The organism is Pseudonocardia sp., assembly GCF_029263155.1.
Lineage (GTDB): Bacteria > Actinomycetota > Actinomycetes > Mycobacteriales > Pseudonocardiaceae > Pseudonocardia.
In genome coordinates this window covers 1-57,192 of record NZ_JAJCYB010000027.1, presented here as the reverse complement: position 1 = coordinate 57,192, position 57,192 = coordinate 1, and the positions used below count along the sequence as shown (strand labels likewise).

Sequence of the window (57,192 nt, the reverse complement as noted above, 5' to 3'; positions counted from 1 at the left end):
TTCTGGAACAGGGTGACGTCGGCCAGCGAGACCGGCAGCGGGGTGGTGTCGGCAATGTTGCCCAGCGCGGTGACGACGACGGTGCCCGCCTTGCGGATCGACGCCATGGCCTGCCCGACGTACTCCGGCTTGATGACGCCGACGGTGATGATCGCGGAGTCGGCGCCCTGGCCGTTGGTGAACTGCTTGGCCAGCTCGGTGGCCTCCTCCATGGTCTCGACGCCGTGCGTGGCGCCGAGCTGGGTGGCGTTCTCGCGCTTCAGGGCGACCGGGTCGACGGCGATGATGTTGGCCGCACCGGCGTGCGCCGCACCCTGCACCGCGTTGATCCCGACGCCGCCGATGCCCATGACGATGACGGTGTGCCCGGGCTGGACCTCCGCGGAGTTGACCGCGGAGCCCCAACCGGTGCCGACGTTGCAGCCGAGCAGGCAGACCTTGTCCAGCGGCAGGTCCTCGTCGACCTTCACCACGGAGTCGGCCGAGACGGTGGTGGTCTCGACGAAGGTGGAGATGCCGCACATCTGGCCGACCGGGTCACCGCCGTCGGACAGCTTGAGCCGGAAGCTGGAGGTGTCCTCCCAGCGCGAGCCGGCGAGCAGCCCGGCGCCGAGGTCGCAGAGGTTCTGCTGGCCCGAGGCGCACCAGCGGCAGTGACCGCAGGAGGGCAGGAAGGAGAAGACGACGTGGTCGCCCTCCTTGATGCCCTTGTGGTTGGGCGGGGCGGCGGTGACGATGCCGGCACCCTCGTGGCCGCCGGCGAAGGGGTAGACGCCGACGGGGATGTCACCGGTGGCGACGTGGTCGTCGGAGTGACACAGGCCCGACGCGACGAGCTTGACCTGGACCTCGCCGGGACGGGGGTCGTCCACCTCGAGGTCGACGACCTCGTACTTGCCGGGTGCCTGACGGACGATCGCTCCGCGGGTCTGCATGTGTTCTCCCTTGAACAGTCGGGGGGTAGCCGCATTACGCCCGGCTCGGGGCCAGGCGCGCCACACGGTTCATAGCAGGGTGCGCATGTCTTGGGAAGGTCTACGGAACCGTTGACGCCCGGATGCGCCCCAGTAGAGTCCGGTGACCCCGAACACGGAGCGCCACCATGACGGAACCGTTCAACGCCGCCACGTTTCTGACCGAGGACCGCATCGCCGCGGGGGACGCGGACCGGGTCGCGATCCACCATCCGCGCGGCGCCCACACCTACCGGCAGCTGACCGAGGAGGTGCGCCGGGTCGCCGCGGGGCTGGTCGCGATCGGGGTGCGCCCCGAGGAGCGGGTGCTGCTGTCCATGGTCGACGACGTGGAGCTGGCCACCGGCATCCTCGCCGCCATGTACGTCGGTGCGGTCGCCGTGCCGTCGTCGACGATGCTGACCGGGCCCGAGCTGCGCAAGCTCGTCGTCGACTCGCGGGCGCGGGTCCTGCTGGGCAGCAGCGAGTTCAGCGCGTCGGTCACGGAGGCCGCCGCCGACGCCCCCGACCTGCGTCACCTCGTCCTCACCGGGGACACCGCGCCGGACGTCCCGGGCGTCACGGGCCTGACCTGGGACGCGCTGTGCGCCGCGGAGCCGCTGGAGGCGCCGTACCCGACGTGGGACGAGTCGCCTGCGCTGTGGCTCTACACCTCGGGCACCACCGGGACGCCCAAGGGCGCGATGCACCGCCACGTCGACATCCGGTTCGTCTGCCAGACCTACGCCGCCCAGGTGCTGCGGATGACCCGCGACGACGTGTGCCTGTCCGCGGCCAAGCTGTTCTTCGCCTACGGCATCGGCAACTCGCTGTTCTTCCCGCTCTCGGTGGGTGCCGCCGCGGTGCTCGAACCCGCCCGCCCCAACCCGACGCTGTTCGCCGAGCGGATCGCTGCGTACGGCGTCACCCTCTTCTTCGGCGGCCCGAGTTTCTGGGGGCCGCTGATGGCCGCCGACCTCCCTCCCGGGACGTTCTCGACCGTGCGCAACGGCGTGTCCGCGGGCGAGGCCCTGCCCGCCCGGATGTTCCACGGCGTCAAGGAGCAGTACGGCTTCGAGATCCTCGACGGCATCGGCTCCACCGAGGCCCTGCACATCTTCATCTCCAACGTCATCGGCGGCGTGGTGCCGGGCAGCTCCGGGTTCCCGGTCCCCGGCTACGCCGTCGAGCTGCGCCGCGGCGACGGCAGCGTGATCGACGGCGTGGACGAGCCCGGGATGCTGTACGTCGCGGGCGAGTCCATCTGCACCGGCTACTGGTGCCGCACCGAGGTCAACCGCATGGTGTTCCAGGGCGAGTGGATGCGTACCGGCGACACCTACGTGCGCGGCGCCGACGGCAGCTACACCTGCCTGGGGCGCGCCGACGACGTGCTCAAGGTCGGCGGCATCTGGGTCTCCCCCACCGAGGTCGAGACCCGGCTGCTGGAGCACCCCGGCCTCGCCGAGGCCGTCGTCGTGGGGGTGCCCGACGCCGACGGGCTCGACAAGCCGGTGGCCTACGTCGTGCCCCGGCCCGGGCACACCCTCGACCCCGACGAGATCGTCGCGTTCTGCCGTGCCGGTCTCGCGTCGTTCAAGCGGCCCCGGCAGGTCATCGAGGTGGCCGAGCTGCCCAAGACCGCGACCGGGAAGATCCAGCGCTTCCGGCTGCGCGCCCAGGCCGCCGCCACGGTCACACCCGTCCCGACCACGGCCGCCGACGTGGCGGAGGCGCAGGCGTAGCCGCCGTCATCCATTCACCGTATGATCGCCTCATGTCCGAGGCCACACAGGTCGCCTTCCAGATCGACAATCAGCGACTTGCCGAGATCGACGCGCTCGTCGCCGATCACGAATTCCGTTCCCGGGCCGAGGCGCTGCGTGCCGCCGTCGGCGAATTTCTGGCGCAGCGCCGGGAAGCGCGTGTCGACGCCCAGCTCGAAGCCGGCTACCGAGCACACCCGCAGGGCGCCGACGAGGCGGCGTGGGCCGAGATCAGCGTGGAGAGCCTGCGGGAAGCCGACCTTGACTGGTAGGAATCCGCGTCGCGGGGAGATCTGGCTGGCCGAGATGGACAAGGTGCGACCGGCGGTGGTGATGCATCGCGACTTCGCCGGACGCCGACTGAACTCGGTTCTCGTCGTGCCGCTCATCTCGACGCTGCGCGAGGTGCCGACCGCCGTCCGTCTCGGGCCGGCCGACGGGCTGGATCGCGACTGCATCGCCCCGCTCGACAACCTCACCAACCTCCCCCGGGAGCGGTTCGTCCGCCGCATCGGAGCCCTCGACGCGAGCCGGATGCAGGAGCTCTGCCGGGCCCTGGCCGTGGCGGTGTCGTGCGGCTGATCCCGGCCTCGGCCGCATCGAGGGCGGGGAACCGCGGCCGCGGGCTCGGCGGCTCCAGTTCGCCGCAGGCGTCGATCACCCGCGATGGCCGCCGGACGAGGTCCCGGTAGTCGTCGAGCACGCTCCCGACCGCGCCCTCGGGGCCGGTGGGCACGGCCCTGCCGGAACGGCAACGTTCTACATACTTTGCTTGTCACGCCGTTCCGTTGTAGACTTTGAGCCGATCCGTGGAGGAGCCGATGACGACCACCACCGCCGTGCCCGACAACGCCGCGCCCGACGACACCACCACCCCCGCCGTCTCGTTCGACGCCGACCCGGCCGCCTACCGGCACTGGGTGCTCGACGTGCAGGGTGAGGTCGCCTACGTCCGCCTCGACATCGCCGAGGACGGCGGGATCGTCCCGGGCTACGAGCTGAAGATGAACAGCTACGACCTGGGCGTCGACATCGAGCTCTACGACATCACCCAGCGGCTGCGCTTCACCCACCCCGGCGTCCGGTCGGTCGTGCTCACCAGCGCGAAGGACAAGAACTTCTGCGCCGGCGCCAACATCCGGATGCTGGCGCAGTCCAGCCACCCGTGGAAGGTGAACTTCTGCAAGTTCACCAACGAGACCCGCAACGGCATCGAGGACGCCACGGCGAACTCGGGCCAGACCTGGATCGCCGCGGTCAACGGCACGGCGGCGGGCGGCGGCTACGAGATGGCGCTGGCGTGCGAGCGGATCCTGCTCGTCGACGACAACTCCTCGGCCGTGTCGCTGCCCGAGGTGCCGCTGCTGGGCGTGCTGCCCGGCACCGGCGGCCTCACCCGAGTGATCGACAAGCGGAAGGTGCGCAAGGACCGCGCCGACGTGTTCGCCACGCGGCCGGAGGGCTCCCGGGGCAAGCAGGCCGTCGAGTGGAAGCTCGTCGACGAGGTGATCCCGAAGCGCGCCTGGGACTCCACGGTCGCCGAGCGCGCCGCCACCGCCGCGGCCGCCTCGAACCGCCCCACCGACGCCACCGGCGTCGACCTCCCGCCGCTGGAGCGCGAGGAGGACGCCGACGGCATCCGCTACCGCCACGTCACCGCCGTGTTCGACCGCTCCGCGGGCCACGTCGAGATCACCGTGCACGGGCCGGAGGGCGACGTGCCCGACACGGTCGCGCGCGTCCACGAGCTGGGCGCGGAGTTCTGGCCGCTGGCCATGACCCGCGAGCTCGACGACCTCGTCCTGCGGCTGCGCGCCAACGAGCTCGAGCTGGGCACCTGGATCGTACGGACCAAGGGAGACATCGAGGACGCGCTGGCGTTCGAGCGCGTCATCGAGCAGTACAGCGGGTCCGACTGGCTGGTCAACGAGATCCGGCACTACTTCAAGCGCACCCTCAAGCGCCTCGACGTCACCTCGCGCAGCCTGATCGCCCTGATCGAGCCGGGCTCCTGCTTCGCGGGTGCGCTGCTGGAGCTGGCGCTCGCCTGCGACCGCCAATACATGCTCGAGGGTCTGATGGAGGACAACGACGAGGAGGGGTCGGCCGCGCAGATCGTGCTCTCGTCCTCCAACTTCGGCACGTTCCCGATGTCCAACGGGCTGTCCCGGTTGGGCTCGCGCTTCTACGGCGACGACGACCACGTCGCCAAGCTGCGCCAGGAGACCGGGCGCCGGATCGAGGCCGCCGAGGCGATGGAGATGGGCCTGGTCACCGACGCGCCCGACGACATCGACTGGGAGGACGAGATCCGGATCATGCTGGAGGAGCGGGCCTCGCTGTCGCCCGACGCGCTGACCGGCATGGAGGCCAACCACCGGTTCGTCGGGCCCGAGACGATGGAGTCACGGATCTTCTCCCGGCTCACCGCCTGGCAGAACTGGATCTTCGTTCGTCCCAACGCGTCCGGCCCGGACGGCGCGTTGCGCAAGTACGGCACGGGACGCAAGGCCGAGTTCGACAGGAAGCGGGTTTAGGTCATGAGCATCGACTACACCGAGAAGATCCCGAACAACGTCGACCTCGCGGGCGACCGGAAGCTGCAGCGCGCCCTGGAGAGCTGGCAGCCCAACTTCCTCAACTGGTGGAAGACGATGGGCCCCGCGGTCCCCACCGAGGACGTGTACCTGCGCACCGCCGTCGACGTCGGCCGCGAGGGCTGGGCGCACTTCGGCCACGTCGCGATGGAGGAGTACCGCTGGGGCGTCTTCCTCGCCGAGCAGAACTCCGACCGCAGGATCGCGTTCGGGGAGCAGAAGGGCGAGCCGGTCTGGCAGCAGGTGCCCGGCGAGTTCCGCTCCGAGCTGCAGCGCCTGATCGTCATCCAGGGCGACACCGAGCCCGCGTCGGTCGAGCAGCAGCGCCGCCTCGGCGAGACCGCGCCGAGTCTCTACGACCTGCGCAACCTGTTCCAGGTCAACGTGGAGGAGGGTCGGCACCTCTGGGCGATGGTCTACCTGCTGCACGCCTACTTCGGGCGCAACGGGCGCGACGAGGCCGAGGCGTTGCTGCAGCGCAACTCCGGCGACCTCGACTCGCCCCGCATCCTCGGCGCGTTCAACGAGGAGACCCCGGACTGGCTGAGCTTCTTCATGTTCACCTACTTCACCGACCGGGACGGCAAGTACCAGCTCGGCACGCTGAAGGAGTCCGCGTTCGACCCCCTGAGCCGCACCTGCGAGTTCATGCTCAAGGAGGAGAGCCACCACATGTTCGTCGGCACCACCGGTGTCGACCGCGTGGTGCAGCGGGCCACGGAGCTCATGCGCGAGCACGAGACCGACGACATCGCCCCGCACGGCGGCATCTCCCTCGACGTCATCCAGCGCTACATCAACTTCCACTACTCGGTGTCGCTGGACCTGTTCGGGTCCGAGCAGTCGACGAACGCGGCCAACTACTTCACCGCCGGGCTCAAGGGCCGCTGGCAGGAGGAGCGCCGCCGCGACGACCACCTGCTCACCGAGGACGCCGCACAGATCGAGGTCGTGAAGGACGGGGTGCTGTCCACCGAGGAGGTGCCGGCCCTGCTGGCGCTGAACCACGACCTGCGCCGCGAGTACATCGCCGACTGCGAGAACGGGCTCAAGCGCTGGAACCGGGTACTCGAACAGGCCGGTGTCGACCGCAGGCTGTCGCTGCCCAGCGTGGGGTTCAACCGGGAGGTCGGGCACTTCGCCGACCACCACATCACCCCGAAGGGCGACGTCGTCGGCGCCGACGTGTGGGAGGCCAAGCGTGACGCCTGGCTGCCCACCGAGGCGGACAAGACCCACGTCCGCAGCCTCATGAAACCGGTCTACGAGCCGGGCCGGATCGCGAGCTGGATCGCGCCGCCGTCGAAGGGCATCAACGACAAGCCCTTCGACTACGAGTACGTCCACTTCGCCTGATCGCTCCTGCGGAACGCCGATGTGGCGGGTCGTGTGGCGGCCCGCCACACTTCCGGCACCCCCTCACGATGGAGATCGCCCCCATGCCGTACGTGATCGCCGAGCCGTGCATCGACGTGATGGACCGCTCCTGCGTCGACGAGTGCCCCGTCGACTGCATCTACGAGGGCGCGCGCAAGCTCTACATCTCCCCCGTCGAGTGCATCGACTGCGGGGCGTGCGAGCCGGTGTGCCCGGTGGAGGCCATCACGCAGGACCGAGCCGTGGACCCGGAGTTCGAGGCCCACGTCGAGGACAACGCCCGTTTCTTCACCGACGTCCTCCCCGGCCGGGCCGAACCGGTCGGCGATCCGGGCGGGGCGATGTCGGTCGGGGCGATCGGGGCCGACACCGAGCTCGTGGCCACGCACGAGCCGCAGGGCTGAGCGCCCGAACGGGCCGGCATCGGCCCAGGGCGCGACGCGGCCGCCGATCGGCCGCATCGCGCGCCGATCACCGTGGCCCGAACGCCGGTGCCGCACCGGGCCGTGCGGGGAGAATCCCCTAGTCCCGCCCCGCGGCCGCGCCGCATCCCCGGTCCACCGCGCCACGGCCCGGACGTTGCCCGGATCACGCGTGGGCGGAACCGACCTAGCGTTGGGTCGGAGGCCGGGACCGGCCCGACGTCCCGACCCGCACGGGAGGCATGTCATGGATCTCGACAACCTCTTCGTCTCCGACCTCTCCTGGACACCTCGTCGGCCAGACCGGCGCAGACCGCTCGACGACCCAGCCGTGGGTGAGGAGGGCGACGCCGACGACCCCCTGAACCGCTGGTGAGCCTCCGCAACGGAGCCTCCCAGCGAGGAGAGCGGCGGCGGTGACCACGGGGATCATCGGTCCGGAGGGGGACCCCCAGGTCACCGCCGTCGCCGACCGGCTGGAGGACCGGCTCCCGGCTCGGCCGGTCGAGGTGCAGAGGCCACCTGCCTGACCACTCGGACAGTCAGCTCAGCTGCCACAGGGCGCTGACCGGCATCGCCCGCATCCGACCACCGAACGGCAGCGTCTCGGTGCCGGTGTACAGGACGAGACCGGCGATCAGGTCGTCGCCGATCCGGTCTGCGAGGTGGCGCAGCCCGCGAAAGTCCTCGGCCCGAACCGTCGACGACGCCTTCACCTCGATGCCGACGACGCCACCCCGCCGGTCCTCCAGCACCGCGTCGACCTCGACGCCGTCCTTGGTCCGGTAGTGCGACAGTTCGACCCGCCGGCTCGACCAGCTCAGCTGCCGGGCCAGCTCGGCCAGCACGAAACCCTCCAGCAACGGACCGATCGGTCCGCCGGGTCGCAGCAGACTGCGAACGTCGACATCGAGCAGATCGGCCGCGACGCCGGAGTCCACGAACGCGAGCTTGGGCGTCCCGATCGCCCGCGCGGACACGTGTCGTGACCAGGCCGGGATGCGCTTGACCAGGAACACCTCCTCCAGCAACGCCAGGTATCGATGCACGCTTCGAGCTGACAGTCGCAGGTCGTTCGCCAGGGTGTTGGCGACGAGGAGCTGCGCCGACCGACCGGCCAACAGCCCGAGCAGGGCGCGCATCTCCCGCGGTCGCTCGATCTCCGAGAGCAGGCTGACATCGCGGGTGATCAGGTCGCCGACGTAGGAGTCGAGGAACCGGGAGCGGCGCTCCGGCGCCGTGCGCGCCACGGCCTCGGGAAAGCCGCCACGGACGATCCGCTCCGCGTATCCGGTCCGGCTGAGCTCGCTCGTGTGACGCAGTTCGGGACCCTCGCGGAACACCGCGTCCACGAACCCGTCGGCGGTGCCGTCGACCTCTCCCTGCGAGAACGGCCAGAGTTCGACGGTCTCGGTCCGGCCGGGGAGGGTGTCGGGGAGTGCGCGGAGACCGAGCACCCGGGCCGAGCCGGTGAGCAGGTAGCGACCCGGTCGCGGGTCCGAGTCGACCTGCTGCTTGATCGCCAGCAACAGCTCGGGAACCCGCTGGATCTCGTCGATCACCATCAGGCCGTCGGACTCGACGAAGCCGGTCGGGTCCGCGACGGCCGCGTTCCGCTGCACGTCCGAGTCGAGGTTGCGCCACTCCGCCGATCGCTCCCGCGCGAGCAGGCCGACCAACGTGCTCTTTCCACTCTGGCGCGGCCCGTTGATCACTACGACTCGGGTGTCGGTCAACGCGGCCTGCACGACGGCGGCCACCCGGCATCGGCGTCGCGAAGCTCGGGCTCACGGCTTCGATCATGCCACGGCGTACGGTGCTGCCGGCACGTTGGCCGCGGTGTTGACGGCACGTTGGTCGCACCTGAGCTGGCGGGCCGGCCGCTGGTGCGCTGGCACGCTGGTCGCAGTAGGTCACCCGGGCGAGCCCTCTCGACGCGGGGCGGCGCGCGCGTCTCGGAATCGATGCGGATGTCAAGTTGAGACCCAGATTGCGCCAGATCGACCTACGGTTGAACAACACCTTGCCCCGAGGAGTTCGTCCCCGAGGAGTCGACGATGGCCGCCCTTCCCCGTCCGGCCCGGATCGCCGGCCACGCCGGACCCCATGAGCACGGCACCCGCGCCCAGCTGGTCTTCGATTTCGCCGACGGCGATCGCAGCCAGGTCGACCTGCTCGGCGGGAAGGGGGCCAACCTCGCCGAGATGACCCGCCTGGGCCTGCCGGTTCCCCCGGGGTTCACCGTGACCACCGAGGCGTGCCGGCACTACCTCGACCGGGGCGAGGAGCCGCAGTCGCTGCGCGTGCAGGTGACGATGGCCCTGCGCCGCCTGGAGGACCAGCTCGGCCGCCGCCTCGGCGACGTCCAGGACCCGCTGCTGGTGTCCGTCCGCTCGGGGGCGAAGTACTCGATGCCGGGGATGATGGAGACCGTCCTCAACGTCGGGCTCAACGACTACTCGGTCAAGGGGCTCGCCGACGCGGCGGGGGACGAGCGGTTCGCGTGGGACTCCTACCGCAGGCTGATCCAGATGTTCGGCCGCACCGTGCTCGGCATCGACGGCGAGCGGTTCGAGCGCGAGCTCGACGACGTGAAGCGCCGCGCCGGGGTGCTGGCCGACGTGGAACTGTCGGTCGAGCACCTGCGCGAGCTGGTCGACGCGTTCAAGCAGATCGCCGCCGAGCACACCGGCCGCGAGTTCCCCCAGGACCCGCGCGAGCAGCTCGACATGGCGATGCGCGCGGTGTTCGAGTCGTGGAACACCGATCGTGCGCGGATCTACCGCCGCCGCGAGCGCATCCCGCAGGACCTCGGCACCGCGGTCAACATCTGCGCGATGGTGTTCGGCAACCTCGGCGAGTCCTCGGGCACCGGCGTCTGCTTCACCCGCGACCCGGCCAGCGGCAAGCTCGGCGTCTACGGCGACTACCTGGTCAACGCGCAGGGCGAGGACGTGGTCGCGGGAATCCGCAACACGCTGTCGCTGGAGGACTTCGCCCGCCTCGACCCGGCCTCCCACGCCGAGCTCACGAAGATCATGCGCCGGCTGGAGACGCACTACCGCGACCTGTGCGACATCGAGTTCACCGTCGAGCGCGGCAAGCTGTGGATGCTGCAGACCCGCGTGGGCAAGCGCACGGCCGCTGCGGCGTTCCGGATCGCCACGCAGCTCGTCGACGAGCACCTGATCACCGACGACGAGGCGCTGGCGCGGGTCAGCGGCCACCAGCTCGCCCAGCTGATGTTCCCGCAGTTCGACGTCGACGCCGAGCGCGCGCTGCTCACCCGCGGCATGGCGGCCTCGCCGGGCGCGGCGGTCGGCAGGGTCGTGTTCGACTCCGCCACCGCCGTCGACTGGGCGGAGCGCGGGGAGTCGGTGCTGCTGTGCCGCCGCGAGACAAACCCCGACGACCTGTCCGGCATGATCGCCGCCACGGGAGTGCTGACCAGCCGCGGCGGCAAGACCTCGCACGCCGCGGTCGTGGCCCGCGGCATGGGCCGCACCTGCGTCTGCGGCGCGGAGGAGCTCGACATCGACGCCGAGCACAAGCAGATCCGGGTGGGTGACACGGTCCTCGGCGAGGGCGACGTGCTGTCCATCGACGGCTCGACCGGCGAGGTGTTCGCGGGGCAGCTGCCCGTGGTCGACTCGCTGGTGGTGACCTACCTGGAGAAGGGCCTGGAGGCCGCGCTGGGCACCGCCGACACCGAGGCGCAGGAACTCGTGCGCGCCGTGCACCGGCTGCTCGCGCACGCCGACCGCACCCGGCGGCTGCGGGTGCGCGCCAACGCCGACACCGCCGACGACGCCGCCCGCGCCCGCCAGATGGGCGCGGAGGGCATCGGGCTGTGCCGCACCGAGCACATGTTCCTCGGCGAGCGCCGGGTGCTCATCGAGCGGCTGATCCTGGCCGACTCCGCCGAGACCAGGGACGCCGCACTGGAGGCGCTGCTCCCGTTGCAGCGCGCCGACTTCGTGGAGCTGCTGCGCGAGATGGACGGGCTGCCGACCACCATCCGGCTGCTCGACCCGCCGCTGCACGAGTTCCTGCCCGACCGCACCGAGCTCGCCGTCCGCGTGGCCGTCGCCAAGGCCACCGGCGAGCCGGACCCCACCGACGTCACCCTGCTCGCCGCCGTGGAGCGGCTGCACGAGTCCAACCCGATGCTGGGCCTGCGCGGGGTGCGGCTGGGGCTGGTCGTCCCCGGCCTGTACGCGATGCAGGTGCGGGCGATCGCCGAGGCTGCCGTCGCCCGCGCGGCCGAGGGCGGCACCCCCCGCGTCGAGATCATGGTGCCGCTGATCGGCTCGGTGATGGAGCTGCACCTGTTCCGCGACGAGATCGACGGGCTCATCGCCGGCATCCTCGACGAGGGCGGACAGTCCCTGGACATGCCGATCGGGACGATGATCGAGCTGCCCCGGGCGGCGCTGACCGCGCACCGCATCGCCGAGGTCGCCGAGTTCTTCTCCTTCGGCACCAACGACCTCACCCAGACGACCTGGGGCTTCTCGCGCGACGACGTGGAGGCCACGATCTTCGCCGCCTACCTGGAGAAGGGCGTGTTCACGGTGTCGCCGTTCGAGTCGCTGGACCGCGACGGCGTGGGCGCGCTGGTGCGCACCGCGGCCGAGGCCGGCCGCGCGGCCCGCCCGGGCATCAAGCTGGGCATCTGCGGCGAGCACGGCGGCGACCCGGACTCGGTGCACTTCTTCCACGACGCCGGCCTGGACTACGTGTCCTGCTCGCCCTACCGGGTGCCGGTGGCCCGGCTGGAGGCCGGCCGCGCGGCGCTGGCGTCGGAGACCGGGGACGGGGTGCTCTGACGATCCGGAGGGCTACGCGCCGTCCGGGGCCACCGGGACCGGCTGCGGCACCGGCTCGCACTGCACGTCGGACCCGTCCCCCGGCACCCGCTCCGGCAGGGCGCCGGTGGCGAGGTAGTCGGCGATCAGGTCGTCGGTGCACGCGATCCCCGACAGCGACGCCGAGTGCGTGTACCCGCCGACACCCTCGACCAGCACCGCGGTCGGGAAGTCGCGGCGGGCCTGCAGCGCGCCCGCGAAGGGCGTGGCACCGTCGAAGGTCTCGCTCAGCAGCAGCGCGCTCTCGACCCCGGAGCCGTCGACCTCGACCGGCGTGCCCACCTCGCCCTGCCAGAACGAGCAGGGGCCGTTGAACCAGGCGTTGGCCCAGGTCTCGAACGGTGCGATCGCGTCGACGCGGGTGTTGTCGCTGCGGACCGTGTCGTAGTCCTGCGGCCACTGCAGATCGGTGCAGATGGTGGCCAGGTAGATCGCGTAGCCGTTGTCGTCGGGGGCCTCGGGGTCGAACCCGTAGACGTCGATCAGCCCGGCCGGGTCGCCCTGGTTCACCCACGCCGAGAACGCCTCCGCGATGCCGGTGTACAGGCCGACGTTGTAGCCGGCCCCGAGGAACAGCTCGTTCCACTCGGCCGGACCGATCAGCCCGCCCGCCGGGGCCTCGCGCAGCTCGTCCTGCGTGGCGTAGTAGAGCGCCTCGACGTCCTCGCCGGAGGTGCCCAGGCCGTAGACGTCGTCGTACTTCGCGATCCAGTCGAAGAAGACCTCGATGTTGGTCTGGAACGCGACGTCCTGACCGAGGTTGGACTCGTACCAGATGTCGCGGCTGTTCACGACGCCGTCGAGCACGATCCGGCGCACCCGGTCCGGGAACAGGGTGCTGTAGACCTGCCCGAGGTAGGTGCCGTAGGAGAAGCCGTAGTAGTTGATCTGCTCCTGGCCCAGTGCCCTGCGGATGGTGTCCATGTCTCGGACGTTGTCGATGCTCGTGAGGTTGTCCAGCAGCGGGCCGCCGTTCTCGGCGCAGGCGTTCGCGTAGGCCTCGGAGCGGTCCAGCCAGGCCTGCTCGGTGCCGGCCTCGGGTTGGAAGTCCGGTCGGTTGTAGCCGGCGTAGTCGGGGATGCAGCTCAGGGCGGGCTCGCTCGCGCCGACACCGCGGGGATCGAAGCCGATCCAGTCGTAGGACGCGCCGACGCCGTTCGGGATCGCCCCGCCGAGCAGCGACAGGCCCAGGCCCGATCCGCCGGGACCGCCCGGGTTGACGAGCATGACGCCCTGGTACTCGGCGTCGGGCACCGTGTGCCGCACCCGCGACACGGCCACCCGGATCGTGGCACCGGCCGGGTCGTCGTAGTCGAGCGGGACCTCGACGAACCCGCACTCCGCACCGGCCGTGGCGAGCCGCTCGGCCGCGCACGGGCCCCACTGCACCGGCGCGGGCGTGAACTCCGGCGCCGGGGAGGCCTGCGCGACGGGCGCGGCGAGTACCCCCGCCGCCACCATCCCGACCGCCGCCGCGGCCGTGGCGAATCTCCGCACTGCGTCCCCCGATCCCGCGCGGGCACGCCACGGGATCACCCCCGTCGACCACGTCCCCCCGATCGAGTCGGAGCCTGCCACCGGCGGGCGATCAGAGCCAACCCCAACTCGGCCGTTGCCGGAAAGTCACCGGTTCGTCCCGGTCAGGCCCCGAACGTGTCGAGCGCGGCGTCCACCCGGTCGGCGATCTCCCCGGCCGCCAGCCCGTAGCTGGGGATGTAGCAGAGCAGGCGATCGTAGAGGCCGTGGAAGGCCGGGAGCTGGTCGCGGGCCTCGTCCGGGGTGCCCGCCACGGCCATCCGCTCCAGCATCGCCGGGCTCACCGCGTCGATCATCCCGGCGTGGTCGCGGGCCTTCCACGCGTCGCGGATCCGGGCGACCTCGGCGGCGAAGCCCTCCAGCTCCACCAGCGGCGAGTAGGTCCGGACGACGGTGTAGAACGCGATCTGCGCGGCGGCGTCGCGCCGGGCCCGCTCGCCGTCCTGCGCCACGCTGGTGATCACGTACCCGGCGATCGGGACCTGCGGGTCACGACCGGTGCGGGCGGCGCCTGCCGCCAGCGCGGGCCGCACGACCTCGGTGACGTAGCGGCGGGTGAAGATCGGGTGCCCGACGAGCCCGTCCGCGACGGCTCCCGCCGCCTGCACCATCCGCGCGTTGAACCCGGCCAGGTAGACCGGGATCGGCGCGCGCGGGGCCACCTCGGCGGTGGGCTGCAGCGCCATGCGGTGGAAGCGGCCCTCGTGCTGCACGCCGGCGGCGTCCATCCCCCAGATCCGGCGCAGCAACGGCACCGTCTCCTCCATCCGCGGGGCGGGCGAGGCACCGTCGATGCCGTGCCAGTCGCGCTGCATGGTGCGGGTGCCGGTGCCCAGCCCCAGGATCAGGCGGTCGCCGGAGAGCTCGGCGAGGTCGCGGGCCTCGGCCGCGAGCACCAGCGGGCTGCGGCCCACGGCGTAGGCGATGCCGCTGCCCAGCGTGATCGTCGAGGTGGCCACCGCCATCGCCGCCAGCGACACGGTGGCGGAGCGGTCGTAGAACTCGGTGGTCCAGACCGACTCGAATCCCCGTTCCTGCGCCCGCTGCGCCGCCCGCACCGCCGTGGCCAGCGTGCCGCCGTGCACCGCCACACCCATCCGCTCCGTCATCGCTCCACACTAGCGACGACACCCGTCACCGCGGTGTCGCATCCGGTCGCGACGCCCGTGGGCCTTGACCCCGGCTCGCCGCCTCGACAGCATCCGCGGCATGGAACTCCTGCCCGGCGTCCACTCGCGCGACGTCGACACCGACCGGATCCGGATGCACTACCTGGAGTCCGGGCCGTCCGGGGCACCGGTGATCGTCATGGTGCACGGGAACCTGTCGACCGGCCGCTTCTACGAGCACCTGATGCCGGAGCTGCCCGCCTACCGGGTGATCGCCCCCGACATGCGCGGTTTCGGGGACTCCGAGAACGCTCCGCTCGACGCCACCCGCGGCCTCGACGACTGGGCCGACGACCTGCACGCGCTGGTGCGGGCCCTGGGGATCACCGACCCGGTGCACCTCGTCGGATGGTCGACGGCGGGCGCGGCGATCGCGCGCTACGCGATGGCCCGGCCCGTGGCGTCGCTGACGTTCGTCGACCCGGTCTCCCCGCACGGCTACGGCGGCACCCACGCCGACGGCACGCCCTGCTACCCGGACTTCGCCGGTTCCGGGGGCGGCGGCGCGAACCCCGAACTCGTGCGGCGCCTGGCCGCGGGCGACGCGAGCGACGAGAGCCCGTTCTCCATCCGCAACGTGATGAACGCGTTCTACTTCGCCCCGAGCCACCGCGAGCCGCCCGAGCGCGAGGACATGCTGGTCGCGGAGATCCTCAAGACCGTCACCGGTGACGCCAACTACCCCGGCGACTCCACCCCGTCGGACAACTGGCCGGGGACGGCCCCGGGCGTCACCGGGATCCTCAACGCCCTGTCGCCGAAGTACTGCGACTGGACCGGGCTGGTCGACGTCGACCCCAAGCCCCCGGTGCTGTGGACGCACGGCGCGGGCGACCTCGTCGTCGCCGACGGCTCCGCGCTGGAGATGGGTACCCTCGGCGCGGCGGGCGCGATCCCGGGCTGGCCGGGAGCCGAGGTCTACCCGCCCCAGCCGATGGTCGGCCAGATCGCCGCGCTGCTCGAGCGCTACGAGCAGGCCGGCGGGCGCGTCCGCACGTCGATCTTCGAAGGGTCCGGGCACGGCCCCCACTTCGACGCCCGCGAGCGGTGGCTGGCCGAGTTCACCGGCTTCCTCGCGAGCTCATGATCGGCGTCGGGGCCACACCGGGTGCGTGTGTGCCGGGTACCGCTCGCGCGCACCGGCTGGTCCCGCGGGATTCGAGCCGACCATGATCATCTTTTGGGAACCGCGAGGCGCGATGTTCGCGCCTCCTGGTTCCGAAGTGCCGATCAAGGCGGGCCACGCACCGCTGCCCGTTCCGAAACGCCGATCACTACGCGCGCCCGGCCGCCCGGGTCCGTTCCACGGTTCGGCGCCCACACCTGGTGTCGTGCTCGCACCGCGGGCGGTGAACCTGCGGCCATCCGGGTGAACCGGCGACGGAACGCGGGTCCACCACGCGACGGAGGGACGTGAACAGCGAGCACATCCGGCCCGAGCCGGGTCCCGCGCTGCTCGATCTCTACGACGCCGCGCTGCCGCAGGTGTACGGCTACCTGCTCGCCCGCTGCGGGCGCCGGGTGCTCGCCGAGGACCTGACGTCGGAGACGTTCCTGGCCGCGGCGGCCGCGTGCCGTCGACATCCGCCGCCCGCGATGAGCACCGGCTGGCTGATCGGGATCGCGCGGCACAAGCTCGTCGACCACTGGCGCGCGGCCGAGCGCGAGGAGCGGGGGCTGCGGTCGGTCGGCGAGCCCGACCCGGCCGACGACCCGTGGGACGCCCACCTCGACGCCCTGCTCGCGCGCGACGTCCTCGACGCCCAGACCGGCACCCACCGTGCCGTCCTCACCCTGCGCTACCTCGACGGGCTCCCGGTGCCCGAGGTCGCCCGCTGCATGGGCCGCACCGTCCACGCGACCGAGGCCCTGCTCACCCGAGCCCGATCCGCGTTCCGCCGCACCTACACCGCCCGCTCGACGGAGGGAGGCCGACGATGACCGACCCCCTCGACGCCCTGAGCGCCCCGAGCACGCCCGTCGATCCCGACCCGGGCTTCGCCGCCGCCCTGCGCGCCCGCCTGGAGCGCGCCCTGCTCGACCCGAGGGAGAACACCGTGACCACCACGCTCGCACCACCTCGCACGACCGCGCGCATCCGCGCGCTGACCCCCTACCTCGCGGTGACCGACGCCGTCGCCGCCGTCGACTTCTACGTCACCGCGTTCGGCGCCACCCGGCGCGGCGAGCCGATCGTCATGCCCGACGGGCGCACCGGGCACGTCGAGGTGGCGCTCGGCGACAGCGTCCTCATGCTGGCCGACGAGTTCCCCGAGATGGGGCTGGCCGCGCCGGCCACCCGCGGCGGGGTGAGCCAGTCACTGCGGCTGGAGGTGGCCGACCCGGACGCCGTCGTCGCCCGGGCGGTCGCCGCGGGCGCCACCCTGGAGCGGCCCGTCACCGACTCGCCCCACGGCCGGGGCGGCGTCGTGCTCGACCCGTCCGGGCACCGCTGGATGGTCTCCCGCGACACGGCGGCGGCGCGGCCGGGCGACGTCGTCTACGCCTCGCTGTGGACCCCGGACGCCGACCGGGCCCGCGCGTTCTACGGCGCCGTGCTCGGTGACCTGGGCCGGCTCGGCATCGCGGCCGACCCGCAGCGCAGCGGCCTGTTCTGCGGCTACGCCGTCGCCGACGTCGACGCCGCCGTCACGGTCGTGCGCGCCGCGGGCGGTACCGCGACCGAGCCCGTCGACGACCACGGCGGGCGGGTCGCCGACTGCGTCGACGACCAGGGCCTCGCGTTCGCGGTGTTCCAGGGCCCGGGGCCGGCGGTGACCGTGCCGGAGTACGCCGAGCTGCGGCTGCCCGACGCCACCCGCGCCCGCGCCTTCTACGGCACCGTGCTCGGCTGGGGGTTCGCGCCGAACGAGTTCCGCACCGGCTTCTGGAACGGCACCGTCGACGGCGAGCGCACCCGCCCCCGCACCGGGCTGGACGGTGGTCACGCCGTACCCACGGTGGTGCCGACGTTCGCGGTGCCGGACCTCGCGGCGGCGACCACGGCGGCGCGGGCGGCGGGCGGCACGACGGACGAGCCGGTGACGGCCCGGTTCGGCCGGATGGCGAGCTGCACGGACGACCAGGGCACCCCCTTCCTCCTCCTGGAACGCTGACGCAACCCCGCTGTCGCACACGGTCCACGCTCTCGCACACGGTGCAGCATCTGCGCGAGCACGGGGCGTGTGCGACGGCTGCGGCGAGCTGCACAGCCGGGAGCGTGGGTTAATCTGCCTGCGTGGCCCCTGATCTCGCGTTCGACGCGCTCGCCGATCCGGTGCGGCGCGAGATCCTCGCGATCCTCGCCGCGCGCGACGAGTGCAGCGCGGGCGAGCTCTCGGCCGCGATCTCCCGCGTGGGCCGCACGGCGGTGTCGAGCCACCTGCGCGTGCTGCACACCGCGGGCCTGATCGCCGAGCGACGGTCGGGGCGGTTCCGGCTGTACTCGGTGGATCCCACGGGCCCGGCGCAGGAGGTCATCCGCCTGCTGCAGGGGCTGTTCCAGTCCTCGCTCGACGCGGCGAAGGTCGCCGCGGAGGCCACGTCCGGTACGGACCGCAGAGTCATGTGATGGGCGCCATGTGATGGGCGGCCTCGTCCTGCACGCGCAGACGAGCATCGAGGCACCGCCCGGCGCGGTCTTCGCCCTGTTCGGTTCGGAGACCGGGGCGGGATGGCTGTTCGACGCGGTCTGCGACCGGGTCGCGGTCGGGGCCGTCGTCACGATGCAGGCGCCGCTCGGCGGGGAGCAGGTCGCGGTGCTCGGCCGGATCAGCGCGGTGCGCCCTCCGCGCCGGTCCCGGCCGGGCCGGATCGAGATACGGCTGGACCAGCCCTGGCGGGGCCGGTTGCGCGTGCTGTTCGACGACGACGGCGCCGGCACCCGCGTCCGGGTCGTCGCCGACCTCGACGACACCGGGCTGACCTGGCTGATGCGCCGCCGCGGCGTCCCGGTGCCCGAGCGCCCGCACTCCGGCGAGCACCTCGTCGGGCTGCTCACCAGCAAGTCGGGGTCGGGCAGCGTGTTCGCCGCAGCCACCGAGAACCTGATGACGATGGCCGTCGACGAGGTCAACGCCGACGGCGGCATTCGCGGGCGGCCGCTGCGCCTGGTCTTCGGCGACGACGGCACCGACCCCGCGACCGGCGCCACCGAGGCGTGGCGGCTGGTGCGGGCCGGCTGCCGCACGGTCCTCGCCACCACCACCTCGGCCACGTTCGCGCGCATCTCGGCCGAGCTGAGCACCGCCGGGGTCCTGCTGGTGCAGACCCTGATGAACGAGGGCGGGCTGGGCGGCGAGCTGTGCGTGCAGCTCGGGGAGCGGCCCGGTGACCAGCTGCGCGCCGCCGTCACGCCGCTGATGCGGGCGGCGGGCGGGCACCGCTGGTTCCTCGCCGGCAATGACTACGTGTGGCCGCAGGTCGTGCACGCGATCGCGCGACCCGTGCTGGCCGAGCGCCGGGCGTCGATCGTGGGCGAGGGGTTCGCCGCGCTGGGCACCCGCGACTTCACCCCGCTGATCGAGCGGATCGGGGCCTCGGGCGCCGATGTCGTGCTGTCCTCGTTCGTCGGGGCCGACCTGGTCGCGTTCGAGCGCCAGTGCCACGCGATGGGGGTGCGCGAGCGCTGCCGCACCCTGGCCCTCGCCCTCGACGAGCCCACCCGCGAACGGATCGGCGACCCGGCGTCGGCCGGGATGTGGGGAGTGTCCGGCTACTTCGAGCAGCTCGACGGCACCGCCAACGCCTCGTTCCTGCGCCGCTACCGCGACCTCTACGGCCGGTTCGCGCCGCCGGTGTCGAGCATCGCGGAGTCGGCCTACGAGGCGGTGCACCTCTACGCGGACGCGGCCCGGCGGGCCGGCGAGGACGAGCCGCGGACCATCGCCAGGGAGCTGCGGTCGTGCCGCTCGCAGTTCCCGCGCGGGCTGGTCACCGTGACGGGCTCGGAGACCGTCGGCCAGGACCTGTTCGTCGCCGAGGCGCTGGCGGGCGGTTTCGCCGTGAGTCCGTCCGGTTAAGCCCACGGCCGACGCGCCACTATCTATTGACATGTGTTGATAGGCGTCACTAGCGTCGCGCTCTCACCGGTTGCCGGAGGTAGAGAGCCCATGCCCGTACGCCCCCCTGATCCCGACGACCTGAAAGCGGTCGCCTCGCACTACGGCCTCGGTCTCGACGACGCCGACATCGCCTCATTCTCGCCCATGGTGCACGGGCTGCTCGCGTCCTGGGACGCCGTGGAGGAGCTCTACGCCGCCTCCGTCCCATCGATGCCCGAGCGGTCCTGGTCCCGCCCCGAGCCCGCGGACAACCCGTACAACGCCTGGTACGTGACGTGCGAGGTGACCGGCAGCGGGGAGGGCCCGCTGGCCGGGAAGACCGTGGCCGTCAAGGACAACACTGCCGTCGCGGGCGTGCCGATGATGAACGGCTCGAAGACGATCGAGGGCTACACCCCGCTGCGCGACGCCACCGTCGTCACCCGCATGCTCGCCGCGGGCGCCACCGTCGCCGGGAAGTCGGTCTGCGAGGACCTCTGCTTCTCCGGCGGCTCGCACACCTCCCGCACCGGGCCGGTCCGCAACCCCTGGGACGAGACGCGGTCCGCGGGCGGCTCGTCGAGCGGCAGCGCGGCGCTGGTCATGGCCGGTATCGTCGACGTCTCCACCGGCGGCGACCAGGGCGGCTCGGTGCGCATCCCGAGCGCCTACACCGGCACCGTCGGGCACAAGCCGACCTGGGGACTGGTGCCCTACACCGGCGCGTTCCCGATCGAGCAGACGATCGACCACGTCGGCCCGATCACCCGCACCGTCGCCGACGCGGCGCTGGTGCTCACCGTGATCGCCGGCCCGGACGGGCTCGACCCGCGCCAGCCGCGGGACCTGGTCCCCGACGACTACGTGGCCGCGATCGCCCGCGGCGCCGAGGGGCTGCGCATCGGCGTGGTGTCCGAGGGATTCGGGCACGCCAACTCCGAACAGGGCGTCGACGACGCGGTGCGCGCGGCCGTCGACACGCTCGTCGGGGCCGGGCTGAGCGCCGAGAACGTCTCGATCCCCTGGCACTCCCACGGTGCGCGGATCTGGGACGTCATCGCCGTCGAGGGCCCGGCCTCGCAGATGGTCGACCTCAACGGCTACGGCCTGAACTGGAAGGGCCTCTACGACCCGGAGGTCATGGAGCACTACGGCAACCAGTGGCGCGGCGACGGCAGCCAGTTCTCCGAGACCGTCAAGCTCGTGCTGCTGGCCGGGAAGTACGCGCTCACCACCCACCAGGGCAAGCACTACGGGATGGCGCAGAACCTCGCCTACGAGCTGCGCCGGGCCTACGACGAGGCGCTCGCGCGCTACGACGTGCTCGTGATGCCGACCCTGCCGATGCAGGCCACCGCCATCCCGCCGGACGGCGCCCCCCGCGAGGAGGTCATCCCCCGCGCGTTGGAGATGGTCGCCAACACCTGCGTCACCGACGTCACCGGCCACCCGGCCTGCTCGGTGCCCGCGGGCCAGGTCAACGGCCTTCCCACCGGAATGATGATCATCGGCAGGCAGTTCGACGACGCCACGGTGCTGCGCGTCGCGAACACGTTCGAGCAGGCGGTCGGGGGCTTCCCGACGCCGACCACCGCAAGCGCAGGGAGCCAGGCATGAACGGCGTGCACGACCTCGGAGGGACCGACGGTCTCGGTCCCGTCCCGGTACCGGAGTCCGAGCCGGTGTACCGGGCGGAGTGGGAGAAGGCGGCGTTCGCCATGTTCTCCATGACCTTCCGGGCCGGCTTCTTCGGCATCGACGCGTTCCGCCACGGCATCGAGAAGATGCATCCGGCCGTCTACCTGCTCTCGCCCTACTACGAGCACTGGATACACGCGATCGAGCACTACGGCGTCGCCAAGGGCACCCTCGACGAGGCCGAGATCGACAAGCGCATGCAGTACTACCTCGAGAACCCCGACGCGCCGATGCCCGAGCGCGACGATCCCGACCTGATGGCCTTCGTCGACGGTGTCGTCAAGGCCGGTGCCCCCGCGGCGCGGCCGTCGGACAAGGTCGCGCAGTTCGCCGTCGGCGACACCGTCACCGTCGTCGACGACAGCCCCTACGGCCACACCCGCAAGGCCCGTTACATCCGCGGCAAGACCGGCGTGATCGACCTGGCGCACGGCACGTTCATCTACCCCGACAGCGCGGGCAACGGCGGGCCGGACGCGCCCGAGCACGTCTACACGGTCAAGTTCACCAACACCGAGCTCTGGGGCGCGGAGGCCGCCGAGCCCAACGGCGTCGTGTACTTCGACGTCTGGGAGCCCTACATCGTCCCCGCCACCACCGCAGAGAAGGCAGCCTGATGAGCAGCGCGAAGATCTACACGCCCGAGGAGATCGCCGCCCGCGTCAAGGCGCTGGAATCGATCATGATCGAGAAGGGCATCATGACGACGGCGGCGGTCGACCGCCTCGTGGAGATCTACGAGAACGAGGTCGGCCCGCAGCTGGGTGCGTCGGTCGTCGCCAAGGCGTGGACCGACGCCGAGTTCAAGAAGCGGCTGGTCGCGAACGCCAGCGAGGCGTGCGCCGAGCTGGGCATCGGTGGACTGCAGGGCGAGGACATGGTCGCGGTCGAGAACACCGACACCGTGCACAACGTCATCACCTGCACGCTGTGCTCGTGCTACCCGTGGCCGGTGCTCGGGCTGCCCCCGAACTGGTACAAGGGCCCGGAGTTCCGCTCGCGGATCGTCCGCGAGCCCCGCAAGGTGCTGCGCGAGGACTTCGGCTTCGACGTGCCCGACTCGGTCGAGGTCCGCGTGTGGGACTCCTCGTCGGAGATGCGCTACTGGGTGCTCCCGCAGCGCCCGGCCGGCACCGAGGGCATGGACGAGAAGGCACTCGCCGCACTGGTCACCCGGGACTCGATGATCGGCGTCGGCCCGGTCAAGGCGGCCTGATGGCGTTCCGCCAGACGGCCACCGAGCTGGGCGACGCACGACGTCGGGTGGAGTCGCTGGTGTGCGACCTCCCGGGCGGCTCCGACGCCGACCGGTCCTTCGACCACCCGTGGGAGCTCCGCGCGTTCGCGATGGCCGTGGCGGCCTACCACAACGGCCAGTACGAGTGGAGCGAGTTCCAGCTCTCCCTGATCGACTCGATCAAAAGGTGGGAGGCCGACGGCGGCGTCGAGCCCTGGTCGTACTACGAGCACTGGCTGGAGGCGCTGGAGACCGTGCTCGCGGGCAACGGCGCGCTGTCCGACGCCGCGCTCGACGACCGGACGAAGGCCGTCCTCGCGACCCCGCGCAACGCCAACCACCACGAGGCCCACCGCGAGCCGGTGGCGGTGGACCCCGCCCGCTGACGTCGCCGACCGCACCGGCGTCGTGATGACCGCACCGGCGTCACGGCGCCGGTGCGCGGGCACGACGCCGGTGCGCTCGTGGGCGCAGCACATCTCCTGGCCGCCCGGTAATGTCCTGCGCGACCATGTCGCCCCCGACGCCGAGGGAGATTCCATGTCCGGCCACTACACCGACGAGGTCCACGGGAAGCACGAGTTCTTCGAGCTGGGCAACTTCTCGCTCACCACCGGGTACACGATCCCCGGCGCGCGCCTGGGCTACAAGACGCTCGGGACGTTGAACTCGGCCAGGGACAACGCCGTGCTGGCGCCGCACATGTTCTCCGGCACGTCGGCGTTCATGGAGAACTACGTGGGCCCGGGCCGGCCGCTGGACCCCGCAACGCACTTCGTGATCCTGCCCGGCCAGTTCGGCGGCGGCTTCTCCTCCAGCCCGTCGAACACGCCCGCACCGTTCGACCGCGGCCAGTTCCCGCCCGTCGCGATCGCCGACGACGTGATCGCGCAGCACCGGCTCGTCACCGAGCACTTCGGCATCGAGCAGTTGCAGGCCGTGCTCGGCTGGTCGATGGGCGCACAGCAGACCTACGAGTGGGCCGTGCGGTTCCCGGACATGGTGCCCCGCGCCGCCGCGTTCGCCGGCACCGCCCGCATGCCGCTGCACAACCAGATCTTCATCGACACCTGGTCCGAGCTGCTGACCTCGGACCCGGCGTTCCGCGACGGCTTCTACGACGACGCCTCGGAGGTCCGCCTGGGCCTGGCGCGGATGTCGGTGGGGTTCTCGCTGATGGGGCTCTCGGCCGCGTTCTATCGCGACGAGCTGTGGCGCGGCCTCGGCTTCGCCTCCGCCGACGACTTCCGGCAGGGCTTCATCCGCGGATACTTCGCGCCGATGGATCCGAACAACCTCCTGACGCAGGGCCGCAAGTGGCGCGCGGGCGACATCTCCGCCCACACCGGCGGCGACCTCGCCGCCGCGCTGGCGAAGATCAGCGCCCAGTTCTTCGTGGTGCCCTTCTCCGAGGACCTGTTCTTCCCACCGGAGGACTGCCGGGCCGACGCCGAGCTCCTTCCGAACGGGCACTACCGGCCGATCGAGACCCCGATGGGCCACTTCGGCATGTTCGGGCTGCGACCCGAGGACCCGGCCGCCATCGACGCGGTGATCGCCGAGATGCTGGCGTCCTGACCACGCCGGGAGCCGGTCGTCGCGCCCGGCACGGTTCGGGGCCGGTCAGGGGGTGAGGACCGCGAAGGCGTCCCGGAGCTGGGCGAACTGGACCGTGCCGTAGACGACCAGCGCCAGGAAGACCGCGCTCGCCAGCGACGTCAGCACGTAGGCGAGGCCGCGCAGAGCCGTCATGACCCGGCCGTCGCGGCGCCCGACGTAGGAGCGTCGGGAGCGCGGCGTCGGACCCCAGCCGGGGCGGTCGCCGGCCGCGGAGTGGGCCGGCCCGGTGTGCGAAGCGGTCTTCATGGCGCTGCCGTCCCCCGACGTCGACGATGGAGCACCCGTTGTAGCCGAGGCGGGGCCGTCCGGACACCGTCGTGGGGTCGCTCCACCCGATCGTGGCGGCGAACCGTCACGACGCGAGGGCGACCACGCTCTCGACGGCGACGAACCCACCCACGGCCAGCAGCATCCCGGCGAAGGTCCGGGTGAGCGCGACCCCGGACATCCGGCCGGCCAACCGCCGTCCGGCGAAGCTCGCCAGCACCGCGGTGAGGGTGAACGGCACGAGCACGGCCCAGTCCAGGTCGGCCGCCGACCCGGTCCGCACCGTGAACGCCGCCACCGAGTTGACGACGATGACCAGCAGCGACGTGCCGACCGCCGCCCTCATCGGCATCCGCAGCCCGATCGCCAGCGCGGGCACGAGCAGGAACCCGCCGCCGACGCCGAGGTAACCGGTCAGCACGCCGATCACCAGCCCGCAGCCGACCACCGCACGGGTCGACGGGCGGGCCCGCACCGCGACGGCGCCCCGCGCGGGAGGGTCGACGTCCGGCGCGGGGCCGAGGTCCGCGATCATCGCCGCGGCGGCGAGCACGGTCAGCGCCGCGAACGACAGCAACAGGACCGGCTCGGCGACACGCTGGTTGAGCAGGGAGCCCAGGGCTGCCGCGGGCACGCCCGCGGCGGCGAGCCCGAGACCGGTCCGCCAGTGCACCGACCCGCACCGCAGGCGCGCCAGCACCCCGGCAAGGGCTGTCACACCGACGATGACGATGCTGCCCGTGGTCGCGTCCTGCGCGCTCTGACCCAGCACGTAGACCAGGAGCGGGACGGCCAGCACGCCGCCACCGCCGCCGAGCCCACCGATCACGAGGCCGATCAGCAGGCCCGATGCCGCAGCTGCGCCACGCGTCACCCGCCCTTCCCCCATGTCAGGAACATCGCCTCCGAAATGTACGGTCATTGATGGGCCTCGACAATGAGTGCGTGATCACGCCCCGTGGCGGGTGCGGGCGCCCGGTGGCCCCGGCCGGGTCGCGGTCCGTGCCCGGCCGCCACGTCCCGGGCGGTCCCGGTCCCCGACGTCCCCGTCCGTGGGCGACCTCGACCCCGGGCGATCGGGCGGCGGCGGCCGCGAGGTCTGCCGAGTGCGCGGCCGTGCGATGCGCGCCGGGCCGACGATGCCCGCGCCGCGGATGACGGGCCCGGATGACGGGCCTGCGCCGCCAGGCTCCGGCGGCTCCCCCAACCTATAGCGCGCCAGGGGTCTTGCGGCAAGCCCCCCGTCGCGGCGCATGCTCCCCGGCCGAAGCCATGACCTGCGGGAACACCGTGGTGAGACGGGGGATTCGTGAGTGATGTGATCGTTGTCGGCGGCGGGCCGACCGGGGTGATGCTGGCCGCCGAGCTGCGGCTGCACGGCGTAGAGGTGCTTGTGCTGGAACGGGAGCCCGTGCCGACCAGGGTCGTCCGCTCCCTCGGCCTGCACGCGCGCAGCATCGAGGTGCTCGACCAGCGCGGCCTGCTGGAGCGGTTCCTCGCCCACGGCACGCGGTACCCGGTCGGCGGGTTCTTCGCCGCCATCCCCGCACCGTCGCCGGAGCGACTCGACACCGCACACCCGTACGTCCTGGGCATCCCGCAGACCGTCACCGACCGGCTGCTGACCGAGCACGCCGTCGAGGTCGGCGTGGAGATCCGGCGCGGCTGCGAGCTGGTCGGCCTGGTCCAGGACGCCGACGGGGTGACCGTCGACCTGGCGGACGGCACGCGGCTGCGCTGCGGGTACCTCGTCGGCTGCGACGGTGGCCGCAGCACGGTGCGCGGACTGCTGGGTGTCGGCTTCCCCGGCGAGCCCAGCACGGCCGACACGCTGCTCGGTGAGATGGAGGTGGCGGCCCCGCCCGAGACGGTGGCCGCCGTCGTCGCCGAGGTGCGCCGGACCCAGCTCCGCTTCGGCGTCGGACCGCCCGTCGCCGACGGGGTGTTCCGGGTCGTCGTGCCCGCCGCGGACGTGGCCGGGGACCGGACCGTCCCCCCGACCTTCGAGGAGTTCACCGCACAGCTGCGAGCCGTGGCGGGCACGGACCTGGGCGTGCACTCGCCGCGCTGGCTGTCCCGGTTCGGCGACGCCACCCGCCTGGCCGAGCGCTACCGGTCGGGTCGGGTACTGCTGGCGGGCGACGCGGCGCACGTGCACCCGCCGGTCGGTGGGCAGGGGCTCAACCTGGGGCTCCAGGACGCGTTCAACCTGGGCTGGAAGCTGGCCGCCGAGGTCGACGGCTGGGCGCCGGAGGGGCTGCTGGACAGCTACCACACCGAGCGGCGCCCGGTGGCCGCGGACGTGCTGTCCAACACCCGCGCGCAAATGCAGCTGATGGCCCCGGAGCCCGGGCCCCAGGCCGTGCGCGCGCTGCTGGCGGAGCTGCTGACCTACGAGGACGTGAACCGCCACCTCATCGAGAAGGTCACCGCCATCGGGGTCCGCTACGACCTCGGCGAGGGGCACGCCCTGCTCGGGCGGCGGCTGCGGGACATCGCCCTGGAGGGCGGGCGCCTCTACCGCCTGATGCACGACGGTCGTGGGCTGCTGCTCGACCAGACCGGCCGGCTGTCGGTGGCGGGCTGGACGGACCGGGTCGACCACGTCGTCGACACCAGCGAGGAGCTGGACGTGCCCGCGGTGCTGCTGCGACCCGACGGCCACGTGGTGTGGGTCGGGGAGGACCAGCGAGACCTGCTCGACCGGCTGCCGGCGTGGTTCGGGGCCGCGGCCTGACGCGGGGCTCAGCCGCGCAGCGCGCCGCGGCGGGCGAGCGCGCCGATCACCACCGCGCTGACCAGCGGGACCGCGGCCAGCACCAGCCACGCCAGCACGGGCGGGGCGACGGAGACGTCGAGCAACGCCCCGACGGCGGTGCTGCCGACGAGCACGGCGAGCCCTCCGGCCGAGGCGAGCACGCCGAAGTACGCCCCGAGCCTGCGCTCGGCGGCGAGCACGGGCACCAGCGCCTGGGCCACGGGCCCGGCCAGCATCTGGCCCGCGGTGAGCAGGACGACGAACCCGATCGACGGCCAGACCCCGGCCGGGGATGCGGGCAGCGCGACGGCGACGAGCAGGAAGGCCGCCGACATCAGTCCGAATCCGAGCATGAGGGGCTGCTCGACACTGCGTCGGCGCGCCCACCGGGTCGTGCGCACCTGCCCGAGGATCACCATCACCGCCGCGAGGGCGAAGAGCCAGCCCAGCGCGGCCTGCCCGCCGGTGCCGCGCTCCAGCTCCACCGGGAGCGCCAGGTAGAGCTGGTTGTAGCAGAGCAGGTAGCCCGAGTAGCCGGCCGCGAAGACGAGGAAGCGCCGGTTGCGCAGCACCTCGGCCCAGCCGTCGAGCACCGGCTCACCGGCGTGCGCCGCGGCGCGGTGCGGGAGCCATCGGAGGTGGGCCAGGCCGATCAGCACGAAGGCCGCTGCGGCGACGGCGCAGGCCACCCCGAAGTCGATGAGGAGCAGCGCGGCACCGATGAGGGGTCCGACCACCGTGCCGACCTGGCCGCTGACGGCGAACATCGCGAAGACGTCGGCGCGGGTCGGCCCGGCGGGCGGCAGCTCGCCCGCCTCCCGGGCCAGCGCGGACTCGACGGCCGGGGAGAACAGCGCCGCGGCGAACCCGGTCAGCAGGGCACCGGCCAGCACGCCGGGCAGCGACGTCGCCGCGCCGAGCAGCAGGAAGCCGGCCACCCGCAGCGCGCATCCGGCCAGGATCACCGGCTTCGCACCCCACCTGTCGGCCAGGGTCCCCCCGACCACGAACAGCCCCTGCTGGCTGAAGGTGCGCAGGCCCAGCACGAGCCCCACGAGACCACCGGCGAGGGCGAGGTCGGTCGCGAGGTGCACCGCGAGATAGGGAACGACCATGTAGAAGCCGACGTTGAAGGCCAGCTGCGTGCCCACGAGCAGGCGCATCACCCCGGGCAGCGCCCCGAACGCGGTCCGCGCGGGTCGACGCGGCGAGGGCTTCTGCACGTCGTCCCGTTCCATAATCACCATTCATTCGCATTTAAGAATATGTGCGACAGCCCTTAGATAGCTGGTGCAGGAGATGTATCACAAGCGTTGACACGCCGCTTGCGGCGACCACACAATCCGCCGACCGCCCAACCGGCAGCACCCCGTGAGAGGCAGGCGCCCACGTGCACCCCGCATCGATCCGAGCCCGGGCCTGCGCGCTCGCCGTCCTGACCGGCGTGCTGACCGCGTGCGGCACCGCGGCCACCCCGTCCACCGGAGCCGCCACCACGGACGGCTCGGTGACGTTCGGCCTGCAGTTCCCGCCGCGCTCGGGTCTGGCGATCGACACCGACGACGCCTTCCTCCTCACCCAGCTCGCGGCCACGGAGACGCTCGTGTCCCTCGACGCCGACCGTCAGCCGCAGCCCGGGCTGGCGACCGGGTGGGAACAGACCGAACCCACGACGTGGCGGTTCACCGTGCGCCCGGGTGTGACGTTCCACGACGGGTCGCCCCTCACCGCCGAGGCCGTGGTCGGGGCGCTCGACCACGTCACCGGCGTCGCCGCTCCCCCGCGCGCCATCGCGACCGCGGGCATCACCGCCGAGGCGGACGGGGACGCGGTACTGGTGCGCACCGGCACCCCCGACCCGATCCTGCCATTGCGATTGAGCGCGCCGGGCACGGCGATCCTGGCGCCGTCGGCGTACGCGGGCGACGGGCCGCCCTCAGTGGTCGGCACCGGCACCGGCATGCTGCGGATCACCGCCGCGGACACCACGCAGGGCATCACCCTGGAGCGCTTCGACCAGTACTGGGGCGAGCGGGCCCAGGTGGCCTCGGTGTCCGCGCGCTACCTCCCGGACCCGACGGCCCGCGCACTGGCGTTCCGCGCCGGTGACGTCGACGTCGTGCTCGGCCTGCCGGAGCCCGCCGTGCTGGAACTGGAGGCCACGCCGGACGTCCAGGTGCAGACCGTCCCGACACCCCGCACCGCGAGCGTGTATCTCAACCAGGCCGCGCCACCGTTCGCCGACGTCACCGTCCGGCGGGCCGTCGCACTCGCCGTCGACCGCACCGCACTCGCCGAGCAGGCCCTCGCCGGCTCCGCGCTGCCCGCGTCGGAGATCTTCGGCCCCGCCGTGCCGTGGGGTGGCACCGGTCCCGCTCCCGCCGCCGATCCGGCCGGAGCCGCCACCCTGCTCGCGCAGGCCGGGTACGGACCGGACAACCCGTTGGACGTGCGGCTGTGGACCTACCCGAACCGCCCGGAGCTGCCGACGCTGGCGACCGCGGTGCAGGCCATGCTGGCCGAGGCGGGCGTCACGGCCGAGATCCAGATCGGCGACTACGCGGCGCAGGAGCCCGAGGTGCTCGCCGGGCGATACGACATGATGCTGCTCTCCCGCAACCTGCTCACCGACCTGCCCGACGCGGCCGGTGTGCTGAGCAGCGACTACAGCTGCGCCGGAACCTACAACCTCAACCGGTACTGCTCGCCCGGCTTCGACGCGCTGGTCGCCGGACTGGCCGACGTCACCGACGTCGCCGCCCGCCAGGACGTGTTCGCGCAGGCGGCGCAGCTGCTCGAGGCCGAGGCCGTCGGCGTGCCGCTGGTCCACACCGTGGACAGCTCGGCCACCAGGGGGGTCACGGGGTTCGTCCCCGACCCGACCGGGCGGGTGCTGGTCACCTCGGAGCTGGCGCGAACGGGCTGAGGTGTCGGGGACGCTGGGCAGGCGGCTGCTCCCGCTGCCGCTGGTCCTGCTGGCCGCCTCGGTGCTGGTGTTCCTGCTCCCCCGCGCATCCGGCCTGGACACCACCCGCACGGTGCTGCGCTCCCGCATCGCGGACTCGGTGCCCGACCCGGCGGTCACGGAGCGGGTGACCCGGGAGCTGGGCCTCGACGGCCCGCTGTGGCAGCAGTACCTGCTCTGGTTCGGCTCGGTGGTGCGCGGCGACCTCGGGCTGTCGTTCTCCACCCGCACCGCCGTCGCCCCGCAGCTCGTCGCGGCGCTCGGGGTCTCGGCGCTGCTCACGATCGGCGCGCTGCTGCTGGCCGGTCTGGTCGGGATACCCGCAGGCGTCGCCGCGGCCCGCCGACCCGGCCGCCCCGTCGACCGGGTCGTCACGACCCTGTCGGTGCTCGGCGCCGCGGTGCCGGAGTTCATCCTCGCCCCGCTGCTGGTGCTGGTGTTCGCGGTGGCGCTGCCCCTGCTGCCGGCCGCGGGCTGGGGCGACCCGGCGGCCGCGGTGCTGCCGGTCGTCACGCTCGCGCTGTTCCCCACCGCACTCGCCGCCCAGCTCACCCGGGCCGAGACCGCCGACGTGCTGGGCTCGCTGCACATCACCGCGGCGCGAGCCCGTGGACTGTCCGAGCGGCGGCTGCTGTGGATCCACGCGGCGCGCCGGTCGCTGACGTCGGTGACGGCACTGTCGGGCACCTTCCTCGCGGGGCTGCTCGGGGGTTCGGTCGTCGTGGAGGTCGTCTTCGCCGTACCCGGGCTGGGCCGGCTGCTCTACGACGCCGTCCTGGCCCAGGACCTCCCCATGGTGCAGGGCAGCCTGCTCGTGCTCGTCACGATCGCGGTCCTCGCGACGATCGGCACCGAGCTCGTGCAGCTCGCGATGGACCCGCTCTCCCGCCGCGCGGTCCGGTGAGGAGGTGGGCGCCCGCGGTGGCGCTGGGGGCGCTGGTGATCGTGCTGGTCGTAGTGGGCCTGCTGCCGTTCGACGCGGTGGGCAACGACCTGGCGAACCGGTTCGCCCCGCCCTCCCCGACCCACCCGCTGGGCACCGACCACCTGGGCCGCGACGTGGCGGCCCGGCTCGCCGCAGGCACCCGCCTGTCGGTCGGCTTCACGGTCGTGGCGGTCGCGGTGTGCGCGGTGATCGGCACCGGTCTGGGCATGGTGGCCGGGTTCCGCGGCGGGATCGCCGCGCAGGCGCTCACGCGCGTCGTCGACGTGCTCGTCGCGGTGCCCTCGATCGTGTTCGCGCTGGTGCTCACCGCCGTGCTCTCCCCCGGCACCCTGACCCTGCTGGTCGCCGTCGTCGTCACGGGCTGGACGCCGTTCGCCCGGCTCGCGCTGGGGCTGACCGTGCGGGAGGCGGGCACCGACTACGTCCGCAGCGCCACCGCGCTGGGCGCCGGACCCGGCCGCATCGTGTTCCGGCACATCCTGCCCAACGCGATCCGCCCGCTCACCGCGCACGCCTTCCTGCGGTTCGCCTCGACCCTGCTCACGATCGCGGGCCTGTCGTTCCTCGGGCTCGGCCCGCAGCCGCCGACCCCGGAGTGGGGGGCGATGCTCGACGAGGCCCGCCCCTACCTGTTCCTCCGGCCGGGGCTGGTACTGGCTCCGGCCGCCGCGATCGTGGGCGTCGCGCTCGTCGTCACCCTGGTCGGACGGGCCCTGGAACGGCGGTGGGGCGAGCCCGACGTCTTCCGCCGGGCCCTCAACACCCACTAGCCTGCATATGCAGATAATGGGCAACAACACATCGGAGGCGTCGTGGCGAGCACCGACGAGCAGGGCCGCCGACGCGGCACCGTAGCGCCCGAGCTGAAGGAGCTGCTCGCGCCGCTCGGCGTGATCCCGGCCAGGGTCGACGACGCCGACGCGCGCGCGGTGCTCGCCCGGGACGGGTCCGTGATCCTGTCCCGCCGCGGAGACGACCCGGAGGCGCTGGTCACCGCGGCCGCGCAGCTGCTCGGCGGCCGACTGCGCGAGCTGTTCGGCATCCGCATCCAGCACGGCGTCGACGCCGACACCCTCACCCTGCACAGCGACGGGGCCACCGTCAGCGTCGACGTCCACGGCCGCACCGTGCGGCTGCGCGACCCCGACGAGGACTACCTGTTCATGCTCTGCACCCGGCCCGCGGCACGCGGCGGCGACTCGGTGCTCATCGACGGCTACGGCCTCGTCGAGGCGATGCGCACGGCCCGCCCCGAGCTGCACGAGTTCCTCACCACCTGCGACGTCGACTTCTTCGGCGGCTGGACCACCCGCCCGCACTCCGTGCCGCTCACGCCGCTGGTGCGCGGCCTGGTGGAGCACACCCGGCGCGGGCGGCGCGCCGTCCGTGCGAGCGACTACGCCATGCCCGTCCCCCGCGCACCGCGCTGGGACGCCCACCTCGCCCACCTCGACGACTACGCCGACGTGCTCGCCACCGCACAGGACTGCGCCGCACGTTTCCGGCTCGACGCGGGCGAGCTGCTCGTGCTGGACAACTACCGCTTCCTGCACGGCCGCGACGCCTTCGCCGGGGAGCGCACGATGCACGTCATGACCGTGCGGACCACCGACGCGTTCTGAGCCGCGACCACACTTGTAGTTAGGCTATCCAGTGTTAGAGTCAGCCTCCCTTTAGTATGGTCAGGCTTGCGAGGTTGATGTGCACCGTCGACAGTTGTCGATCACCGTTGTGCTGGGTCTGGCCCTGCTGACCGGCGGCTGCGCCGGCGACGCGGACCCTCCGGCAGCCGACGGATCCGCCGAGGTCGCCGGCGAGTCGAGCACTCCGCTGGGCCCCGACCATCCGCTGGTCCGCACCGCCGTCGAGGAGTACACGGCCTACGCGTCCCAGCAGGTCGACGACGCGGTCCGGCTCACCACGGTGCTGACGGACGCGGTCCGGGCGGGCGACCTGGCCGCGGCTCAGGCGGCGTACGCGCCGTCGCGCGTTCCGTGGGAGCGCATCGAGCCGCTCGCCGGGCTCGTCGAGGAGATCGACGGCGCCGTGGACGCACGGGTCGACGACTTCGAGAGCGTCGACGACCCCGAGTTCACCGGCTGGCACCGGCTGGAGTACCTGCTGTTCGCGCAGAACACGACCGAGGGAGCAGCCCCGTTCGCCGATCGGCTCGACGCCGACCTGGAGACGCTGCAGGCCGAGTTCGTGACGTTGGAGGTGCCGCCGGTCGCCGTGCCGGTCGGGGCGGCCGAACTGATCGAGGAGGTCTCGGCCGGCAAGATCACCGGCGAGGAGGACCGCTACTCCAAGACCGACCTGTGGGACTTCAACGCCAACCTCGAGGGTTCCCAGGCCGCCATCGAACGCCTCGCACCCGCCCTGCGCGAGGCCGACGCCGCGCTCCTGACCCGGATCGAGGAGGGGTTCGCCGACCTGCAGACGAGCCTCGCCCCGTTCCGCGACGGCGACGGGTGGCAGCTCTACTGCCTCGCCGACGACGACTACCCGTCGCCGCGCTGCCCCGGCACCACCGTGCCGCCGGAGACCGTCGACACCCTCGCCGCACAGCTCGCCGCGCTGTCCGAGGAGGTCGCCCTGACCGCCGGCGCACTGGGCCTGTCGTGACACCGGACCGTCGATGACCGAGGTCTCTCGCCGCCGGCTCGTGATCGGCGCGGTGACCTCGGGAGTCGCCCTCGGCGCGGTGACGGTCACCGGTTGCACCGGCCCCGCGGCCGCCCCCACTGCCCGGTTCGTCCCGTTCCACGGCGCCACGCAGACCGGCATCAGCGCTCTGCCGCTGCCCACCAGGGGCCTGCTCGCATCCTTCTCGGTGCAGGTCCGCGACCGGGCCGCGCTCGGCGGGTTGCTCGCGGGGCTGACCGACGAGATCCGCGGCCTGATGGCCGGGACCCCACCGCGGACGCGCGATGCCGCCTACCCGCCGGTCGATTCGGGCCTACTGGGCGCCGACCCTCCGCCGGACGACCTCTCGGTGGTCGTCAGCGTGGGCGCCTCGCTGTTCGACGACCGGTTCGGACTGGCCACCCGCCGACCCACCGAGCTGATCACCATGCCGTTCCTGGCCAACGACCGCCTCGACCCGCAGCGCTCGCACGGCGACCTGCTGCTCGCCCTGGAGAGCGGGCACGCCGACACCCTGCAGTTCGCGCTGCGCCAGCTGATGCGCCGCACCCGCGGCGAGCTGGTGCTGCAGTGGCTGGTCGAGGGCTACGGCCGGGGTGCCGCGGACGCCGCCGCCGGGACCACACCGCGCAACCTGCTCGGTTTCCGCGACGGCACGGCCAACCTCGACGCACGGGACCCGGCCGTCCTCGACCGTCACGTCTGGCTCCCGGCCGGAGCCGACGAGCCCGAGTGGGCGGTCGGCGGGTCGTACCAGGCCGTCCGGATCATCCGGATGTTCGTCGAGTTCTGGGACCGCACCCAGCTCGTCGAGCAGGAGGCCCTGATCGGCCGGCACAAGATCAGCGGCGCACCGCTGGGCATGCGCGACGAGTTCGACGACCCGCGCTACGACACCGATCCCGACGGCACGCGAATCCCGCTGGACTCGCACATCCGGCGGGCCAACCCCCGCACCCCGGAGACGGCCGGGAACCTGATGCTCCGTCGCGGCTTCTCCTACACCCGCGGCTTCGACGGCGCAGGCCAGCTCGACCAGGGCCTCGCGTTCGTCAGCTACCAGCGGAGCCTGCGCCAGGGCTTCCTCGCCGTGCAGGGGCGGCTGAACGGGGAACGGCTGGAGGAGTACGTCGTCGCGGAGGGAGGTGGGTTCTTCTTCGCACTGCCGGGCGTCCCGAGCGAGGACCGGTTCCTCGGCGACGAGCTGGTGGGATGACCACCACCTCGGCGGCACCGGGCGCGCAGATGGGGCCCGTCGTCCAGGTACCAGCGATCGGGTTACCGGGTGTCACCGCTGGTGAGGAAGGGTGGAGCTGAGGGGATTCGAACCCCTGACCCCTTGACTGCCAGTCAAGTGCGCTACCAGCTGCGCCACAGCCCCTTGCCCGGACGAAGTTACACGACCGGCGCCCACCGTCGGCAACGGGGTCCCTGCCCGGGATCCGGCGTTCCCGGGCAGGGTCGGATCGTCATCCCGCGGGCATCTGCGTCTCTCGATCGCCGCGGACCGGCCCGGTGCTCAGGCCGCGTCGATAGCCTTCTGCAGCCAGCCGGTGTCGGCGATGTCGGCCTGCGCGCCGTCGAGCAGCACCGTCGGGGTGCCGAACTGGCCCTCCGCGTTCTGGACGGCCGGGGTGGCCGCAGCGGTCTCGGTCTCCGCCGCCACCGCGGCGGCGTTGGCCGCGCCGGTGACGCAGCCGGCGAAGTCGCCGGCGGCCCCCAGCTCCGCACCGAACGCCACCAGTTGCTCGTCGGTCAGGCCCCCGCTGCCCTCGGCGGGTTGGTTGTCGAACAGCGCCTGGTGGTAGCCGGGGAAGATGCCGGCGGGCGCCGCGCAGACCGCGGCGTTGGCGGCGCGTGTGGAGTAGCCCTCCGGGTCGGTGCGGGAGTCCAGGATCGACACGGCGTGGTAGCGCACGGTGACCTGCCCGTTGTTCAGCGCGGTCGTCAGCTGCTCGCCGTAGCGCTCCTCGAAGCGCTCGCAGACAGGGCACAGGTAGTCCTGGTAGATGTCGATCACGATCGGCCCGTTGCCCGCGGTGACGACGGCACCGGACGCGGTGGCGCTGTAGGTGGGCACGACCGGCTCGCCGGAGTCGCGGGTGACCAGCACCGTGATGCCGACGACGAGCGCGACGACGGCGAGCGCGGCCACCGCGATGAACGTGGTGCGCCTGCCGTCGCTCGCCTTCTGCGGCGGGGTGATACCCGCGGCCCGCAGCCGCGCGTTGGCCGCCTCCTGCTTGCGCCTCTTCTCGTTGCGCGACGCGCCACCCATGACCTGTCTCCTCACCGAATCCGCGAGTTCATCCCAGCGCGAACGACGTCCGCGGCCGCACCATCAACCATGCCGCAAGCAGCAGGAAGCCCGTGTCACGCACGAGCTCCTCGACGTACGCGGTCCGTCCCGGCTCGACCTGCCCGCCGCCGCCGAAGCAGCCGCAGTCGATCGAGAGCCCGCGCGCCCACGCCTGCGTGACCCCGGCCATGAACACCACGAGCAGCGCAGCGGACGCGACCGCGGCCACGCGCGTGCCCAGGCCCAGCAGGAGCAGCAGGGCCAGGACGATCTCCATCCAGGGCAGTACGGCTGCCACCAGCTCCACCCCGAGCGGGGGCAGCACGTCGTAGGCGCGGACGGCGACGTAGGTCTGGTCCGGGTCGAGCGCCTTGGGCACCCCGGAGAGCAGCCACACCGCGGCCAGACCGAGCCGCGCCAGCGTGCCGACGACGTCGAGCACCCGGTCCCGAACCACCCGGTCAGCCTAGCGCCGCACGGCGCGGACCCGATCACGAGGCGACGCACCCTCCGGTGACCCGCACACTCGTCCGACCCGCGCACCTCTCGTCCTCCCGCGCACGGCCGAACGTGCGCGGGAGGTCGGTCGGTACGCGGGACGCTCAGAAGGTCTCTCGGGCGGACTCCTGCTCCAGCACGGCGTCCAGGTCGGACAGCCGGTTCATCGACGCCACCGCGCGCGCCGTGCGGTGGTTGCCGGCGAGCAGGTCCCGGTGGCGGTGCACCCAGCTCCAGTAGCCGGCCGTGAACGGGCACGCGTCGTCGCCGAGGCGCTTGCGCGGGTCGAACTCGCAGGATCCGCAGTGGTCGGACATGCGCCGGATGTAGGCCCCACCCGAGCTGTACGGCTTGGTCGCGAGCATCCCGCCGTCGGCGTGCTGGCTCATCCCGATGACGTTGGGCGGCATCACCCACTCGAACCCGTCGACGTAGGCCTCGCGGAACCAGTCCGACAGGGCGGCCGGGTCGTAGCCGCGCTGCAGTGCGTGGTTGCCGAGCACCATCAGGCGCTGGATGTGGTGGGTCCAGCCGCGGTCGCGCACGCCGGCCAGCGCGTCGGACAGGCAGCGGGCGGTGACGGCGTCCGCGTCGAGCGATGTCCACCAGTCCGGCAGCGGGGCGTGGGCGCGCAGCTCGTTGCGCTCGCGGTAGGCGGGCCCGAACCGCCAGTACAGCTGCCAGATGTACTCGCGCCACCCCAGCACCTGCCGCACGAACCCCTCGACGCTCGCGATCGGCGCGTCCCCCGACCGGTAGGCGTCCTCGGCCGCGCGGACCGCGTCGAGCGGATGCAGCACCCCGAGGTTGAGCGGTACCGACAGCAAGGAGTGCGCCATCGCCCAGTCCCCGCCGAGCATCGCGTCCTCGGTGGGGCCGAAGTGCGGAAGGCGGTGCTCGACGAAGTGCGCTAGGGCGTCGTGCGCCTCGGCGGCGGTGACGGCGAACAGCCGCGGCCCGTCGGCCCCCACCGCCGGCAGGTCCAGCGCGTCGAGATCGGCGCGCACCTGCTCGTCGATCCCGTCCTCGGTCGGTTGCCACGGGCCGGGGACGTCGAGGCGTCGGGCCCCGCGCGGCGGCGGCTCGCGGTTGTCGGCGTCGAAGTTCCAGCGTCCGCCCGCGGGCTCGTCGCCGTCCATGAGGACCTCGAAGCGGCGGCGCTGTGCGCGGTAGAAGTCCTCCATCCGGAACGTGGCGCGGTCCCCGGCCCACTCGTCGAACGCGGTGCGGGACAGGGCGAACGTCGGCGTCGGCAGGATCTCCTCGACCAGACCTTCGGCGTGCAGCCGCTCGACGAACGCCGCCGCCGCGTGCGACGTGGGCTCGTGGACGACGACCGGGCGCCCGATCCGCTCCAGCGCCTCCCGGTAGGTATCGGTGCGCAGGTAGGTGGCGCGATCGCCCAGCTCGTCGGCGAGGTGGCGCATGCCGGAGAGTACGAGGTGCAGCTTCTGGCGGTGGAAGGGACGGCGCCGCAGCACCCGGCCGGCCTCGACCAGCACGACCTCGCGATCGTGGTGCGCGTCGTGGACGTGCGGGCCGAGCTGGTCGGCGAACAGCCACAGCGGGGCACTCATCGCCCCAGTCTGGGCGTGAGGGCAGGCTGCCGCGAGCCGAGCGCAGGCTGTCCAAGGTCCAACATGGACGGTCGCGCCGTACTACCGTGGGACCATGACGCAGGCTCCGGGCCCCGCCGAGTACGCCGCGCACGACGGCACCCACCATCACGCGGACATCTCGGGCGGCTGGCTCCGCGCCGCCGTGTTCGGTGCGATGGACGGCCTCGTCACCAACATCGCACTGGTGGCGGGCGTCGGCGGCGGCGGCGGGGACCGGTCACTGATCATCCTGACCGGCATGGCGGGCCTCGTCGCGGGTGCCTTCTCGATGGCGCTGGGCGAGTTCGCCTCGGTCGACACGCAGAACGACGCGGTCACCCACGAGGTGGAGGTCGAGCGCGAGGAGATCCGCCGCCATCCCGATGTCGAGCAGGCCGAGCTGGCCGACTCCTACGAGGCGATGGGCCTGAGCCGGGTGACCGCGGAGGCGGTGGCCCGCGACCTGCACGACAAACCCGAGCTCGCCGTACGCGTACACATCACCCAGGAGCTGGGCGTCGACCCCGACGACCAGCCCTCACCCTGGACGGCCGCGGGCTCCTCGTTCCTGTGCTTCGCCCTGGGCGGCGTCATCCCGCTGATCCCGTTCCTGCTCGGCTCGTCCTCGCTGCCGCTCGGCCTGCTGGTCGGGGCGGTGGGCCTGTTCCTCGTCGGAGCCCTGACCTCACGGTTCACCACCCGACGCTGGTGGTCGGCAGGGATTCGTCAGGTGCTGTTCGGGGCGTTGGCCGCCGGCGCGACGTTCGGGGTCGGCAGCCTGATCGGCGTCAACGTGGCCGGGTAGGCGGGCCCCGTCACGCGGACACGGCAGCGGTGGGGACCTTTCCCGGCAGCGTCTCCGGGGCCCGCAGCCAGAACAGCCAGCCCACCGCCAGCACCGCGCCGGTGGCCGCGAACGCCGGTCCGTAGCCGACGGCCTCGGCCAGCGCGCCGGCGGCGACCGGCCCGATGATCGCCCCGAGGTCGGAGGCCATCTGGAACCCGGCGAGCACGGTTCCCCCGCGCCCCCGCGCCCCGATGATGTCGGCGACGGCCGCGTTGAGCGGAGGATTGATCATGCCGCTGCCCAGGCCCGCGACGAGGCTGACCACGAGGAACAGCATCGGGTCCTCGACGTAGCCGAGTACCCCGGTGCCGACGGCGGCCACCGCGAGGCCGAGCAGCATCGGCGGGCGGCGGCCGTAGCGGTCGGCGAAGCGCCCGGCCACCAGCAGCGTGACGGCGTTGCCACCGGCGAACACGGCGAGCGCGATGCCCGACCACGACTCGGGCAACCCGAGCGACTCCACCACCAGCAGCGGCACCAGCGCGACCCGCGCCCCGAACACCGCCCAGCCGTTGCCGAAGCTCGCGACGAGTGCGGCCCGGTAGGTGGGGTGGCCCAGCGCGTCCCGGAACCGGACCGCGGCGGGCAGCTCGACCCCGGGGGTGTCCCCCGGCTCGATGCGTCCGCGCAGCATGAGTGCGCTCAGGCCCACGACGACGACCAGCACGACGGCGTAGACCAGGAACGGTGCCCGCAGGCTGATCGCCACGAGCCCGCCGCCCGCCAGCGGCCCGACGATGTTGCCCATCAGGAACCCGGTGGCCCACGCCCCGGACGCCCGCCCGCGCATCTGCGGCGGGGCCAGGCGGATCAGCAGTGACAGCGCCGAGATCGTGAACATCGTGGAGCCGACGCCGCCGAGCCCGCGCAGCGCGATGAGGTGCCAGTACTCCCCGGCGAAGGCCATCCCCGCCGTGGTCAGCGCCACGATGGCGAGGCCGGCGAGGTAGACGCGCAGCTCGCCGAGCTTGCTGACGAGCCAGCCGCTGCCGGGGGCGAACAGCAGCCGGGCGAGCGCGAAGACGCTGACGACCGCCGACGCCGCCGTGATGCCGACGTCGAAGGTGCGGACGAAGACCGGCAGGGTCGGCGCCACGACCCCGAAACCGATGGCGATCATGAACGAGGCGCCGACGAGCACCCAGATCTCGCGCGGCAGCCGGTCGGCGCGTACGGCCGCGGGCGGGGTGTCGGCCTCGACCACCCGCGCCCCCTCCCGTGCCATTGCTACCGATCTCCGACCCTACTCCTGGGCCGGCAGTGCCAGTCAGATGGCATCATGAACCCATGAAGCTCACGATCGACGCCGCGGGCCGCGTGGTGATCCCCAAGCAGGTCCGGGACCGGCTCGGGCTGACGGCGGGCTCGGAACTGGAGCTCGACGAGCTCGGCGATCACGTCGAGCTGCGGCCCGCCGGGCGGGACGTGTGGATCGACCGTTCCGATGGCAGGCCTGTGGCCAGGGCCGCGGCCGACGCCCCACGGCTGACGGCGGACGACGTCCGCACCCTCGTCGACCGCCAGCGTCGATGACCCGCCGTCGGGGATTCCGCGCGCCGTGATCACCGCAGACACCAGCGTGGTGATACCCGCCCTGCTCGACTGGCACGACCACCATGCGGTCGCCCGGCCGGCGATGCTCGGGGTCGACACGCTGCCCGCCCATGTCCTGGGCGAATCGTTCTCCGTGCTCACCCGGCTGCCGCACGGGCTGTCGCTGCCGCCGTCGGACGCGACGGAACTGCTCCTCGAGGCGTTCCCCGCGCGTGCACTCACCCTGTCCGCGGACGGTCACCGCGAGCTGCTCCGCACCCTCGCCGTGGCCGGCGTGCGCGGCGGGGCGATCTACGACGGGGTGGTGGCGGCCACCGCCGCGGAGGCCGACGCCGACCTGCTCACCCTCGACGGCCGGGCGGCCGCCACCTACCGGGCCGTCGGCGCCCGCTTCCGTACACCGACCTGATGCGGCCCGCACCGCGCCCCCGCCCGGTGTCTGACACTGTTGTCCGACACGTCCGCGAAGCCGAGGAGATCCGTCGTGACCGAGCTTGCGAGGTCACCATCCGACACAGCACCGGCGGACACGGCCGTGACGAGCGACAGCGAGGAGTTGCGGTGACCGCGGAGCCGGCCGTCGAGGGCGGGCTGGAGGCGAGCAGCCTCGTGGAGCTCGCCGTGCGGAGGCTGCGCAGCGAGATCCTGAGCGGAGCGCTGGTGCCCGGCGAGCGGCTGGTCGAGGAGCAGCTGACGCGCCGGTTCGGCACCAGCCGGGCGCCACTGCGCGAGGCGCTGCGACTGCTCGGCCAGCAGGGCCTCGTCGAGCACCTCCCCCGGCGCGGGGTGCGGGTCGCGGAGCTCTCGGCCCGCGACATCGACGAGCTGTTCAGCCTGCGCGACGCCCTCGAACGTTTCGCCGCACAGTGCGCCCTGAGTGGTGGCACGCGCCCGGACGCAGGCGAGCTGCGCTCCGCGACCGAGCAGATGGAGCGGGCCGCCGTCGACGGCGACGCCGTGCAGCAGGCGGCGGCGCACCGCGCGTTCCACCTGGCACTGGTCGGGCTGGCCGGGCACCACCAGCTCATGCGCGCCTACGAGCCGGTACTCACCCGGCTGCAGCTCTACATGGCCACCAACCTGCGTCGTGAGGCTCAGGAGGCGTCCCCGCGCGAGGGGGCGCAGCGCCATCGGCGCCTCTTCGAGGCCGTGGAGCGCGGGGGCCTCGACGACGTGTTGAACGAGCTCGGCCACCACGGGGCGCGCACCTACCTCGACCCCTGATCCCGACCGCCGGGGCGGGCGTCACAAGGCCGTAACGGGCCGGACGTTCGAGCGACACCAAACGGTCGACAATCGACAGAATGCGCAGCGAGTTGAGGACGTCCCCGTTCGGGGTGCGGTCGCTGCACGCCGCCTACCGTGCGGGCGCTCTGACCCCGCACCAGGTCGTCGACGAGGTGCTGGCCCGCACCGCGCGCACCGACGACGCCGTCTGGATCTCCGTGTTCCCGGCCGCCGACCTGCACGCCCGGGCCGACGAGCTGGCCGCGTGCGGATCCGACGGGCTGCCCCTCTACGGCGTGCCGTTCGCCGTCAAGAACAACATCGACGTCGCTGGCCTCCCGACCACCGCGGCCTGCCCCGCGTTCGCCTACAGCCCGGCGATCGACGCCACGAGTGTCCGGCTGCTGCGCGAGGCGGGCGCGATCGTCGTCGGCACGACCAACCTCGACCAGTTCGCCACCGGTCTCACCGGCTCGCGCTCGCCGTACGGGGCGGGCGAGAGCGCGTTCGGTCGCGACCTGATCTCGGGCGGCTCCAGTTCCGGGAGCGCCGTCGCGGTCGCGTCCGGGCAGGTGGCGTTCGCGCTGGGCACCGACACCGCGGGCTCGGGCCGGGTGCCGGCGGCGATGAACGGGATCGTCGGGCTCAAGCCCACGCGGGGCCTGGTGAGCACGGCAGGTGTGGTCCCGGCCTGCCGGTCCCTGGACTGCGTCAGCGTCTTCGCGACGTCCCTCGACGACGCCGCCGACGTCCTGGCCGTCCTCGCCGTTCCCGACCCCGCCGATCCCTGGTCCCGGCCCGCGACTGCGCAGCAGTGCTCGCACGCCGCTGAGCACTCACGGGTGGCGCTGGCCGGCGAGCTCGACTTCGAGGACGACGGGACCTACGCCGCGGCGTTCGCACGCGTCGCCGCCGACGTGCGGGCGCGGACCGGGACCGTCGACGTGTCCATCGGGCCACTGCTGGAGGCCGGCGACCTGCTCTACACCGGCCCGTGGGTGGCCGAGCGACTGGCGGGGCTGGAGGCCTTCCTCGCCTCCCATCCCGACGACGTGCTGCCGGTGACCCGCGCGGTCATCGAGAGGGGCGCCGACTTCTCCGCCGTCGACGCCTTCCGCGCCCGGCACCGCCTGCAGGAGCTGCGCGCGTGGTGCGACCGGCTCTGGGACCGCGCCGACGTGCTGCTGCTCCCGACCGTCCCGACCACGTTCACGCGCGCGCAGATCGCCGAGCAGCCGGTGGCCCGCAACCTCGTGCTGGGCCGCTACACCCAGTTCGCGAACCTGCTCGACCTGGCCGCCGTCGCGGTGCCGGCCGGGACGTGCGCCGACGGCCGCCCGTTCGGCGTCACGCTGCTCGGCCCGGCCTTCTCCGAGGACCGCCTGCTCTCCGCCGCACACCAGTTGATCACCAGGGAGGCCGCATGACCGCGACAGTCGCCACGAGAGCCCGGATCGGGCCCGTCGCCGCGAACCCCTACCCGTGGCCCTACGACGGCGCAGTCGACGCGGCGCACACGGCCCTGATCTGCATCGACTGGCAGGTCGACTTCTGCGGACCGGGGGGCTACGTCGACCGCATGGGCTACGACATCGGTCTCACCAGAGCGGGCCTTCCGGCCACCGCCCGGATGCTGGAGCACGCCCGCGCCACCGGGATGCTGGTGATCCACACCCGCGAGGGCCACTCCCCCGACCTGTCGGACCTGCCGGCCAACAAGCGCTGGCGCTCCGCCCGGATCGGGGCGGAGATCGGCTCGGAGGGACCGGCCGGGCGGATCCTGGTCCGCGGCGAACCCGGCTGGGAGATCGTCCCGGAGGTCGCCCCGGTCCCCGGCGAGGTGCTGCTGGACAAGCCGGGCAAGGGCGCGTTCTACGCCACCAACCTCGATCTCGTGCTCCGGACCAGGCAGGTCACGCACATCATCCTGACCGGCATCACCACCGACGTCTGCGTGCACACGACGATGCGTGAGGCGAACGACCGCGGCTACGAGTGCCTGATCCTGAGCGACTGCACCGGCGCCACCGACCCGTCCAACCACGACGCCGCGCTGCACATGGTGACCATGCAGGGCGGCGTCTTCGGCGCAGTCGCGACGTCGACCGCCGTGATCGAGGGGACCACCCGATGAGAGCCGTGCCCGCCGACCCCTACCCCTTCGAGTTCGACCCGGCCAGCACCGCGCTGGTGATCATCGACATGCAGCGCGACTTCGTGGAACCCGGCGGCTTCGGCGAGACGCTCGGCAACGACGTGTCCTGGCTGCAGGCCGTCGTGCCGCCGCTGCAGAAGGTGCTGGCGACCGCGCGGGAGGTGGGCCTCACCGTGGTCCACACGCGCGAGGGCCACGTCCCGGACCTGTCCGACTGCCCGCCCGCCAAGCTCAACCGCGGCGACCCCACCCTGCGCATCGGCGCGCCGGGACCGAAGGGCCGCATCCTGGTCCGCGGCGAGTACGGCCACGACATCATCGACGAGCTCACGCCGCTGCCCGGCGAGCTCGTGATCGACAAGCCGGGCAAGGGCTCGTTCCACGGCACCTCGCTCGGCGCGGAGCTCGCCGAGCTGGGCGTGACCAGCCTGGTCGTCACCGGCGTGACCACCGAGGTGTGCGTGCACACCACCGTCCGGGAGGCCAACGACCGCGGCTACGAGTGCCTCGTGCTGTCGGACTGCGTCGGCTCGTACTTCCCCGAGTTCCAGCGGGTCGGCCTGGAGATGATCTCCGCCCAGGGCGGGATCTTCGGCTGGGTCGCCCCGTCCGAGTCGTTCCTGCACGCCCTCACCCTCCAGGAGATCCCGTCATGACGACCGTCGAGAAGGAGCCGATCACGCTGTCCTGGTGGGTCGCAGGCGACACCAACGCGTTCTTCGGCCTGGGCTTCAACACCCTGGTCAACGTGCTGGTGCTGTCCGGCCTCTGCCTGGGCGTCGTCAACATCCCCGGCGCGGACGTGTTCGGGGTGATCCTCCCCGCGCTCGGCGTGCAGCTGCTGATCGGCAACGTCTACTACACCTACCTCGCTCGACGCCTGGCCCGGCGCGAGAACCGCACCGACGTCTGCGCGATGCCCTACGGCCCGTCGGTGCCGCACATGTTCATCGTCGTCTTCGTGATCATGCTGCCGATCTACCTCGCGACCGGGGACCCGATCGTCGCCTGGACCTCCGGGCTCGCGTGGTCGTTCATCATCGGCATCATCGTGCTGATCGGCGCGTTCGTCGGCCCCTACATCCGCAGGTACACCCCGCAGGCCGCGATGCTCGGCACGCTGGCCGGCATCTCGATCGCGTTCATCTCGATGCGCCCGGCCGCCCAGATGTGGGAGGCGCTGTGGATCGCCTTCCCGGTCATGGTGATCATCCTGATCGGCTTCTTCACCGACCTGAAGCTGCCGGGCAACATCCCCGTCGGCCTCGCGGCCCTGCTCGTGGGAAGCGCGATCGGCTGGATCGGCGGCTACATGTCGGTGCCGAACGTGATCGCCGCGGCCGGTGACGTGGCGCTGTCGCTGCCGACGTTCGACATCCCGCGGCTGGTCGAGGGCCTGTCCAACGTGGCCCCGCTGCTCGCCACGGCCATCCCGCTGGGCATCTACAACTTCACCGAGGGCATGGCCAACGTCGAGAGCGCCGCGGCGGCGGGCGACGAGTACAACCTGCGCGCGATCCTCGGCGCCGACGGCGCGGGCGCGATCGTCGGTGCCGCCATGGGCTGCCCGTTCCCGCCCGCCGTCTACATCGGCCACCCCGGCTGGAAGGCCGCGGGCGGGCGGACCAGCTACTCGCTCGCGTCGGGCGTGTTCATCGCGCTGATGTGCTTCCTCGGGATGTTCTCGCTGCTCGGAGCGCTGCTGCCGCTGCCGGCGATCGTGCCGATCCTGCTCTACATCGGGCTGCTGATCGGCGCGCAGGCGTTCCAGGAGGTGCCGAAGCGGCACGCGATCGCGGTGGTGTTCGCGATCATCCCGAACATCGCCTCGTGGGCGGGCGGGTTGATGACCAATGCGGTCGGCGCGGCCGGTTCCACTCCCGCCGAGGTGGGCGAGGAGGGCTTCGCGAACGCCGGGCTCGTCTACGAGGGCACCCTGCTGCTCGGCGGCGGCGCGATCCTGGCCGGCATGGTGCTCGGGTCGATCGTGGTGTTCATCATCGACAAGAAGTTCGTGCCGGCCGCGATCTACTGCTTCATCGGCGCGGCGCTGGGCTTCATCGGGCTCATCCACGCCGAGGAGGTGGGCTGGAACGTCGGCGGGCAGATCGCGCTGGGCTACCTGTTCGCCGGCATCATCCTGCTGCTCTTCGCGCTGACGACCCGCGGGACGCCCGGGCCCACCGGGAGCGAGACCTCCACGGTGCCCGAGCCCCGGCCGGCGCAGGAGGAGCCGGCGGCGGCGGTGGCCCCACTGGACACGCCCCGCCCGGCGACCGCATGACACCCACCGAGTTGCAGTGGGGTGGCTTCACTGCGACTGGACTGCAGCACAGCCACCCCACTGCGATCGGGGTGGGCCGTGTCGATGTCGTCGGCGAGGTGTCCGCCGTGTTCGAGCGGTACGAGCGGGCTCTCGTCGAGGGTGACGTCGCCACGCTCATCGCGCTGTTCTGGGACGACCCGCGGTGCCGCCGCTTCGGGGTGGCCGACCGCCAGCAGGGTGCCGAGGAGATCGCGGCGTGGCGCCGGGCGCATCCGTCGGTGCCCGAGGGGCGGGCGCTGCGCGACACCGTGGTGCTGGCACTCGGCGACAGCGCGGCCGTCGTCACCACGCTGTTCACCCATTCCGACGGCGCGACGGAGGGCCGGCAGAGCCAGACCTGGTTCCGGTTCCCGCAGGGCTGGCGGATCGTTGCCGCCCACGTCTCCGAGGTGCCCCTCGGATGACCGTGGCGGGTACGGACCGGGCGTCGGTGACGGCGCCCGGTCCGGCCGAGGTCCTGCTGGCCGTGACCGCGGCCCACCGCACCGGCCAGCCGCTCCATCCGGAGCTGCTGGCGCTGGGCGCGCACTTCGAGCGGCGGGCGCACACGGCGCCGCGCTACCGGATGCTCGCGCTCCCGGGCCCCGGCGTACGCCGCGGCGGCATCGTCGCCACCGCCCACGGCGGCACGGCCCTGGAGGTCGAGCTGCACCGGATGCCGACCTGCGCGCTCGGGACGCTGCTCTGCGCCCTGCCCGCCCCGCTCGCGATCGGCCGCATCGAGCTGGTGGACGGCACGGTGCTCGGCATCCTCTGCACCGGCCACCCGGCGGGCGCGGTCGACGTCAGCAGCCACGGCAGCTGGCCCGCCTACCTCAGGTCGGTGACGGTGTAGGTGTGCCCGGCCGCGACCAGTCGCCGGACCAGCACCGATCCCATCGCCGTGGCCGGGGTGAGCGAGCCCGCCCGGTCGGGGAGCTCGTCCACGGCCAGGCACAGCCCGCTCTCCCCGAGCATGACGGCGGTGGCCGCGTAGCCCGGGTCCCCGGTGCCCGATACCCGGGCGCGGTAGCGGCGCCCGCCCGTCGTCGTGGCCTCGATGTCCATCCGGAACCAGCCCGCCGCCCGGGCCGCGGCGCTCGGCCCGGCACCCGGCTTGGGCAGCACGCGGTCGAGCACCGCGCGGGTGGGCGCCGCACCGAAACCGGCGACGACGGCCCCGAGCCCCGCGGTCACCCCGTAGGCGGCGACCGCCCCCATCGGCCCCGACCCGAGCCCCATCGTCTCGCCGTAGCGCATCGACCGGCCGTAGGCCCAGTCCTGCAGCGCGTTACTGCGCCGCACGACCCGGGTGTTGTAGGAGGCCATGACGAACGGCGCGGTCCAGGTGTTGCGCGATCCGCGACGGGCCGGCGCCGGCGCGTCCGCGGGTTGCGCCGGGGCGGGCTCGGCGGCCCGGTCGGGGCTGAGCGCGTGCGGGTCGCCGACCACCCGGCGGCGCGACGGGTCGGCGCCGATCGCCTCGAACTGCGCGCGCATCGAGTCGATCGTGCCGCCGGAGAACCCGCCCTTGGCCATCGCGATCAGCCCGACGTCGGTGAGCTCGCCCGCCTGGTCCGCCACGGCCCGCTCGTGCAGCACGAGAACCCCGAGATCGGACGGGATCGAGTCGTAGCCGCACGAGTGCACGATCCGCGCGCCGGTGTCCTGCGCGATCTTGTCGACGCGGTCGATGGCGTCGCGGTGGAACAGCACCTCGCCGGTGAGGTCGGCGTAGTGCGTACCGGCCCGGGCGCAGGCCTCCACCACGGGCAGCCCGTAGCGCGCGTAGGGCCCCACCGTCGTGACCAGCACCCGGGTGGACTCCGCGAGCCGCTCCAGCGCCGCCGTGTCCGCGGAGTCGGCGACGATCAGCGGCCAGTCGCGGGCGGCGGCGGGCAGCCTCGCCCGCACGGCCTCGAGCTTCGTGGCCGACCGCCCGGCCAGGGCGATCCGCACGCCGGCGGGGGCGTGCTCGGCCAGGTACGCGGCCGTCAGCTCCCCGACGAACCCGGTGGCGCCGTAGACGACGAGATCATGCGGTCGGTCCATGTCGCTCACCCTGCCGCAACACCGGGCGTTCGGCACGCCCCGGGACGCGCCTGGGGGTCACCGGCCGCCGAGCAGCCCGCCCAGCACGCCGCCGCTTCCGCTGTGACCGGCCTGCTCACCGCCACCGGTGCCGCCGATCAGGCCGCCGGGCGGCAGCTCCGAGGGCTGCACGATCACGAAGCCGTGCCCGGTGAACGACAGCGTGTACCGCTCGCCGGTGCTGCGGCCCATCAACGTGCCGAGGTTGAACGTGTCGTTGCTGGTGAGACCGGTGCGCAGGCTCGCCGACCACGCCACGGCCGCCTGGGGGTCGGCGTAGGTCGGCTGGTCGACGTTGAGCACGACCGGCGTGCCCTCGGTGGTGATCGCGATCCGGCCGCGCCCGGTGAACTCGCAGTTGAACAGGCCGGCGTTGCCGGCGTAGCCGGCCGCACCCGAGACCCGCGCGATCCGGTAGGACAGCGTGGAGTCGAACGCGAGCACGTTGGCCCCGTTGATCGTGAGCCCGTCCGAGCCGTCGAGGTCGATCAGGTGCACGTCGCTGGCCGCATTGGCCAGGAAGAGGTCGCCCCGCCCGCTGACCTTCATCAGCGGCACGCCCTCACCGGTGAGCCGCTGCCGGATCATGTTCCCGATGCCGCCGGATCCGAGCGCCTCGAACCGCAGGTCGCCCTGGTAGGCGACCATGGACCCGGCCCGGGCGAGCAGCTCGGTGCCGGTCATCGACACCCGCGCCATCTTGCCGCCCTGCTTCTGGATCCCGGAGCCGGCGACCTCGGCGTGGTCGGGGCTGAACAGGTCGCTCTGCATGGGCGGTGCTCCTTCGGGCGGCGGCGCGGGTCGGGGCGGCGCGGACGGTGGCGGCGCTGATGACGACGGCGCGGCTGGGGACGGCGCGGCTGGGGACGGCGACGGGTCGGTCGGGGGCTCGGTCCGGTCCGGGAGCGGCGGCGACTCGGGCGGCGGCCAGGACTGGGCGGGCGGCGCCGGCTCGATTGAGGCCTGTGGCGGTGCCGGGGCCGGCGGGTCGTCGTCGAGGTTCACGCCGTACTCCGTCGCGATGCCTTCGAGCCCGGTGTCGAAGCCCTGCCCGACCGCCCGCACCCGCCAGCCGCCCTGGCGCCGGTAGATCTCGACGCAGATCACCGCGGACTCCGTGTCGAGCCCGGTCATCTCGAACGCGAACCCGCCCGCCGTGGCGACCGGTGGCGCGAGCTGCCCGAACGTCGCCGGGCCGGAGCCGTCCAGGCTGGCCGCGACCACGACGGTCCCGACGTCGGCCGGGACCGACCCGAGCTCCACCTGGACGAGATCGCCCCGGCCCTGACCGTGGTGGAGGGAGACCGCCGCGCCGGTCGGATTGTTGAAGAAGACGAAGTCCCCGTCCCCGCGCACCCGCCCGTCCGGGCCGAGCAGCAGCGCGGAGACGTCGACCGGGACGGGGCAGGTGACCGTGACCGTGACCCGGTCGCCGGTCAGCGGTCGGTTCTCGCCGCGAGCCAGGGACGTCACAGCGCGCAGTCTGGCACCGACGCACGACCCCTCGGTAGCCCCGGGCCGCCGGCCCGTTGCGGGGATTGTGCTGTGCCGGACCGGGAACCCGGCACTCATGACGGAGTTCGAGACCGAGCGCACGATGCCGGCGGGTGCGGACGCGGTGTTCGCCGTGGTGTCCGACCTGGAGCGGCTGACCGAGTGGTTGCCCCACGAGGTCCGGGTCCGACCCACCGACGACGACCCGGGCAGCGACCCGGCCCGCGGCGCGAAGAACCACGTGACCGAGGTGCACGCCAGGGTCGAGCCGCGCCACACCGACGCCTACGGGCTGGTGCGGGTGCGTTCGGACCAGATGCGCGTCGAGTGGGGCGGCGGCGACTCCACCGACTACGCGGGCTACCTGCAGGTCATGGGCGACGACCCGGACCGCTCCTCGGTGCTGCTGCACCTGTCGTTCCTCGGCGACCAGCCCGAGACCCACACCGACCGGGCCGCCGACGACGTGCGGCGCGGCCTCGACACCGGGCTGGACAACCTCGCGCGGATGGTGGCCGGGCGCGCGAGGTGATCCCGGCGACCGAAGAGCCCCCGCCGACGGTGTCGGCGGGGGCTCTTCGCGGGGTGGAGGTGCCGGGAATCGAACCCGGGTCCTCCGTCGCTCCACAAGGGCTTCTCCGTGCGCAGTTCGCTGTGCCTCTACTCGGATCCCCCGGTCACGCGAACAAGTCCGGAGTGACGATCCCAGTCGCTGTGTGATTTCCCCGTCCGCCCCGCGACCGGGCGGACGGGTGAGCTCCCTAGCTGATGCCGGGATCCGCGGCGGGAGCGCCCGCGGGCCGACAGACTCACACTCGCTCAGGCGGCGAGGGCGAAGTCGCGCTGATTGGAATCGGCGCTTGTAAATTTGCGACGGGTGGTTAACGAGATCATCGTCGCCTTCCTCGGCACGCTTCCCCTTGATCGACGAACGGAGTCGAAACCGTTCACCCCCTTCTGGGCCCGGCCGTCGGGCGTCCGTACAGGATAACCCCCGGGGCGGTTCGGATCATCCCGGATCCGCCCGTCCGAGGCGACCGAGGTCAGCGGGCGCTCAGCGACGCGTGGGCCAGTGCGGCGGGCAGGGCGCGCACGACGCCGCGGTCCCACTCGCGGCTCTGCTCGGCGAGTTCGGTCCACGGCACCAGGTCCGGCGACCGGAACCGGGCCACGTCCCGGTTGCCGATCCCCCATCCGGCGAGCAGCCGCTCGACGTTCCACCGGCCGTGCTCGGTCTCGGCGAGCAGTTCCAGCGTCGCCGGATCGGGCCAGTCCGACGGCCACCCGGGTCCGGCCAGCGGGCACAGCCGCAGGCCGACCAGCGCGAGCTTGTCGGGGATGCCGTCGACGACCCCGCGGTTGGAGTCCTGCAGCACCGGGTCCAGCTCGGCGAAGGCGCGCATCGCCGGGTCGTCCGGCGGCGTGATGCCGACCTGGCCCTGCCGGTAGAGGTCGTGCAGGGCTGCCGCCACCGTGTCCCGGTCCACCAGCGTGTCGTCCCACCGCGACGGCCGGAGGAACGCGCGCACCGTGGCCCGGTCGACGGGCAGGCGCACGATCCCGGCCGCTCCGCCCAGCAGCTCGCGCTCCGGGTCGGGCTCCGGGTCGGGCTCCGGGCGACCGTCCAGCCCGGCCGGCAGCCAGCCGATCTGGGCACCCAGCGTGCGCAGCAGGTGCAGCTGCGGCCACAGGTCCGCCGCACCCGGCACGGCCAGCACCCTCAGGCGGGCCCGGCCCGGCGGGCGTCCGGACCAGAGGTCGACGGCGAAGTCGCGGCCTGCGGCGACGTCGTCCCCGGACTCCCGGACCCGGAACCCGTAGTCCGGGTCCCGCGCGAGCATCCGCAGGAACCGGCGCACCCCGTTGTCCCCCGTGGGCTCGACGATCGTGAGGCCGGGCCCGGAACCGGCCAGCGCCCACCGGAGGATCTCGCACAGCTCGGCGGGCGCGACGATGCCCGACCCGCCGACCACGAGCACCGGGTCCTCGGGCGGCGGCGCCACGTCCCCGGGGTCGGCCTGGTGCGCCCGCCACAACGGCAGGATCCGCTGCACCGCCGCCGCCGCGACGCCGGGCCCGATGCGCTGCTGCAGGACCTCGACCGGGTCCGCGGCCCCGTCCGGCTGGTACAGCCGGGCCGCCTCGCACCACACCTCCACCGCCGACCCGTGCCCCGACCGCAGCAGCCGGTTGCCGACCCCGATGAGCGTCTGCGGGTCGCGGAGCTCCAGTGACAGCCCGGCCCGGGAGAGCGCCGTCGCTGCGCCCGGCGACACCTCGGGCGCAGCCGCCGCGAGAGCCTCGCTCTCCACCCCTGCCGGACCGTGCAGGATCCGCCGCTCCGGCGGGTCGACCGCCAGGAACGGGTTGGGCCGCAACCGGATACCGTCGCCGGCGAACCCGTCGAGCACGGCGGTCGCGCGGGCCCGCGCGAGGGTGCGCAGCAGGTCACCCGCGTCCACCCACCTGGGCGCGCCCGGCACCTGCTCGTGGATCGCCCGTGCCAGCCGGTCGGTGGCACGCCACTCCCGGAGCCGGTGCAGGCGGTAGGCCCGGCTCGGCACCCGGAGGACCTCCACATCGGCCAGCGTGGCGTCCTGCACGCTGTGCCAGGCGAGCTGCTCGGCGATCTGCTCCCCGAACGCGCCCTCCGGCGCCTCGGTGACCAGGGCGATCCGGCGGCTCCCGCCCAGGTGCTGGGCCAGGGAGAGCACCATCGGCCCGCCCGCAGGGTCGTCTCCTACCACCACCATGACGCGGGCGTCGGGCCGGGCGGCGAGCTCCCGCGCCACACGGGGTTTCACGGTGATCGACTCGGCGACCGGGTCGGCGATGGCGGTGACCGTCAGCAGGTCCAGCTCGGGCCCGAGCAGCGCGCGCAGCCGGTCGATCCGATCCTCCGCGTCCGGGCCCACGACCAGCACGTCGTGCTCGGGGCTCTCGGACGCCGACGGGTCCAGCCGGTGCGCGGCGCGCCGCCTGCGCAGCTCCAGGACGACCGCGTCGACCATCCGGCCCTGCCCGAACAGCACGAACGGCCGTGGCAGCGCACCCGCGGTCACGTCGAACTCGTCGAGGATCACCGAGGCGGCCAGCGTCGGCGCGCTGAACGGGGTGGTCGCCACCCTCAAGTGGTGCGCGCTGCGATCGAGTGTGCGGACCAGGCCGGGATCGTCGAACTCCACGTACACCTCGCGCCCCGCGTCGTCGGTGGGCGGGTGCCGCTGCAGCTCGGTCACGATGGCCGCGTTGCGCCGGTCGTCCCCGGTCACGACGACGACCTCGTCGGTCCGGAGCACCGCTGCCTTGCGCAGCGGGGCGCTCAGGCCGTCCGCGGTCACGGTCCACGCGCCGAGCTCGCGCATCGCGGCGAGCCGAGCAGGGTCCGGATCGGCCACCACGAAGCCGTGGCGCCACCGCTGCCACCGGGTCAGGCCCGCGGCGTCGGCGACGACGGCCGCCGCGCGGTGGTTCGCGCCGAACACCACTGCCCGCGGCAGGACCAGGAACCGCACCGTGACGCCCTGCAGGCGGTCCCGGAACAGCTCCGCCACCCCGCGCAGGGAAAGCACCGGCGCGAGCACCGCGGCGATCCACAGCACCGGGTGCACGCGCATGCCCGGGCCCGGATCGATGTCGAGTTCCAGGACGAACAGCAGCGCGGTGAGGTAGACCACCTCTGCCGGAGGCAGGTCGGGGTGGGTCAGGACGTTCCCGATCAGGCCGAGCCCGACGGTCAGCACCAGCAGCGCCAGCCAGCCCAGCCGCCCGGGCGGGATCCCCCCTCGTGAGCGGGCTCCTGCGGGGTTCGGCGGCCATGGTCGGTCGTTCGCGGCGGCGGGGAGCGGCGTTACCCGACGCCGAGCAACCGGGCCGGGTTGTCGTGCAGGACCGCACGGGTGAACGGGGCGCCGAGCCGGTCGTCGGCCGCCGCCCACCCGGCGACCGCCGCGACCTGCTCCGCGACGCCGTAGGGGATGTTGGGGAAGTCGGTGCCGAACACCACCCGGTCGGTGACGTCGGCGAGGCGGGCGGACCAGTCGCTCGGCAGGGGCGTCATGCGCTCGGTGAACCCGGTGCCGACCATCGTCGTGTCGATGTGCACGTTCGGGTAGCGGCGCACGAGATCGAGCGCTGCGACGTAGTCGGGCATACCGGCGTGCGCGAGGACCACCGGCAGCCGCGGGTGCTGCGCGAGCACCTCGCCGAACACGTCCAGCCCGGTGTGCGCGCCGGGGATCGGCCCGTGCCCGCAGTGCACGATCGCCGGCACCTGCGCCTCGGCGAGCAGGCCCCACGCCGGGCGCAGCAGCGCGTCGCGCGGGTCGAAGCCGCCGACCTGGACGTGCACCTTCACCGCGCGAGCACCGTTCGCGACCGCCGCGCCGAGGTAGTCGACCACGTCCGGCTCGGGGAACAGCGTGGCCGTGGGCAGCGCACCGGGGGTGCGGGCGGCGAACTCGGTGACCCACTCGGTGAGCCAGCGCCCCATGCCCGGCTTGTGCGGGTACACCAGCGGCGCGAACGCGCCGACGCCGAGCCTGGTGAGCGTGGCCAGGCGCTCGTCCACCGACGTGCGGTAGTGGATCGGCCACGCCGTGCCGTAGTGGGTCTCGGCGCGGTCGAAATAGGCCCACACCTTGGCCATCACCGGGTCGGGCAGGAAGTGCACGTGGGCGTCGACCATGGAGTCCAGGCCGAGCTCGGCGAGGAAGCGCGGGACGTCGGCGTCGTCGAGGGGCGGGGACGGGAGGACCGGCACGTCGCCTCGGGCCGACGGGGCCGTCACCGGCGAAGCTCGCGCACTCGGCCCTTCGCCGCCCGCCCGAACGCCTTCTGGATCTCGCGCTGCGCGTCGCGCTTGGCGAGGTCGGTGCGCTTGTCGTAGGACTTCTTGCCCTTGGCCAGCGCCAGCTCGCACTTGACCTTGCCGTCGGAGAAGTACAGCGACAGCGGCACCAGCGACAGCCCGCCCTCGCGGATCTTGCCGATCAGCCGGTCGATCTCACCGCGGTGCAGCAGCAGCTTGCGGGTGCGGCGCGGCTCGTGGTTGGTCCAGCTCCCCTGGGTGTACTCGGGGATGTGCAGGCCACGCAGCCAGATCTCGCCGTCGTCGACGGTGGCGTAGGAGTCCACCAGCGATGCCCGGCCCAGCCGCAGGCTCTTCACCTCGGTACCCAGCAGCGCGACGCCCGCCTCGTACTCGTCCAGGATCGAGTAGTCGTGGCGCGCCTTGCGGTTCTGCGCGATCACCTTCCGCCCCGTCTCCTTCATTGGTAGTCAGGGGCGCAGGGACCGCGTAGCGGTCCTGTTTCCCCATCCCCCTTTCAATCCGTACGTGCGGTTTTCCCGCATACGGCTTACCGACGATCTTCTGGACATGGTTACGCCGCCCTCGGGTATCGGATGGTGCCAACCAGTTGGTGTAGCCCCTGGTCGTGGAACCAGGCTTCGGTCCAGCGCCCCGCCTGCCCGACCCGTAGGTTGCGACCCCGCTTCTTGACCAGCAAGCGTTTCAGTCGCCACCCGACGTGCCGGTCGAGCTGACGGAACTTCTGGGCGGCGTTACCGGTGCGGAAGTAGTTCCCCCATCCCCGTAGGAACAGGTTGAGGCTGTCGATCACCTCGGTCAACTCCAGCCCGACCCGGCGCCGATCAGTGAGGTCCCGAATCCTGGCCCGTGCCCGCTTCATGCTCCGCGCCGACGGCCACCGGTGCAGGTAGTAGCGCACGATCTGCTTGCGCTCCCACAACCGGCCCGACATCCGCGCCCGAAGATGACACCCCAGGAAATCGAAACCCTCCCGGCCCTCCCGGAGATCGACCACACCGGTCTTGTCCGGGTGCAGCGACAACCCGAGACCGCCGAGCAGGGCCGCCGCCCTGTTCTGAGCGTCCTCGGCCTGGGCTGCGGAGGAACACAGCACCACGAAGTCATCCGCATAACGGACCAACTCCCCGGTGCCCTGCTCGCTCCAGACCCGATCGAACGCGTGCAGATAGATGTTGGCCAGCAACGGCGAGATCACCCCGCCCTGCGGGGTCCCGGTGACCGTCGCCGAGAACACCCCCTGATCCAACACCCCTGCCCGCAGCCACAACCGCAACAGCGTGAGCACCCGACGATCACTGACCCGCCGTCCGACCTCGACCATCAGCAGGTCGTGGTCGATCGAACCGAAGAAATCGGTGATGTCGGCCTCGAAGACGAACCGCTGTCCCCGCGGGAACGCCACCCTGATCTTCTCCAGCGCATCGGTGGCGCTGCGTCTCGGACGGAACCCGAAACTACAGTCGAAGAAGTCGGCCTCGAAGATCGGCTCCAAGACCAGCTTCGCCGCCTGCTGCGCCACCCGATCACGCACCGTCGGAATACCCAGCGGCCGCTTACGGCCGTCCGGTTTGGGAATCTCCACCCGACGCACCGGCGCCGGACGATAGCTCCCACTGCGGAGGTCCCGGGACAGCTCGTCGAGCATCCGCTCGACCCCGTAGTCCTCCACCGCCACCAGGGTCATCCGATCGACACCCGCGGCGCCACGATTGGCTCGCACCCGCTCCCACGCCTCCACCAGCACATCACGCCGATGAATCCGGTCAAACAGGGCGTGGAAACGCCTTCCCTCAGACCGCTTGGCCGCAGCCCATAGCTCGCGTTGCAGTTGTCGCACCTTGCCCACCGGCTCCCGCCGGTGCAGCACGACGGGCCTAGATTGCCCGCCAGGGTGGTTGGACCGGGCGGTCCCGGCCATGCCCCCGCGCTTACCCACTCCGCTCACATGACCGAAGTCGGGGCCCTTCCCGCTCACCGAGATGCGCACGGCGTTCTGCGGTACTACGACCCCGTCGGACTCCCGCTGCACTCCACCGGACTTCACCATTGGCTTATACCGGTGGTCTTTGCTGATGAGGCTGCGCAGACGGGTCTCTCCTGTTCCGAACCAGACCGTGCGTGCGTGCCGATCCCCATACCCCGAAGGGACCCGACGAGCTGACCCCGGAACAGGGCCCGCCGGACATGGCCTTCGCCGTGAAGTGAGCGGCTCGGCTCCCCCGTTGTATCTGTGACGAGGCTGCAGGACTCACACCTGATGGTGCTACGGCCCACACGCTTGCTCCCTCCGAAGAGGCTCTCGACGCCCCGCTCAGCCCGCCGGATCTCTCCGACGAACCGGGGCCTGCTACTGGGCGCTCCGGTACCTACCCAGGCGGGACTCACACCCGCTGGCCTGATCCAGCTTTCAGGACGCACCACCG

At 72.7% G+C, this 57,192-nt stretch carries 52 protein-coding genes, 1 tRNA gene and 1 other RNA gene (1 of these 54 only partly in view); 35 read left to right on the top strand and 19 right to left on the bottom strand.

Annotated elements, in window-relative coordinates:
• Positions 1-935: the 5' portion of an NDMA-dependent alcohol dehydrogenase gene (locus Q1K26_RS04455; RefSeq protein ID WP_300007869.1), read on the bottom strand. The gene continues 193 nt to the left of window position 1, outside the view; only the first 935 of its 1,128 coding nucleotides appear in the window; it begins with the start codon at positions 933-935; its stop codon lies off the left edge, out of view.
• Between the two features lie 167 nt (positions 936-1,102).
• Between Q1K26_RS04455 and Q1K26_RS04450 the strand changes: the two genes are divergently transcribed.
• From Q1K26_RS04450 to fdxA, 6 genes are all read left to right on the top strand, one after another.
• Positions 1,103-2,698, top strand: coding sequence for a benzoate-CoA ligase family protein (locus tag Q1K26_RS04450; RefSeq protein ID WP_300007868.1), 1,596 nt, complete (start codon positions 1,103-1,105; stop codon positions 2,696-2,698).
• 32 nt (positions 2,699-2,730) lie between these two features.
• Complete coding sequence (locus Q1K26_RS04445) at positions 2,731-2,991, top strand: ribbon-helix-helix domain-containing protein (protein ID WP_300007867.1); 261 nt, start codon at positions 2,731-2,733, stop codon at positions 2,989-2,991.
• Positions 2,981-3,301 (top strand): type II toxin-antitoxin system PemK/MazF family toxin, encoded by a 321-nt coding sequence (locus Q1K26_RS04440; RefSeq protein ID WP_300007866.1) that lies wholly within the window; start codon positions 2,981-2,983, stop codon positions 3,299-3,301. Before Q1K26_RS04445 ends, Q1K26_RS04440 begins: the two co-directional genes overlap by 11 nt.
• Before the next feature lie 239 nt (positions 3,302-3,540).
• Positions 3,541-5,256 carry a 2,3-epoxybenzoyl-CoA dihydrolase gene (gene boxC, locus Q1K26_RS04435; protein ID WP_300007865.1) on the top strand — a complete coding sequence of 572 codons (1,716 nt, stop codon included), beginning with the start codon at positions 3,541-3,543 and terminating at the stop codon, positions 5,254-5,256.
• Positions 5,257-5,259: 3 nt separating this feature from the next.
• Entirely contained in the window at positions 5,260-6,672 is a 1,413-nt protein-coding gene (gene boxB / locus Q1K26_RS04430; protein ID WP_300007864.1) for a benzoyl-CoA 2,3-epoxidase subunit BoxB, read from the top strand.
• A gap of 68 nt (positions 6,673-6,740) precedes the next feature.
• Positions 6,741-7,097 carry a ferredoxin gene (gene fdxA, locus Q1K26_RS04425; RefSeq protein ID WP_363320421.1) on the top strand — a complete coding sequence of 119 codons (357 nt, stop codon included), beginning with the start codon at positions 6,741-6,743 and terminating at the stop codon, positions 7,095-7,097.
• Positions 7,098-7,657: 560 nt separating this feature from the next.
• Here the strand turns inward: fdxA and Q1K26_RS04420 are convergent.
• Positions 7,658-8,875: an ATP-binding protein gene (locus tag Q1K26_RS04420; protein ID WP_300007863.1), complete on the bottom strand. Its 1,218-nt coding sequence runs from the start codon at positions 8,873-8,875 to the stop codon at positions 7,658-7,660.
• A 297-nt stretch (positions 8,876-9,172) separates the two neighbouring features.
• Here Q1K26_RS04420 and ppdK point away from each other — a divergent pair, with 297 nt between their 5' ends.
• A complete protein-coding gene (ppdK, locus tag Q1K26_RS04415) occupies positions 9,173-11,944 on the top strand; it encodes a pyruvate, phosphate dikinase (RefSeq protein ID WP_300007862.1) in 2,772 nt (923 codons plus the stop codon).
• 12 nt (positions 11,945-11,956) lie between these two features.
• On the opposite strand, the gene Q1K26_RS04410 is transcribed toward ppdK, so the two are convergent.
• Both Q1K26_RS04410 and Q1K26_RS04405 read right to left on the bottom strand, forming a co-directional pair.
• Positions 11,957-13,480 (bottom strand): alpha/beta fold hydrolase, encoded by a 1,524-nt coding sequence (locus Q1K26_RS04410; protein WP_300007860.1) that lies wholly within the window; start codon positions 13,478-13,480, stop codon positions 11,957-11,959.
• A 143-nt stretch (positions 13,481-13,623) separates the two neighbouring features.
• Complete coding sequence (locus Q1K26_RS04405; RefSeq protein WP_300007859.1) at positions 13,624-14,628, bottom strand: LLM class flavin-dependent oxidoreductase; 1,005 nt, start codon at positions 14,626-14,628, stop codon at positions 13,624-13,626.
• 100 nt (positions 14,629-14,728) lie between these two features.
• Here Q1K26_RS04405 and Q1K26_RS04400 point away from each other — a divergent pair, with 100 nt between their 5' ends.
• From Q1K26_RS04400 to Q1K26_RS04355, 10 genes are all read left to right on the top strand, one after another.
• On the top strand, positions 14,729-15,775 hold the full coding sequence (locus Q1K26_RS04400) for an alpha/beta hydrolase (protein WP_300007858.1): 1,047 nt from the start codon (positions 14,729-14,731) through the stop codon (positions 15,773-15,775).
• 326 nt (positions 15,776-16,101) lie between these two features.
• Positions 16,102-16,629, top strand: a complete 528-nt coding sequence (locus Q1K26_RS04395; protein ID WP_300007857.1) for a sigma-70 family RNA polymerase sigma factor — start codon at positions 16,102-16,104, stop codon at positions 16,627-16,629.
• Positions 16,626-17,804 (top strand): VOC family protein, encoded by a 1,179-nt coding sequence (locus Q1K26_RS04390; protein ID WP_363320420.1) that lies wholly within the window; start codon positions 16,626-16,628, stop codon positions 17,802-17,804. The genes Q1K26_RS04395 and Q1K26_RS04390 overlap by 4 nt, the downstream gene beginning before the upstream one ends.
• Before the next feature lie 122 nt (positions 17,805-17,926).
• Positions 17,927-18,259 (top strand): metalloregulator ArsR/SmtB family transcription factor, encoded by a 333-nt coding sequence (locus Q1K26_RS04385; protein ID WP_300007856.1) that lies wholly within the window; start codon positions 17,927-17,929, stop codon positions 18,257-18,259.
• 13 nt (positions 18,260-18,272) lie between these two features.
• Complete coding sequence (locus Q1K26_RS04380) at positions 18,273-19,709, top strand: substrate-binding protein (protein ID WP_300007855.1); 1,437 nt, start codon at positions 18,273-18,275, stop codon at positions 19,707-19,709.
• A 90-nt stretch (positions 19,710-19,799) separates the two neighbouring features.
• Positions 19,800-21,347: an amidase gene (locus Q1K26_RS04375; RefSeq protein ID WP_300007854.1), complete on the top strand. Its 1,548-nt coding sequence runs from the start codon at positions 19,800-19,802 to the stop codon at positions 21,345-21,347.
• Positions 21,344-22,045, top strand: a complete 702-nt coding sequence (gene nthB / locus Q1K26_RS04370) for a nitrile hydratase subunit beta (RefSeq protein WP_300007853.1) — start codon at positions 21,344-21,346, stop codon at positions 22,043-22,045. Before Q1K26_RS04375 ends, nthB begins: the two co-directional genes overlap by 4 nt.
• Positions 22,045-22,644 carry a nitrile hydratase subunit alpha gene (gene nthA, locus Q1K26_RS04365; protein ID WP_300007852.1) on the top strand — a complete coding sequence of 200 codons (600 nt, stop codon included), beginning with the start codon at positions 22,045-22,047 and terminating at the stop codon, positions 22,642-22,644. The genes nthB and nthA overlap by 1 nt, the downstream gene beginning before the upstream one ends.
• Entirely contained in the window at positions 22,644-23,051 is a 408-nt protein-coding gene (locus tag Q1K26_RS04360; protein ID WP_300007851.1) for a nitrile hydratase accessory protein, read from the top strand. Before nthA ends, Q1K26_RS04360 begins: the two co-directional genes overlap by 1 nt.
• A 154-nt stretch (positions 23,052-23,205) precedes the next feature.
• Positions 23,206-24,243, top strand: coding sequence for an alpha/beta fold hydrolase (locus Q1K26_RS04355; RefSeq protein WP_300007850.1), 1,038 nt, complete (start codon positions 23,206-23,208; stop codon positions 24,241-24,243).
• Positions 24,244-24,288: 45 nt separating this feature from the next.
• Here the strand turns inward: Q1K26_RS04355 and Q1K26_RS04350 are convergent, their stop codons facing one another.
• Complete coding sequence (locus Q1K26_RS04350) at positions 24,289-24,531, bottom strand: hypothetical protein (protein ID WP_300007849.1); 243 nt, start codon at positions 24,529-24,531, stop codon at positions 24,289-24,291.
• 106 nt (positions 24,532-24,637) lie between these two features.
• Positions 24,638-25,426 (bottom strand): sulfite exporter TauE/SafE family protein, encoded by a 789-nt coding sequence (locus tag Q1K26_RS04345; RefSeq protein ID WP_300007848.1) that lies wholly within the window; start codon positions 25,424-25,426, stop codon positions 24,638-24,640.
• A gap of 435 nt (positions 25,427-25,861) precedes the next feature.
• Here Q1K26_RS04345 and rox point away from each other — a divergent pair, with 435 nt between their 5' ends.
• Entirely contained in the window at positions 25,862-27,289 is a 1,428-nt protein-coding gene (gene rox / locus Q1K26_RS04340) for a rifampin monooxygenase (protein WP_300007847.1), read from the top strand.
• An 8-nt stretch (positions 27,290-27,297) separates the two neighbouring features.
• Here rox and Q1K26_RS04335 read toward each other — a convergent pair whose 3' ends face one another.
• Positions 27,298-28,548, bottom strand: coding sequence for an MFS transporter (locus Q1K26_RS04335; protein WP_300007846.1), 1,251 nt, complete (start codon positions 28,546-28,548; stop codon positions 27,298-27,300).
• 152 nt (positions 28,549-28,700) lie between these two features.
• Here Q1K26_RS04335 and Q1K26_RS04330 point away from each other — a divergent pair, with 152 nt between their 5' ends.
• The 6 genes from Q1K26_RS04330 to Q1K26_RS04305 all read left to right on the top strand — a co-directional run bounded on the left by Q1K26_RS04330 (position 28,701) and on the right by Q1K26_RS04305 (position 35,083).
• Entirely contained in the window at positions 28,701-30,236 is a 1,536-nt protein-coding gene (locus Q1K26_RS04330) for an ABC transporter substrate-binding protein (RefSeq protein ID WP_300007845.1), read from the top strand.
• Between the two features lies 1 nt (position 30,237).
• Complete coding sequence (locus Q1K26_RS04325) at positions 30,238-31,179, top strand: ABC transporter permease (protein WP_300007844.1); 942 nt, start codon at positions 30,238-30,240, stop codon at positions 31,177-31,179.
• Entirely contained in the window at positions 31,176-31,991 is an 816-nt protein-coding gene (locus Q1K26_RS04320) for an ABC transporter permease (RefSeq protein WP_300007843.1), read from the top strand. The genes Q1K26_RS04325 and Q1K26_RS04320 overlap by 4 nt, the downstream gene beginning before the upstream one ends.
• A gap of 42 nt (positions 31,992-32,033) precedes the next feature.
• On the top strand, positions 32,034-32,843 hold the full coding sequence (locus Q1K26_RS04315) for a TauD/TfdA family dioxygenase (RefSeq protein WP_300007842.1): 810 nt from the start codon (positions 32,034-32,036) through the stop codon (positions 32,841-32,843).
• Between the two features lie 94 nt (positions 32,844-32,937).
• Positions 32,938-33,846, top strand: a complete 909-nt coding sequence (locus tag Q1K26_RS04310; protein WP_300007841.1) for an EfeM/EfeO family lipoprotein — start codon at positions 32,938-32,940, stop codon at positions 33,844-33,846.
• 13 nt (positions 33,847-33,859) lie between these two features.
• Complete coding sequence (locus Q1K26_RS04305) at positions 33,860-35,083, top strand: Dyp-type peroxidase (protein WP_300007839.1); 1,224 nt, start codon at positions 33,860-33,862, stop codon at positions 35,081-35,083.
• Positions 35,084-35,175: 92 nt separating this feature from the next.
• On the opposite strand, the gene Q1K26_RS04300 is transcribed toward Q1K26_RS04305, so the two are convergent.
• The 4 genes from Q1K26_RS04300 to Q1K26_RS04285 all read right to left on the bottom strand — a co-directional run bounded on the left by Q1K26_RS04300 (position 35,176) and on the right by Q1K26_RS04285 (position 38,241).
• Positions 35,176-35,248: transfer RNA gene (locus tag Q1K26_RS04300), tRNA-Ala, on the bottom strand.
• Between the two features lie 138 nt (positions 35,249-35,386).
• A complete protein-coding gene (locus Q1K26_RS04295) occupies positions 35,387-36,145 on the bottom strand; it encodes a thioredoxin domain-containing protein (RefSeq protein WP_300007838.1) in 759 nt (252 codons plus the stop codon).
• A 28-nt stretch (positions 36,146-36,173) separates the two neighbouring features.
• Complete coding sequence (locus tag Q1K26_RS04290; RefSeq protein ID WP_300007837.1) at positions 36,174-36,623, bottom strand: MauE/DoxX family redox-associated membrane protein; 450 nt, start codon at positions 36,621-36,623, stop codon at positions 36,174-36,176.
• Between the two features lie 145 nt (positions 36,624-36,768).
• Entirely contained in the window at positions 36,769-38,241 is a 1,473-nt protein-coding gene (locus Q1K26_RS04285) for a cryptochrome/photolyase family protein (RefSeq protein ID WP_300007836.1), read from the bottom strand.
• 94 nt (positions 38,242-38,335) lie between these two features.
• On the opposite strand from Q1K26_RS04285, the gene Q1K26_RS04280 reads away from it, so the two are divergent.
• Complete coding sequence (locus Q1K26_RS04280) at positions 38,336-39,067, top strand: VIT1/CCC1 transporter family protein (protein WP_300007835.1); 732 nt, start codon at positions 38,336-38,338, stop codon at positions 39,065-39,067.
• 10 nt (positions 39,068-39,077) lie between these two features.
• On the opposite strand, the gene Q1K26_RS04275 is transcribed toward Q1K26_RS04280, so the two are convergent.
• The gene (locus Q1K26_RS04275) at positions 39,078-40,334 is read right to left on the bottom strand and encodes an MFS transporter (protein ID WP_300007834.1); all 1,257 of its coding nucleotides are present in this window, start codon (positions 40,332-40,334) and stop codon (positions 39,078-39,080) included.
• Between the two features lie 62 nt (positions 40,335-40,396).
• Here Q1K26_RS04275 and Q1K26_RS04270 point away from each other — a divergent pair, with 62 nt between their 5' ends.
• The 9 genes from Q1K26_RS04270 (at position 40,397) to Q1K26_RS04230 (ending at position 47,206) form a co-directional block, all read left to right on the top strand.
• On the top strand, positions 40,397-40,642 hold the full coding sequence (locus Q1K26_RS04270; protein WP_300007833.1) for an AbrB/MazE/SpoVT family DNA-binding domain-containing protein: 246 nt from the start codon (positions 40,397-40,399) through the stop codon (positions 40,640-40,642).
• Between the two features lie 25 nt (positions 40,643-40,667).
• Positions 40,668-41,072, top strand: a complete 405-nt coding sequence (locus tag Q1K26_RS04265; RefSeq protein WP_300007832.1) for a PIN domain-containing protein — start codon at positions 40,668-40,670, stop codon at positions 41,070-41,072.
• Between the two features lie 152 nt (positions 41,073-41,224).
• Positions 41,225-41,887: a GntR family transcriptional regulator gene (locus Q1K26_RS04260; RefSeq protein WP_300007831.1), complete on the top strand. Its 663-nt coding sequence runs from the start codon at positions 41,225-41,227 to the stop codon at positions 41,885-41,887.
• Between the two features lie 80 nt (positions 41,888-41,967).
• Positions 41,968-43,317, top strand: a complete 1,350-nt coding sequence (atzF, locus tag Q1K26_RS04255) for an allophanate hydrolase (protein WP_300007830.1) — start codon at positions 41,968-41,970, stop codon at positions 43,315-43,317.
• A complete protein-coding gene (locus Q1K26_RS04250; RefSeq protein WP_300007829.1) occupies positions 43,314-44,024 on the top strand; it encodes an isochorismatase family cysteine hydrolase in 711 nt (236 codons plus the stop codon). The genes atzF and Q1K26_RS04250 overlap by 4 nt, the downstream gene beginning before the upstream one ends.
• Positions 44,021-44,701 carry a cysteine hydrolase gene (locus Q1K26_RS04245; protein ID WP_300007828.1) on the top strand — a complete coding sequence of 227 codons (681 nt, stop codon included), beginning with the start codon at positions 44,021-44,023 and terminating at the stop codon, positions 44,699-44,701. The genes Q1K26_RS04250 and Q1K26_RS04245 overlap by 4 nt, the downstream gene beginning before the upstream one ends.
• Complete coding sequence (locus tag Q1K26_RS04240; RefSeq protein ID WP_300007827.1) at positions 44,698-46,329, top strand: regulator; 1,632 nt, start codon at positions 44,698-44,700, stop codon at positions 46,327-46,329. The genes Q1K26_RS04245 and Q1K26_RS04240 overlap by 4 nt, the downstream gene beginning before the upstream one ends.
• Before the next feature lie 71 nt (positions 46,330-46,400).
• Entirely contained in the window at positions 46,401-46,775 is a 375-nt protein-coding gene (locus tag Q1K26_RS04235) for an AtzH-like domain-containing protein (RefSeq protein ID WP_300007826.1), read from the top strand.
• A complete protein-coding gene (locus Q1K26_RS04230; RefSeq protein WP_300007825.1) occupies positions 46,772-47,206 on the top strand; it encodes a hypothetical protein in 435 nt (144 codons plus the stop codon). Before Q1K26_RS04235 ends, Q1K26_RS04230 begins: the two co-directional genes overlap by 4 nt.
• Here the strand turns inward: Q1K26_RS04230 and Q1K26_RS04225 are convergent.
• Both Q1K26_RS04225 and Q1K26_RS04220 read right to left on the bottom strand, forming a co-directional pair.
• A complete protein-coding gene (locus Q1K26_RS04225) occupies positions 47,182-48,402 on the bottom strand; it encodes a saccharopine dehydrogenase NADP-binding domain-containing protein (protein ID WP_300007824.1) in 1,221 nt (406 codons plus the stop codon). The genes Q1K26_RS04230 and Q1K26_RS04225 overlap by 25 nt on opposite strands.
• A 57-nt stretch (positions 48,403-48,459) precedes the next feature.
• Positions 48,460-49,914: an AIM24 family protein gene (locus Q1K26_RS04220; protein ID WP_300007823.1), complete on the bottom strand. Its 1,455-nt coding sequence runs from the start codon at positions 49,912-49,914 to the stop codon at positions 48,460-48,462.
• A gap of 97 nt (positions 49,915-50,011) precedes the next feature.
• Between Q1K26_RS04220 and Q1K26_RS04215 the strand changes: the two genes are divergently transcribed.
• Positions 50,012-50,467, top strand: coding sequence for an SRPBCC family protein (locus Q1K26_RS04215; protein WP_300007822.1), 456 nt, complete (start codon positions 50,012-50,014; stop codon positions 50,465-50,467).
• A 51-nt stretch (positions 50,468-50,518) separates the two neighbouring features.
• On the opposite strand, the gene ssrA is transcribed toward Q1K26_RS04215, so the two are convergent.
• The 5 genes from ssrA to ltrA form a co-directional block, all read right to left on the bottom strand.
• Positions 50,519-50,890, bottom strand: a transfer-messenger RNA (tmRNA) gene (gene ssrA / locus Q1K26_RS04210).
• A gap of 88 nt (positions 50,891-50,978) precedes the next feature.
• Entirely contained in the window at positions 50,979-53,678 is a 2,700-nt protein-coding gene (locus Q1K26_RS04205) for a RyR domain-containing protein (protein ID WP_300007821.1), read from the bottom strand.
• 107 nt (positions 53,679-53,785) lie between these two features.
• Positions 53,786-54,622, bottom strand: coding sequence for an amidohydrolase family protein (locus tag Q1K26_RS04200; RefSeq protein WP_300007876.1), 837 nt, complete (start codon positions 54,620-54,622; stop codon positions 53,786-53,788).
• Between the two features lie 98 nt (positions 54,623-54,720).
• On the bottom strand, positions 54,721-55,209 hold the full coding sequence (smpB, locus tag Q1K26_RS04195; RefSeq protein WP_300007820.1) for an SsrA-binding protein SmpB: 489 nt from the start codon (positions 55,207-55,209) through the stop codon (positions 54,721-54,723).
• A gap of 110 nt (positions 55,210-55,319) precedes the next feature.
• A complete protein-coding gene (gene ltrA / locus Q1K26_RS04190) occupies positions 55,320-56,756 on the bottom strand; it encodes a group II intron reverse transcriptase/maturase (protein WP_300007819.1) in 1,437 nt (478 codons plus the stop codon).
• Between the last annotated feature and the right edge of the window lie 436 nt (positions 56,757-57,192).

Excerpts from the sequence above, each read along its gene's own strand:
- Q1K26_RS04230 (WP_300007825.1), top strand. The coding sequence starts at position 46,772 with ATGACCGTGGCGGGTACGGACCGGGCGTCGGTGACGGCGCCCGGTCCG.
- nthB (WP_300007853.1), top strand. The coding sequence starts at position 21,344 with ATGAACGGCGTGCACGACCTCGGAGGGACCGACGGTCTCGGTCCCGTC.
- Q1K26_RS04400 (WP_300007858.1), top strand. The coding sequence starts at position 14,729 with ATGGAACTCCTGCCCGGCGTCCACTCGCGCGACGTCGACACCGACCGG.
- atzF (WP_300007830.1), top strand. The coding sequence starts at position 41,968 with ATGCGCAGCGAGTTGAGGACGTCCCCGTTCGGGGTGCGGTCGCTGCAC.
- Q1K26_RS04335 (WP_300007846.1), bottom strand. The coding sequence starts at position 28,548 with ATGGAACGGGACGACGTGCAGAAGCCCTCGCCGCGTCGACCCGCGCGG.
- Q1K26_RS04245 (WP_300007828.1), top strand. The coding sequence starts at position 44,021 with ATGAGAGCCGTGCCCGCCGACCCCTACCCCTTCGAGTTCGACCCGGCC.
- fdxA (WP_363320421.1), top strand. The coding sequence starts at position 6,741 with ATGGAGATCGCCCCCATGCCGTACGTGATCGCCGAGCCGTGCATCGAC.
- Q1K26_RS04445 (WP_300007867.1), top strand. The coding sequence starts at position 2,731 with ATGTCCGAGGCCACACAGGTCGCCTTCCAGATCGACAATCAGCGACTT.
- nthA (WP_300007852.1), top strand. The coding sequence starts at position 22,045 with ATGAGCAGCGCGAAGATCTACACGCCCGAGGAGATCGCCGCCCGCGTC.
- Q1K26_RS04355 (WP_300007850.1), top strand. The coding sequence starts at position 23,206 with ATGTCCGGCCACTACACCGACGAGGTCCACGGGAAGCACGAGTTCTTC.
- Q1K26_RS04350 (WP_300007849.1), bottom strand. The coding sequence starts at position 24,531 with ATGAAGACCGCTTCGCACACCGGGCCGGCCCACTCCGCGGCCGGCGAC.
- Q1K26_RS04360 (WP_300007851.1), top strand. The coding sequence starts at position 22,644 with ATGGCGTTCCGCCAGACGGCCACCGAGCTGGGCGACGCACGACGTCGG.
- Q1K26_RS04215 (WP_300007822.1), top strand. The coding sequence starts at position 50,012 with ATGACGGAGTTCGAGACCGAGCGCACGATGCCGGCGGGTGCGGACGCG.
- Q1K26_RS04240 (WP_300007827.1), top strand. The coding sequence starts at position 44,698 with ATGACGACCGTCGAGAAGGAGCCGATCACGCTGTCCTGGTGGGTCGCA.
- Q1K26_RS04305 (WP_300007839.1), top strand. The coding sequence starts at position 33,860 with ATGACCGAGGTCTCTCGCCGCCGGCTCGTGATCGGCGCGGTGACCTCG.
- boxC (WP_300007865.1), top strand. The coding sequence starts at position 3,541 with ATGACGACCACCACCGCCGTGCCCGACAACGCCGCGCCCGACGACACC.
- Q1K26_RS04450 (WP_300007868.1), top strand. The coding sequence starts at position 1,103 with ATGACGGAACCGTTCAACGCCGCCACGTTTCTGACCGAGGACCGCATC.
- Q1K26_RS04270 (WP_300007833.1), top strand. The coding sequence starts at position 40,397 with ATGAAGCTCACGATCGACGCCGCGGGCCGCGTGGTGATCCCCAAGCAG.
- ppdK (WP_300007862.1), top strand. The coding sequence starts at position 9,173 with ATGGCCGCCCTTCCCCGTCCGGCCCGGATCGCCGGCCACGCCGGACCC.
- Q1K26_RS04285 (WP_300007836.1), bottom strand. The coding sequence starts at position 38,241 with ATGAGTGCCCCGCTGTGGCTGTTCGCCGACCAGCTCGGCCCGCACGTC.
- smpB (WP_300007820.1), bottom strand. The coding sequence starts at position 55,209 with ATGAAGGAGACGGGGCGGAAGGTGATCGCGCAGAACCGCAAGGCGCGC.
- boxB (WP_300007864.1), top strand. The coding sequence starts at position 5,260 with ATGAGCATCGACTACACCGAGAAGATCCCGAACAACGTCGACCTCGCG.
- Q1K26_RS04200 (WP_300007876.1), bottom strand. The coding sequence starts at position 54,622 with ATGGTCGACGCCCACGTGCACTTCCTGCCCGACCCGGTGATGGCCAAG.
- Q1K26_RS04275 (WP_300007834.1), bottom strand. The coding sequence starts at position 40,334 with ATGGCACGGGAGGGGGCGCGGGTGGTCGAGGCCGACACCCCGCCCGCG.
- Q1K26_RS04280 (WP_300007835.1), top strand. The coding sequence starts at position 38,336 with ATGACGCAGGCTCCGGGCCCCGCCGAGTACGCCGCGCACGACGGCACC.
- Q1K26_RS04390 (WP_363320420.1), top strand. The coding sequence starts at position 16,626 with ATGACCGACCCCCTCGACGCCCTGAGCGCCCCGAGCACGCCCGTCGAT.
- Q1K26_RS04375 (WP_300007854.1), top strand. The coding sequence starts at position 19,800 with ATGCCCGTACGCCCCCCTGATCCCGACGACCTGAAAGCGGTCGCCTCG.
- Q1K26_RS04250 (WP_300007829.1), top strand. The coding sequence starts at position 43,314 with ATGACCGCGACAGTCGCCACGAGAGCCCGGATCGGGCCCGTCGCCGCG.
- Q1K26_RS04295 (WP_300007838.1), bottom strand. The coding sequence starts at position 36,145 with ATGGGTGGCGCGTCGCGCAACGAGAAGAGGCGCAAGCAGGAGGCGGCC.
- Q1K26_RS04380 (WP_300007855.1), top strand. The coding sequence starts at position 18,273 with ATGGGCGGCCTCGTCCTGCACGCGCAGACGAGCATCGAGGCACCGCCC.
- Q1K26_RS04405 (WP_300007859.1), bottom strand. The coding sequence starts at position 14,628 with ATGACGGAGCGGATGGGTGTGGCGGTGCACGGCGGCACGCTGGCCACG.
- Q1K26_RS04225 (WP_300007824.1), bottom strand. The coding sequence starts at position 48,402 with ATGGACCGACCGCATGATCTCGTCGTCTACGGCGCCACCGGGTTCGTC.